Origin of the sequence: Mycolicibacter acidiphilus (assembly GCF_018455725.1) — a bacterium.
In the GTDB taxonomy this organism is placed as follows: Bacteria; Actinomycetota; Actinomycetes; order Mycobacteriales; family Mycobacteriaceae; genus Mycobacterium; species Mycobacterium acidiphilum.
In genome coordinates this window covers 112008-169678 of record NZ_JAHCLR010000005.1, presented here as the reverse complement: position 1 = coordinate 169678, position 57671 = coordinate 112008, and the positions used below count along the sequence as shown (strand labels likewise).

The 57671-nt window shown below is 70.4% G+C and carries 47 protein-coding genes (2 of these 47 cut by a window edge); 20 read left to right on the top strand and 27 right to left on the bottom strand.

Going from position 1 to position 57671, the window contains the following annotated elements:
- The 4 genes from KIH27_RS04910 to KIH27_RS04895 form a co-directional block, all read right to left on the bottom strand.
- Positions 1–168, bottom strand: partial view of a bifunctional uroporphyrinogen-III C-methyltransferase/uroporphyrinogen-III synthase gene (locus KIH27_RS04910; protein ID WP_214091804.1) — the start only. Its footprint begins 1557 nt before the window's first position; the window shows 168 of its 1725 coding nt (coding positions 1–168); its start codon is at positions 166–168; the stop codon falls past the left edge of the window.
- Positions 169–202: 34 nt separating this feature from the next.
- Positions 203–1138 (bottom strand): hydroxymethylbilane synthase, encoded by a 936-nt coding sequence (gene hemC, locus KIH27_RS04905; RefSeq protein WP_214091803.1) that lies wholly within the window; start codon positions 1136–1138, stop codon positions 203–205.
- Positions 1131–2522, bottom strand: a complete 1392-nt coding sequence (locus tag KIH27_RS04900; RefSeq protein WP_214091802.1) for a glutamyl-tRNA reductase — start codon at positions 2520–2522, stop codon at positions 1131–1133. The genes hemC and KIH27_RS04900 overlap by 8 nt, the downstream gene beginning before the upstream one ends.
- Positions 2523–2638: 116 nt before the next feature.
- Positions 2639–2902 (bottom strand): glutaredoxin family protein, encoded by a 264-nt coding sequence (locus tag KIH27_RS04895; RefSeq protein ID WP_214091801.1) that lies wholly within the window; start codon positions 2900–2902, stop codon positions 2639–2641.
- Positions 2903–2951: 49 nt separating this feature from the next.
- Between KIH27_RS04895 and KIH27_RS04890 the strand changes: the two genes are divergently transcribed.
- From KIH27_RS04890 to KIH27_RS04855, 8 genes are all read left to right on the top strand, one after another.
- Positions 2952–3404 (top strand): nuclear transport factor 2 family protein, encoded by a 453-nt coding sequence (locus KIH27_RS04890; RefSeq protein ID WP_214091800.1) that lies wholly within the window; start codon positions 2952–2954, stop codon positions 3402–3404.
- A 50-nt stretch (positions 3405–3454) separates the two neighbouring features.
- Entirely contained in the window at positions 3455–4339 is an 885-nt protein-coding gene (locus KIH27_RS04885) for an HAD family hydrolase (protein ID WP_214091799.1), read from the top strand.
- 41 nt (positions 4340–4380) lie between these two features.
- Complete coding sequence (locus KIH27_RS04880; protein ID WP_214091798.1) at positions 4381–4668, top strand: hypothetical protein; 288 nt, start codon at positions 4381–4383, stop codon at positions 4666–4668.
- Positions 4669–4671: 3 nt separating this feature from the next.
- The gene (locus KIH27_RS04875) at positions 4672–6132 is read left to right on the top strand and encodes a hypothetical protein (RefSeq protein ID WP_214091797.1); all 1461 of its coding nucleotides are present in this window, start codon (positions 4672–4674) and stop codon (positions 6130–6132) included.
- Positions 6129–6734 carry a hypothetical protein gene (locus tag KIH27_RS04870; RefSeq protein WP_214091796.1) on the top strand — a complete coding sequence of 202 codons (606 nt, stop codon included), beginning with the start codon at positions 6129–6131 and terminating at the stop codon, positions 6732–6734. The genes KIH27_RS04875 and KIH27_RS04870 overlap by 4 nt, the downstream gene beginning before the upstream one ends.
- 145 nt (positions 6735–6879) lie before the next feature.
- Positions 6880–7395 carry a hypothetical protein gene (locus tag KIH27_RS04865; protein ID WP_214091795.1) on the top strand — a complete coding sequence of 172 codons (516 nt, stop codon included), beginning with the start codon at positions 6880–6882 and terminating at the stop codon, positions 7393–7395.
- 82 nt (positions 7396–7477) lie between these two features.
- Positions 7478–8581 carry a hypothetical protein gene (locus KIH27_RS04860; RefSeq protein ID WP_214091794.1) on the top strand — a complete coding sequence of 368 codons (1104 nt, stop codon included), beginning with the start codon at positions 7478–7480 and terminating at the stop codon, positions 8579–8581.
- Between the two features lie 47 nt (positions 8582–8628).
- Complete coding sequence (locus tag KIH27_RS04855) at positions 8629–9156, top strand: FAS1-like dehydratase domain-containing protein (RefSeq protein ID WP_214091793.1); 528 nt, start codon at positions 8629–8631, stop codon at positions 9154–9156.
- 81 nt (positions 9157–9237) lie between these two features.
- Here the strand turns inward: KIH27_RS04855 and KIH27_RS04850 are convergent, their stop codons facing one another.
- The 9 genes from KIH27_RS04850 to KIH27_RS04810 form a co-directional block, all read right to left on the bottom strand.
- Positions 9238–10233 carry a lysophospholipid acyltransferase family protein gene (locus tag KIH27_RS04850; RefSeq protein ID WP_250149599.1) on the bottom strand — a complete coding sequence of 332 codons (996 nt, stop codon included), beginning with the start codon at positions 10231–10233 and terminating at the stop codon, positions 9238–9240.
- A 37-nt stretch (positions 10234–10270) separates the two neighbouring features.
- A complete protein-coding gene (locus tag KIH27_RS04845) occupies positions 10271–11386 on the bottom strand; it encodes an SDR family oxidoreductase (protein ID WP_214091791.1) in 1116 nt (371 codons plus the stop codon).
- Positions 11387–11460: 74 nt separating this feature from the next.
- Positions 11461–11562, bottom strand: a complete 102-nt coding sequence (locus tag KIH27_RS04840; protein WP_003402602.1) for a 30S ribosomal protein bS22 — start codon at positions 11560–11562, stop codon at positions 11461–11463.
- A gap of 186 nt (positions 11563–11748) precedes the next feature.
- Positions 11749–12009: a helix-turn-helix domain-containing protein gene (locus KIH27_RS04835; RefSeq protein ID WP_214091790.1), complete on the bottom strand. Its 261-nt coding sequence runs from the start codon at positions 12007–12009 to the stop codon at positions 11749–11751.
- Between the two features lie 139 nt (positions 12010–12148).
- Positions 12149–12997: a pyrroline-5-carboxylate reductase gene (proC, locus tag KIH27_RS04830; RefSeq protein WP_214091789.1), complete on the bottom strand. Its 849-nt coding sequence runs from the start codon at positions 12995–12997 to the stop codon at positions 12149–12151.
- 145 nt (positions 12998–13142) lie between these two features.
- Entirely contained in the window at positions 13143–13982 is an 840-nt protein-coding gene (locus KIH27_RS04825; protein WP_214091788.1) for a thioesterase family protein, read from the bottom strand.
- A gap of 7 nt (positions 13983–13989) precedes the next feature.
- Complete coding sequence (locus KIH27_RS04820) at positions 13990–14832, bottom strand: sugar phosphate isomerase/epimerase family protein (RefSeq protein WP_214091787.1); 843 nt, start codon at positions 14830–14832, stop codon at positions 13990–13992.
- A gap of 18 nt (positions 14833–14850) precedes the next feature.
- On the bottom strand, positions 14851–15927 hold the full coding sequence (locus tag KIH27_RS04815; RefSeq protein WP_214091786.1) for an Rv0497 family membrane protein: 1077 nt from the start codon (positions 15925–15927) through the stop codon (positions 14851–14853).
- Complete coding sequence (locus KIH27_RS04810; protein ID WP_214091785.1) at positions 15924–16946, bottom strand: Ppx/GppA family phosphatase; 1023 nt, start codon at positions 16944–16946, stop codon at positions 15924–15926. The genes KIH27_RS04815 and KIH27_RS04810 overlap by 4 nt, the downstream gene beginning before the upstream one ends.
- A gap of 61 nt (positions 16947–17007) precedes the next feature.
- Between KIH27_RS04810 and KIH27_RS04805 the strand changes: the two genes are divergently transcribed.
- The 7 genes from KIH27_RS04805 to KIH27_RS04775 all read left to right on the top strand — a co-directional run bounded on the left by KIH27_RS04805 (position 17008) and on the right by KIH27_RS04775 (position 27014).
- Entirely contained in the window at positions 17008–17829 is an 822-nt protein-coding gene (locus tag KIH27_RS04805; protein ID WP_214091784.1) for a DUF3109 family protein, read from the top strand.
- Positions 17830–18042: 213 nt separating this feature from the next.
- Entirely contained in the window at positions 18043–18816 is a 774-nt protein-coding gene (locus KIH27_RS04800) for an ABC transporter ATP-binding protein (protein ID WP_307856787.1), read from the top strand.
- A gap of 116 nt (positions 18817–18932) precedes the next feature.
- Complete coding sequence (locus KIH27_RS04795) at positions 18933–21329, top strand: FtsX-like permease family protein (RefSeq protein ID WP_250149566.1); 2397 nt, start codon at positions 18933–18935, stop codon at positions 21327–21329.
- Positions 21330–21403: 74 nt separating this feature from the next.
- Complete coding sequence (locus KIH27_RS04790; protein WP_214091782.1) at positions 21404–22771, top strand: FAD-binding oxidoreductase; 1368 nt, start codon at positions 21404–21406, stop codon at positions 22769–22771.
- Between the two features lie 101 nt (positions 22772–22872).
- A complete protein-coding gene (locus tag KIH27_RS04785) occupies positions 22873–24315 on the top strand; it encodes an amidase family protein (RefSeq protein ID WP_214091781.1) in 1443 nt (480 codons plus the stop codon).
- Positions 24316–24318: 3 nt separating this feature from the next.
- The gene (locus KIH27_RS04780; protein ID WP_214091780.1) at positions 24319–25311 is read left to right on the top strand and encodes an NAD-dependent epimerase/dehydratase family protein; all 993 of its coding nucleotides are present in this window, start codon (positions 24319–24321) and stop codon (positions 25309–25311) included.
- Between the two features lie 32 nt (positions 25312–25343).
- Positions 25344–27014, top strand: coding sequence for an HNH endonuclease signature motif containing protein (locus KIH27_RS04775; protein ID WP_214091779.1), 1671 nt, complete (start codon positions 25344–25346; stop codon positions 27012–27014).
- A 71-nt stretch (positions 27015–27085) separates the two neighbouring features.
- Here KIH27_RS04775 and KIH27_RS22935 read toward each other — a convergent pair whose 3' ends face one another.
- Entirely contained in the window at positions 27086–31273 is a 4188-nt protein-coding gene (locus KIH27_RS22935; protein ID WP_214091778.1) for a PE family protein, read from the bottom strand.
- Between the two features lie 377 nt (positions 31274–31650).
- On the opposite strand from KIH27_RS22935, the gene KIH27_RS04765 reads away from it, so the two are divergent.
- Positions 31651–33195 carry a flavin-containing monooxygenase gene (locus KIH27_RS04765; protein WP_214091776.1) on the top strand — a complete coding sequence of 515 codons (1545 nt, stop codon included), beginning with the start codon at positions 31651–31653 and terminating at the stop codon, positions 33193–33195.
- Here the strand turns inward: KIH27_RS04765 and KIH27_RS23170 are convergent.
- The 8 genes from KIH27_RS23170 to KIH27_RS04725 all read right to left on the bottom strand — a co-directional run bounded on the left by KIH27_RS23170 (position 33180) and on the right by KIH27_RS04725 (position 50142).
- Entirely contained in the window at positions 33180–33443 is a 264-nt protein-coding gene (locus KIH27_RS23170; RefSeq protein WP_214091775.1) for a type II toxin-antitoxin system RelE family toxin, read from the bottom strand. The two genes, KIH27_RS04765 and KIH27_RS23170, sit on opposite strands and share 16 nt — an antisense overlap.
- Positions 33440–33709, bottom strand: coding sequence for a type II toxin-antitoxin system Phd/YefM family antitoxin (locus KIH27_RS04755; RefSeq protein WP_214091774.1), 270 nt, complete (start codon positions 33707–33709; stop codon positions 33440–33442). Before KIH27_RS04755 ends, KIH27_RS23170 begins: the two co-directional genes overlap by 4 nt.
- Positions 33710–33760: 51 nt before the next feature.
- Positions 33761–34753, bottom strand: a complete 993-nt coding sequence (locus KIH27_RS04750) for an NAD-dependent epimerase/dehydratase family protein (RefSeq protein WP_214091773.1) — start codon at positions 34751–34753, stop codon at positions 33761–33763.
- Positions 34754–34758: 5 nt separating this feature from the next.
- Complete coding sequence (locus KIH27_RS04745) at positions 34759–40125, bottom strand: non-ribosomal peptide synthetase (RefSeq protein ID WP_214091772.1); 5367 nt, start codon at positions 40123–40125, stop codon at positions 34759–34761.
- A 2-nt stretch (positions 40126–40127) separates the two neighbouring features.
- Entirely contained in the window at positions 40128–47225 is a 7098-nt protein-coding gene (locus tag KIH27_RS04740; protein ID WP_214091771.1) for a type I polyketide synthase, read from the bottom strand.
- Positions 47226–47406: 181 nt separating this feature from the next.
- Positions 47407–48090 (bottom strand): winged helix-turn-helix domain-containing protein, encoded by a 684-nt coding sequence (locus KIH27_RS04735; RefSeq protein WP_214091770.1) that lies wholly within the window; start codon positions 48088–48090, stop codon positions 47407–47409.
- The gene (locus KIH27_RS04730) at positions 48090–49265 is read right to left on the bottom strand and encodes a sensor histidine kinase (RefSeq protein ID WP_307856786.1); all 1176 of its coding nucleotides are present in this window, start codon (positions 49263–49265) and stop codon (positions 48090–48092) included. The genes KIH27_RS04735 and KIH27_RS04730 overlap by 1 nt, the downstream gene beginning before the upstream one ends.
- Before the next feature lie 118 nt (positions 49266–49383).
- Positions 49384–50142 carry a phosphoglyceromutase gene (locus KIH27_RS04725; protein WP_214091769.1) on the bottom strand — a complete coding sequence of 253 codons (759 nt, stop codon included), beginning with the start codon at positions 50140–50142 and terminating at the stop codon, positions 49384–49386.
- A 246-nt stretch (positions 50143–50388) separates the two neighbouring features.
- On the opposite strand from KIH27_RS04725, the gene KIH27_RS04720 reads away from it, so the two are divergent.
- The 3 genes from KIH27_RS04720 to KIH27_RS04710 all read left to right on the top strand — a co-directional run bounded on the left by KIH27_RS04720 (position 50389) and on the right by KIH27_RS04710 (position 52630).
- Positions 50389–50781, top strand: coding sequence for a DUF732 domain-containing protein (locus KIH27_RS04720; protein ID WP_214091768.1), 393 nt, complete (start codon positions 50389–50391; stop codon positions 50779–50781).
- 163 nt (positions 50782–50944) lie between these two features.
- Positions 50945–51337 (top strand): hypothetical protein, encoded by a 393-nt coding sequence (locus KIH27_RS04715; RefSeq protein ID WP_214091767.1) that lies wholly within the window; start codon positions 50945–50947, stop codon positions 51335–51337.
- A gap of 594 nt (positions 51338–51931) precedes the next feature.
- Complete coding sequence (locus KIH27_RS04710; protein ID WP_307856785.1) at positions 51932–52630, top strand: cutinase family protein; 699 nt, start codon at positions 51932–51934, stop codon at positions 52628–52630.
- 4 nt (positions 52631–52634) lie between these two features.
- Here KIH27_RS04710 and KIH27_RS04705 read toward each other — a convergent pair whose 3' ends face one another.
- From KIH27_RS04705 to KIH27_RS04690, 4 genes are all read right to left on the bottom strand, one after another.
- Positions 52635–53129, bottom strand: a complete 495-nt coding sequence (locus KIH27_RS04705) for a type III secretion system chaperone family protein (RefSeq protein ID WP_214091766.1) — start codon at positions 53127–53129, stop codon at positions 52635–52637.
- Positions 53126–54454, bottom strand: coding sequence for a D-inositol-3-phosphate glycosyltransferase (gene mshA / locus KIH27_RS04700; protein ID WP_214091765.1), 1329 nt, complete (start codon positions 54452–54454; stop codon positions 53126–53128). Before mshA ends, KIH27_RS04705 begins: the two co-directional genes overlap by 4 nt.
- 24 nt (positions 54455–54478) lie before the next feature.
- Positions 54479–55762 (bottom strand): ROK family protein, encoded by a 1284-nt coding sequence (locus KIH27_RS04695; protein ID WP_214091764.1) that lies wholly within the window; start codon positions 55760–55762, stop codon positions 54479–54481.
- A gap of 231 nt (positions 55763–55993) precedes the next feature.
- A complete protein-coding gene (locus tag KIH27_RS04690; protein ID WP_214091763.1) occupies positions 55994–56368 on the bottom strand; it encodes a DUF5615 family PIN-like protein in 375 nt (124 codons plus the stop codon).
- Positions 56369–56430: 62 nt separating this feature from the next.
- Between KIH27_RS04690 and KIH27_RS04685 the strand changes: the two genes are divergently transcribed.
- Positions 56431–57177: an SDR family oxidoreductase gene (locus KIH27_RS04685; RefSeq protein WP_372451299.1), complete on the top strand. Its 747-nt coding sequence runs from the start codon at positions 56431–56433 to the stop codon at positions 57175–57177.
- A 72-nt stretch (positions 57178–57249) separates the two neighbouring features.
- Here KIH27_RS04685 and KIH27_RS04680 read toward each other — a convergent pair whose 3' ends face one another.
- On the bottom strand, positions 57250–57671 hold the 3' portion of the coding sequence (locus KIH27_RS04680) for a L,D-transpeptidase (protein WP_307856784.1). It continues 901 nt past the right edge of the window; 422 of the gene's 1323 nt are visible here — the last part of the coding sequence; its start codon lies beyond the right edge, outside the window — the gene reads right to left on this strand; it ends in the stop codon at positions 57250–57252.

The window sequence follows — 57671 nt, the reverse complement described above, 5'->3', positions numbered from 1 at the left end:
CGCCAGCACCGCTTCCGGCACGTCGGGGTCGGTGAAGACGCACGCGGCGTTCGTCAGCGCCGTCCGCGCCCGCATCGTCAGCAGGCCCGGGTCACCGGGACCCGAACCGACGAACACAATGCGGCCCGGCTTGGGCTTCTGCCCCCGCACGCTCACTTGGCGAGCCATTCGCTACTCCCAGTCACTTCCCCGCGCGGGTGTTTCACCGCGCGTCCGACATCAGTTCCCGCGCACCCAACTCGAACAGTTCCGCCGCGACCGAGACACCCAGTTCTCGGGCTCGGTCCGGACTGCCGATGCCGGACGCGCGGATCACGTCGGATCCGTCCAGCGCCGCCACGCAACCGCGCAGCGACAGCTCCTCGAAGACATGCCCGTCCTCATCGATGGACTCGACCACCTCGGCGATCGCGCCCACCGGTGCGGAACAACCCGCCTCCAGTTCGGCGAGCAGGGCGCGCTCCGCGGTGGCCGCCCGACGGGTGTCGGCGTCGTCCAACTCCGCCAACACCGCGACCAGTGCGGTATCACCTGCGCGGCATTCGATCGCAAGCGCCCCCTGAGCCGGCGCCGGCAACATCTGCACCGGCTCCAGCGCTTCGGTGACGGCTTCGAGGCGCCCGATCCGGGCCAAACCCGCCCGAGCTACCACGATTGCGTCGAGTTCGCCGCTGCTTACCCTGTTCAACCTGCTGTCTAGGTTGCCTCGTAGGGGGCGAATTTCCAAACCGAGACCCAGTGCTCTAAGCTGTGCGGCCCGCCGGGGCGACGACGTGCCGACGACCGAGCCGGCCGGCAGCTCGCCGAGCACCAACCCGTCGCGCGCCACCAGCGCGTCGCGCGGGTCCTCCCGGGGCGGGATCGCGGCGATGACGAACCGCGGATCCTCGCCGGTCGGCAGATCCTTGTGCGAGTGGACGGCGGCGTCCACGCGGCCGTCGAGGATCGCCTCACGCAGCGCCGCGGTGAACACCCCCACCCCGATCTCGGCGACCGGCGCCGCCGAGCGGTCACCCTCGGTGCTGATGATCACCAGTTCCGCGGGGTGGCCCATCGCGATCAGCGCGTCCCGGATGGTGCCGGCCTGAGTGGTGGCCAGCAGACTGCCGCGGGTGCCGATCCGGATTACCTCAGCCAACGTCGCTACCCGATGAGCCCGGCTCGGTGTTCGGCGTGCCCTGCCCCGGCATGACCGGCAGTTCGCCCGCGCTGGCCACCGCGTCCACGGCGGTCGGGTCGAGCTCGAAGAGCTCCCGCAGCGCCTCGGCGTAGCTGTCGCCGCCGGGTGAGCCGGCCAACTGTTTCACCCGCACGGTGGGGGCGTGCAGCAGCTTGTCGACGACCCTGCGCACGGTGCGCGCCACCTCCTCACGGTGGGCGGTGTCCAGGTCCGGCAGCCGGTGATCCAGCCGCAGCAGTTCGGCGGTGACGACGTCGGCGGCGCGCTGGCGCAGCGCGGTGACGGTGGGGGTGACCTCGGCCATCCGCTGGCCGGCCAGGTAGGTGGCGACCTCGCGGGCGACGATGCCGTGTGCGGCGTCGGTGTCGGACGCGGCCACCTGCACCGACGGCTCGCGCTGAATCCGGTCCATGTCGATGACCACCACGCCCGGCAGCCCGGCGACGGCGGCGTCGACGTCACGCGGCATGCCCAGGTCGCAGATCACCAGCGGCTGGGTGGCCTCGTCGCGGTCGGCACCGACCAGCGCGTGGTGCACGTCGGCCAGTGTCACGACCGGGCTGACCGCACCGGTGCAGCAGACCGCGACGTCGGCGTCGGCCAGCGCGCCGGCCACCCCGTCCAGCGTCAGCGCCTCGGCGGTGATGTCGTACTCCCGGATCTTGCGGGCCAGTCGCTGCGCCCGCGGCAGCGTGCGGTTGACGACGCGGATGTGGCGCACCCCGGCGCGCGCCAGGTGCGCGGCCGACAGTGCGCCCATCGACCCGGCGCCGATCACCACGGCGGTGCGACCCACCAGCGCGTCGGCACCGATCTGGCCGGCGGCGATGTCGAGCGCGACCGAGACCACCGAGGCGCCGGCGGCGTCGATCCCGGTCTCGGAGTGCACCCGCTTACCTACCGACAGCGCCCGCTGGGCGAGTTCGTGCAGTACCCGGCCGACCGTGCTGTTGGCTTCGGCGGAGGCGTAGGCACGGCGCACCTGCCCCAGCACCTGCTGCTCTCCGACGACCGCCGAGTCCAGGCCGCTGGCGACCGAGAACAGGTGCTCGACGGCGGCCTCGCTGTAGCGGACGTAGGCGTATTTGGTCAGGTCGGCCATCGCCATGCCGGAATGCTCGGAGAGCACCTGCCCGATCGCGGACAGGCCGCCGTGGAACGCCTCGACGACGGCGTAGATCTCGACCCGGTTGCAGGTCGACAGAATCATCGCCTCGCTGACCAGCGGCGAGGCGAGCAGCCGATCGACGATCTTGGCCTGGTCCGACTCACCGGTGCTCAGCTGCTCCAGTACCGAGACCGGCGCGCTGCGGTGCGAGACCCCGAAAAGCAGGACGCTCACGGCAATATCACCTGGTCCGATCCTTGCTGTCACCAGTGCACAAACTTCACCCCACGGTAGAGGTTAAGGCGCTGGCCCACCAAATTCGCGCCGATTCGGCGCACCGGCCGCGGCGTTCACCCGCGGGCGGCCAGATCCGCCCGCAGCCGCGGCTCGTCGAGGTCCCAGTAGCTGTGCTCGCGTCCGTCGAGCAGCACCACCGGCAGCCGGTCACCGAACTCCGCGCGCAGCGCCGCATCCCCGGCCGCGGCGGCGGCATCGACGTCGGTGCTGCGCAGGTCGAAGTCGAGTTCGGCGGCGAGCGCGGTGAGTTGGGCGCGCATCGTTTCGCAGACCGCGCAGCCGGCGCGGGTCAGCAGTTCCACCTGGGCGCGGCTCATCCCCCCAGTCTGGCAGGTGCGCACCGGCCGGCTGGGACACACTCGAGGCATGGGCTCCGATGCGGTCGCGATCACCAACCTGCTGTATTCCTACGCCGAGCTGCTGGACGCCGGCGACTTCGACGCGGCCGCAGCGCTGTTCGCGCACGCCCGGATCAAGGTCGACGCCGCCGGCACCCTGATCGACAGCGCCGGGCTGCTCGGCATCTGGCGCCGGCACGTGCGGATCCATCCCGACGGCACCCCGCGCACCAAGCACGTCATCACCAACCCGATCCTGACGATCGACGAGACGGCCGGGACCGCGACCTGCCGGTCGTACTACACGGTGTTCCAGCAGACCGGGACCGTTCCGCTGCAGGCGATCGCGGCCGGGCGCTACCACGACGAGTTCGAACGGGTCGGCGACGCGTGGCGGTTCGCTTTCCGGGATTACTCGATGCTCGACTTCCGAGGTGACCTGCACGATCACCTGACGGCCCCCGACGGCGACGCCCGATAGGGTTGACTTCGGTCGCCCGCGGCGGGCGGCACGGCGGAAGGAGGCGCGGGATGACACCCCCCGGCTCAGACCACACGGGTTACGACGCTCTGGAGGCGCTGACCGCCGACGCCAGCGCCGATCGCGCCCTGGCCGGTGTGCCCGCCACCGCACCGCCACCGGTCGACCTGACCGCCGCGGCGTTCTTCGACGTCGACAACACCCTGGTGCAGGGCTCGTCGATGGTGCACTTCGGCCGGGGGCTGGCTGCGCGCGACTATTTCACCTACCGGGACGTGCTGGGTTTCCTGTACGCGCAGGCCAAGTTTCAGCTCACCGGGCGGGAGAACAGCGAGGACGTCGCCGCCGGGCGGCGCAAGGCGCTGGCGTTCATCGAGGGCCGGCCGACCTCGGAGCTGGTCGACCTGGGCGAGGAGATCTACGACGAGATCATCGCCGACAAGATCTGGCCCGGCACCCGCGAGCTCACCCAGATGCACCTGGACGCCGGTCAGCAGGTGTGGCTGGTCACCGCGACCCCGTACGAGCTGGCCGAGACCATCGCCCGCCGGCTGGGGCTGACCGGTGCGCTGGGCACGGTCGCCGAATCGGTCGACGGGGTGTTCACCGGCCGGCTGGTCGGGGAGATCCTGCACGGTCCCGGCAAGGCGCACGCGGTGCGGTCGCTGGCGATCCGGGAGGGGCTGAACCTGCGCCGCTGCACGGCCTACTCCGACAGCTTCAACGATGTGCCGATGCTGTCGCTGGTCGGCACCGCGGTGGCGATCAACCCCGACGCCGCACTGCGGGAGCTGGCGCGCAAACGCGGCTGGGAGATCCGCGATTTCCGCACCGCCCGTAAGGCCGCCCGGATCGGGGTGCCGTCAGCGCTGGCGCTTGGTGCGGTGGGCGGCGCCCTGGCCGCTGCCCTGGCGCACCGGAACGAGCGCGCGTAGCTTGCTGGGGACCGCGATCCATTGCCTTTAGACTGCTCGGCGTGGAACCGCAACGGGTCAACCCGGTCGGTCTGCGCCAGGCCGCAGGCCACATCGCGGCACTGGGTGACCAACTCACCGGCGCCCAACCAGCACCACCGACTGCTGCTGGCCAGTCGTGGCAATCCAGTATCACTGTCGCGGCCACCGCACGCGCAGGTGCTGTCGCTGACGAAACGACGCTCACCGGCCGGATGCGTGCCACCGCCACCAAAGTTGCGGTGGCCGCCGCGACCTATACCCGCACCGACACCGCCACCGCGTCGACGCTCAGCGGCCAGGTTGTGTAGCCGGTGATCGACGGGTTGCCGAGCCTGGCTGAGATCGAAGCGACCACCGTCGATCACCTCACCGACCTCGCCGACTACCTCACCGCCCAGGCCGCCCGGATCAGACACTGCTTCACCGAGGCCCACGAGATCATCAGCACTGCGCCCTGGCAGGGGCAGGCTTACAACGCCGCCTACCGGCGCTCCGATGCCGATCGGGTCATCGCCGTGCGCGAAGCCGAACAACGCATCACCGCAGCCGGCATCGCCCGCCGCGGTGCTGAGAACATGCTGCTGGCCAGGACCGCCACCCTGGGCGGGGTCGCCGAAGCACGCGCAGCCGGGTTCGAAGTCCGCCAAGACCTCGTGTGCAATGCGCACACCCCCGGCCGCTCCTGGGAGGAGGCGGTACGACTGCAACCACAGGCCAACGAGCTCACCGCCAAAATCCGTGTCCAAGCCGCCAGCATGGTCTACATCGACCAAGACACCACCAGCAAGCTCGCTACCGCCACCGCCAGCTTCGGCACCCTGAAGTTCACCGAAACACCCATCCGCGCCAACAATGGCCACGGCATCCAACTCGTCGACCACACCTGGAAACAAGCCCCATCGGAAGGCCCCACTGAACCAGCCGGCGCAGACGGCGGCGCCGGCCGGCCCTACGACCCCAACCCTAGATATCCGGGTAGGAACAACCTCGGCCACTACACCAAGGGCAACACCGGCAGCGCAGACGGTGCAGCAGCTGCCGAAGAGAGGTTGAAGCAATACGAGAAAGACAACCACACGTCGGTGATCCGCCAGCAGATCAGGGTGGCGATGACTGATCCGAAAACAGGGGAGATCCGGTATCGTTACTACGACGCTCTAGAGCCCCTCCCCGGACACCCCGGCCAGTACCGAGGCATCGAGGTCAAATCCGGCGGGGCCAACTGGACCCCCAGCCAACGAATCTTCGACACAACCGTCTCTCCGAACACGCCAGCCCGAGGAACACTCAACGGTCAACCCGTAGAAGTCATCACGGCTCGAAAGATTGATGCCCCGGCTTTCGTTCCGCCGTCGGTGGCGGGTGCTGATGGGGGTGCCGCCGCGGGAACCGCTACGGGTGGGAGTCCGGCACCGGTTATCAGCCCACAGCCAGCGGGGCCGACGGTCCTGGATCACCCCGCGACTGCGCCGCCTATGCCGCCGCTGGATCACCCTGCCCCGGTCGTGTTGCCGCCCACATCTTCAGAGTTGCCACTGCTGCCGCCGGGCGCTGCGGCGATGCCGCCGGAAAGCTTCGACCTGCTCCCACCGGAGCTGACACAGTTGCCGATCGCCACTGAGCCGCCAGCCGGCACCACGGTCACCTTGCACCCACCGCCGATCAGCGGTCCGACTCCCGAGCAGCTCAAACAAGCCGGCGAAGTCGGTGGCACCACACTGGGCTTCGGTGCCGTCCTGGCATTGCTGGCAACGCTACTTTCACCAACATGACCTCACCAGAACACCCGGGAACGGCAGCTGCGCAGCTGCTCACGACACCTTCGCTCGCAGCCTTGGTGGCCGCTCACGTCGATGACCTGGTCGAACTCGGCTCCGATGATGCCCCCGAATGGGTGACGACCTGCGGAGTACCCCCAGGATGGCGACCGGCCCGCCTGGATAACAGCCCACAACGTCCCGCACGGATCACCGTCTACGGCCACAACCCTGGCCACGGCTGGGCTGGTTGCGAAACCATCAGCGTCTACCGGTTCACCGGCACCCTGCCCGCCGAGGTCATCCACGCCAATGCCGACTGCACCCTGCGCGGCCTGAACGCCCAGAACATCACCACCACGACACTGACGACACCGCCGACACCCGGAGTCACCGCGGTGCGCGCCAGCGGCTACTTCACCGCCGGCCACCGGCGAATCTGGGGCCAGTACAGCACCTACACCACGGCCCCGATACCCGCGGCCGGGCAGGGACTGCTTATCGAACACACCCTGTTCATCGACGCCGACCACCAAGCCGATCTCGCCGACGATATCGCCCGGCTGAGCAACACCATTCACCACACATTCCAGGCCGTCACCGCCACGGCGAGGTGACGACCACCCGGCGGGTCACTGCTGATCCCGCTCGGCGCACCCGTGGGTCCGTCCGGCACCGCGACCAACAGGAGCCGATCACCTGACTGCCGGATCACCGTAGACAGGGTGCGATGTGTCGGACCGAACAGATACATTTGCCGATATGGCCGTCTTTACCCATGTCCTCCAATACAGCAGCGGCCAAGTCTGCTCGTTAGACTGGACCGACCTCGATGAGTTCTCCCGGGTGCTGCGCAGGTTCGACGGTGTCGAGCACTTTGTGCTGCTTTTGTGGGCGCTTCCTCCTGGCATGGATTACAAGGAAGGTGTCGCTGCTGGTGCTGATCGGGAGTACCTGCAAGCACTCGGGCGTGCCGATGCGATGACGGTGGAGATCTGCAAGGCCGGCGGAGCCCAGTGGGGGGTTGATTGGGTGCGCTACGTCATCGGCCACCCGCACGACGGCGATGAGGTTCAGGACGTGCCGATCGTGCTGCCGAGAAGTACCGAAATGCGAAGCCGCCAACAACTTTTCGACGCTGACGAGGCCGCCCAACTGTTCTACAGCTACTACAAGACCGGTGACATCCCACCCGGCTACACGCTCCGCCCCGAGCAGGGCTTCACCAAAGACGGCGGCAACATCGACCTACGTCCCCAGGTATCAGGTCAGCTGTAGCAGCCGGAGGAGCATGGATACGCGATCAGCGGCGAGGCGGGCGTGGTGGGATGCCTTCCGCCCGGCTTGCCGTGGCCGTGGGATGCGGTTCGTCAGTGAGTGCGGGTTCGTGCTCGACGATGTCTACATCACCTCCATCGGCCCGGGGATAGGGGTTGACTCGGAGAACCCGGATCGGCTGCGTATCGGCTGGCGGGTCGACATCAAACCGTTGGCCGTCGACGAGATCCTTTGGACTGCATTTCTGCCCGATGTGGTCTTCGGGCCGAGGATGCGGATCAACCGCCGCATCAACGGCGCCTTCACCGTCTCGTCGCTGCGCGTGCACCGTGGCTCGCGGGATGTTCTGGTGACCGGTGCCCCGGACTGGGAGCCGATCCTCGATGAGTTCGAGCGGGTCCGCGCCGATTTCGTTGCCGCCCACCCGACGCCTGCTGATTACGTGTTAGCGCTGGAGGACTCCCCCGAGCACATCGCCCCCAGCAGCGCTCTCACCCGCATGGTGACGGCGCTGATCGCCGCCGGGCGCACTACCGACGCCGTTGCTGTCGCGGAGGACGCGATAGCCCGTGGTGAGGGCGGGGGGATGTGGTCGGAGGTTGATGTGCTCAAGTACCTGGCGGCCTACGCCAAGGGGCCTGAGGCGTATGCGGCATTCACGGCCAGCCTGCTCCCGACCCACGACTACCAGGTTCTCTACGAGTCCCGGTCGTGCTCGCCCACCGGGTTGAGCCGGGAACACCATCGAGGCAGCATGCGGTTGGAGCTGTCTCGAATGGACGGTTGTGACCCGTGGGCGGTGATCCTGAGTGCCCGCGTTCCTGACGGCGAACCGCAGGCCGCGGCTACCGAGCGATATCTGCAGGCCGCTGGCACAGCCGAGGCGATGGTGATCGAGATCCGTCAACCCGCGCAGGCTGCGGGCGGTGTCGTTTCCGTGCGTTCGGTTCTCGGTCACCGTCACACCGGCACTGCCGAGCGTGACGTCGAAATCGTCCTGCCCAGCAGCACCCAGACGGTGACGCGTCACGAGGTGTTCAGCGCGGATGAAGCCGCGGACCTGTTCGAGGCCTTCTACCGCACCGACACGATCGGCGACGGCTACACACTGCGGCCGGCGGAGGGCTACATCGCCGACGGCAGTCCCTCGTCCACTCCGAACGCACACCCGCACCCCCTGCGCTGATAGGCTTCCGCCGCCGAGCACCACGGCTGAGCGGAGGGCAGACCGGCATGGAAGCGCATACCGAATCGCAGGGGATCATCGGAGCCCATTACCGGTTTCCGGACTATTTCGAGGTCGGCCGGGAGAAGATTCGGGAGTTCGCCCGCTCGGTCAAGGACACTCACCCCGCGCACTTCGACGAGCGCGCCGCGGCCGACGCCGGCTACGACGAACTGGTGGCGTCGCTGACGTTCCTGGCGGTCGCCGGCCGGCAGGTGCAGCTGGAGATCTTCGACAAGTTCGACCTCCCGATCAACATCGCCCGAGTGCTGCACCGCGACCAGAAGTTCACCTTCCACCGGCCGATCAAGGCCGGCGACAAGCTGTACTTCGACACGTACCTCGACTCGGTGATCGAGTCGCACGGCACGGTGGTCAGCGAGGTCCGCAGCGAGGTCACCGACGCCGACGGTAAGCCGGTGGTGACCAGCGTCGTCACCATGCTCGGCGAGTCCGCCAACCAGGACGCCGAGACCGAGGCCAAGACGATCGCCGCGCTCGAGGCGATGCGCGCCAAGGCGCTGGGCAAGAAGTAGCCCGCCCCTCCGGCGAGCGTGCGCAACGCACCGGCGAACCCGCAGGTGGGGCCGGTCAACTCTGCACGGTAGTCGGGAACGTCAGCCGAAGAACATGTTGCGGCGGCCGGCCAGCAGTCGGTACAGGGTCTGCTGGATGGTCTCGCGCACCTGGTCGGTCAGCTCGAAGGTGACCATCGGGTCCTCGGCGGCGCCGGGCTCGTAGTCTGCGGTCTCGATCGGCTCTCCGAAGGCGATGTGCCACTTCGACGGCAGCGGCACCAGCCCGGCCGGGCCGGCCAGCGGGAACAGCGGCGTGACCGGGAAGTACGGCACGCCCAGCAGCCGCGCCAGCAGTTTGACGTCGGCCAGCATCGGGTAGATCTCCTCCGAGCCGACGATCGAGCACGGGATGATCGGCGCCTTGGTGTGCAAGGCCGCGGAGACGAAGCCGCCGCGGCCGAACCGCTGCAGCTTGTAGCGGTCCTTGAACCGCTTGCCCAGCCCCTTGTAACCCTCCGGGAACACCGCGGTCAGCTCCCCGGCGCCCAGCAGCCGGTGCGCGTCGGCCATGCAGGCCACGGTGTGGCCGGCCTTGCGGGCGGCCGGACCGACCACCGGCAGATCGAAGACCAGGTCGGCGCCGAGCATCCGCAGGTCGCGGTGCGAGGGATGCTCGTCGTGCACCGCCACCGACAGCATCAGCGCGTCGATCGGCAGCACCCCGGCGTGGTTGGCGACCACCAGCGCCGGCCCGTCCAGCGGAAGGTTCTCAATGCCGCTGACCTCGACCCGGAACCAGTCCCGGAACAGCACCCGCAGGATCGGCAGCGCGATGGCCTCGTTGAAGTGCGGGTCGAAGCCGAACTCGTCGACCTGGTAGTCCCCGGTGATCCGCTCGCGCAGGAACGTGACGGCCGCGGCGACCCGGCGGGCGAACTCGTTCGGCGACGGCTCGGCGGCCGGCCCGCCGGCGGCGGCGCGCAGCTCATCGATCTCGCGGACGACGGCGGCGATCTGCTCGGCGGAGGCACGCGGCGCCCGGCCCGCGACCGGGCGGCTGTGCCCGCGTGCGGCGCGAGTTGAATTCTTGTGCAGCGGAATCACTTTGGCTTTGGAATCGTCGCCCACGCCGTTATCCTCCCCACACCTTGTTCACGCCGATCTCACCCAGAGCCTGCGCGGCGGCAATGGCGCGCTGCTCCATCGAACGCACCCACTTGGGTTCGATGATCGGATCGAGACCACGACCTCGCACGTAGTCGGCGAACGCCTCAGCGGTGGTCCACTTGGCGCTGTACCCGAGGTCGACTCGCATTCTAGTCGTATCCATCACCCGGCCGAAGCTCAGATAGTCCAGCTGTTCCCGGTTGATCTCGGTGTAGTGGTTGGCCCGTCGCAGCGAGTCCATCAGCCACAGCCCGACCCCGGGCAGCGGCACCGGAACCCGGCCCGCCCGGCGGATCGCCTGCGACATCATGATGATCCCGTCGGCGCCGATGTTGAAGGTGCCGGCCTTACCGGCCATCGTGGCGCGCTCCAGGGCGCCCAGCGCGTCCTGCTCGTGCAGCAGCTGCAGCCGGGCGTCGCGGCCCAGCACCACCGGAACCAGCGGCCCGCCGAGGTAGCGCGAGAGCGCGGTATCCATTGCGGGGCCGATCATGTTGGCCATCCGCAGGATCGTCACCGCGATGTCGGGCCGGCGTCGGCCGAGCCCGCGGGCGTAGCCCTCGATGTCGATGCTGTCGCGGGGAAACCCCGAACTCGGCGGCCGGTGACTGGTGCTGTCCTCGGTGAACAGCACCGGGTCCCGCGAGCACGACCCGTACACCTCCGACGTGGACTTGAGCACCACCCGGCGCACCGACGGCGCCTTCTGGCAGGCGGCGAACAGCTGCATGGCGCCCATCACGTTGAGCTCCTTGAGCGCAGCTCCCCCGCCGGATCGCGGCACGTACGACGCCGCGGCGGCGTGCACCACGGTGTCGACTTCACTGTTCCGAATCACCTTGGCGATGAACGGATTACGGATGTCGGCGCGAACGAACTCGGCGCGCCCCATCCGGCGCAGCATGTCCTTGCTGGGCATCACCGCGTCCACCGCGATGACCCGATTGATCAACGGGTTCTGGGTGAGCCGGGCGGTCAGATAGCCGCCCAGAAACCGGCAGGCACCGGTGACCAGCACGACCTTCGGGTAGTGCCGACTGTCGCTTCGAGTGCTGTCACTGGGGGGGCCGGCCGAATCCACCCCGCCAGCCTAACGGCCACCCCGGAAAAGCAATACCGGGATCTGACCGTCGTGGCGGCGGGGTGTGCGGCGAACTACTTACCGAGTTTTCTGCGCTGCACGCGGGTCCGGCGAAGCAGCTTGCGGTGCTTCTTCTTCGACATGCGCTTGCGCCGCTTCTTGATGACTGAACCCATGAACTCCGCTATCTGCTTCCGCCCGCGCCGCAGGGCGCTGCTCAACTGATCTGATCGACCCGGCCACTTTACCCGGACACCCGAGCAGACCGGAAAACCGGGACCGCACGGTCCCGGGCAGCAGCCAATCCCGGACGTCACCGTGCGGCGACGCCCGGGAGGCTGCTTACCTGTCGACGCCGGGCGTCAGCCCGCGTCGAAGAAGGAGGTCTCCAGCAGGTCGTGCACGGCCTTGGCGTGCACCCGGAAGGACCGCCCCACCCGCACCGCGGGCAACTCGCCGTTGTGCACCAGGCGGTACACCGTCATCTTGCTGACCCGCATCAGCGCGGCCACCTCGGCCACCGTCAGGAATTGCGTCCGACCCTGCTGGTCGCCGGCAGTGGCATCCCGCAGTGGTCTACCGCCAGCCGAATCCCGCGCCGAAGGCCCGTTCATAGACGTCATCGTTACCCATTTCAATCAGGCACGTGCAGTCCCGACGGCTTCCCCTCCGCGGCACCCACACGCACAGACATAGAGGAGAATAGCGGGACGAATGGGGTTATTGCGACTGGTGAGAGCCAATATGTGAAAAATAAGTGAATTACTCTGATGTAATTCTTAGCTGCTCAGAGCGGGTTTTCGCTGCCTGCACGGCCCGGTCCACCGCCGTCCGCAGACCGCCGCTCTCCAGTTCGCGCAGCGCAGCGGCAGTGGTGCCACCGGGCGAGGTCACCATGGCCCGCAGCCGCGCCGCAGTGGTGTCCAGCGCCGGCGCGGAATCACCGCGCTCATCGAGCAGCATCTGCGCCGACCCCGCCATCGTCTGCACGGCCAGATCGGTGGCCACCGGACGGCTCAGCCCGGCCGCCACCCCGGCGTCCACCAGCGCCTCGACCAGCAGGAAGAAATACGCCGGCCCGGAACCGGAGACGGCGGTCACCGCGTCCAGTTGGTCCTCGGGCACGATCGCCGCGCTGCCGACGCACTCGAACAGCTCGGCGACCTGCGTGACCTGCTCGGGCGTGGCGAACCGGCCCCGGCACAGCGCACTGGCCCCGGCCCCCACCTTCACCGGCGTGTTCGGCATCACCCGCACCACGGCAGCACCGGCGGGCAGCTTGGACTCCAGGTAGCCGGTGGTGACGCCGGCGACGATCGTCACCAGCACCGGGTCCGGCTTGTCGCCGGTCGCGCCGGTGACCAGCTTGGCGAACTCGGCGACGACGGTGTCGACGTCCGGCGGCTTGACCGCGACGACGACGACATCCGCGTTCTCCATCGCGTCGGCGACCGTGGTCACCAACACCGAATAGGTGGCGGAGAGCTGCTTGGCCCGCTCCGGGTACTGCTCGGCGACCACCAGGTCCTTGACCGGACGGCCGGCTGCCAGCAAACCGCCCAGCAGGGCCTCTCCCATGTTTCCGCCGCCGATGATCGCGATTCTCGCCATGCCGACCAGCATGTCAGACCCCCGGGCGGTCGCGAGAACGGCGCCAGCCGGGCGACGCGGGCCGCCCGTCGAAGACACCGGGTGATCGCGAGAACGGCGCCAGCCGGGCGCGGCGGGCCGCCCGCAAGAAGCCGGCGGGGAAGCGTTACCGGCCGGGGACCATCGCCAACTGACGGGTCTGCACGACGATCCGGCCCTCGCAGTCGACGACGATGTGGTCCTCGTCGAACCAGTCCTGCCCGATCTGCATAGTGGTGCAGATGACCCGCAGCCAGCCGTCGGCCGGCATCGCCCGCAGGTAGGCGGTGAGCTGCACGGTCGGCGCCCAGCCCATCCGGTTGACCGCGAACGTCACCGGCGCCGAGACGTCGCCGCAGAGCAGCGCGAACAGCACGTCGGGCGCGGCGTCCTTCGGGCGGACCCACATCTCGATCACCGGCGGTCCCCCGTCGGAGCGCGGCCCCAGGGTGGTCAGCGCCGGCCGAATGTCGCAGCCGTGCGCCAGGTGCACGACGTGCTCCATCGGGTGTCCCGGGCCGATCGGCTCCAGGCCCGGCGGCGGCTCCGGGGTCATCAGCGGCACCACCGGGTTCACCGACAGCAGCGGCGGCGCATGGTGTTCCGGCTCACCGAGCGTCACCACCGCATGCACCGCGGTGCGGTCTCCCTGGCTCAGTTCGACGTCGACCACACTGATCCGCCGCCCCCGCTTGCGGAGGAACGTCGTGAGCCGCATCGGACCGGGGTCGGGTGCGCCCAGGTAGCTGGCCGACACCGCCACCGGCTGCTGGACTCCCGCCGCGTCACCGTGCGCGGTGCGGGCGGCGTTCGCGCAGAGCGCCAGCATCGCGCCGCCGTGCACCTTCGGGCCGATCGTCCAGTGCTCGTTGAGCTCACCGGCGAAACTCACGGTGTCGCCGTCGGGACCGCCGCCGTCGAGCACGGTGAGCCGCATCGCGTCGGCGAACAGGGTGGAATCGGTCATCGACAGATCATCGCAGCAGGTGCGTGCGGGCGAACTGCAGCGACTCGGTCAGCAGCGCCTCGCGCTCGTGCGGCGACCGCGCGTGCGAGGTGGTCACCTCCAGCACGACGTGCCCGGTGAAGTCGCCGGCCGCCAGCAGCTGGCAGACCTCGGCGGTCGGCTGGTCGCCGCGGCCGGGCACCAGGTGTTCGTCGGCGGGCAGGCCGCTGCCGTCGCACAGGTGCAGATGCGTCAGGCCCGAACCCATCCGGCGGGCCATCTCCAGCGCGTCGGTGCCCGCGGTCGAGGTGTGCGACAGGTCCAGCGTGTAGTGCGCATGGTTGCCGTCCAGCGGGTCGTAGGACGGTGCGAACGCCGAGATCCCCGGCCCGGGGCCGCCGCCGCGCCGGCGCATCCGCTCCCGGGACTGCTCGGCGCCGAAGAACCGGTCGGTGCGGAACGGGAACATGTTCTCCACCGCCACCGCCACGTCGCTGGCGGCTTCCAGCGCGGCCACCTGGTCGGAGAATCCCTCCGCGTACCGGCGCTGCCAGCGGAACGGCGGGTGCACGACGACGGTCTGGGCGCCGAGCCGCTCGGCGGCCCGGACGCTGCGTTCCAGCTTGGGGATCGGGTTGGATCCCCACACCCGCTGCGAGATCAGCAGGCACGGCGCATGCACGGACAGCACCGGCACCCGGTAGCGCCGGGACAGTTTCCGGACCGCGCCGATGTCCTGGCTGACCGACTCCCCCCACACCATCAGCTCGACGCCGTCGTAGCCGAGTTTCGCGGCGTATTCGAACGCGGCCTCGGTCCGCAGGGGATACACCGATGCGGTCGAGAGTCCGACCTTGATCGCTGGGCGCACGGGACTAATGGTGATCGGCTAGCCGGCGTGCAGTACCAGCGGCCCGAGGGTGACCAGCAGCCCTACGGCGACGGCGATCAGCGTGCTGACGATGTCGACGGTCTTGCGCACCGCCTGCACCGCGGCGACCAGACCCAGCGTGACCAGCACGGTGAGCACCAGTGCCACGATGCTGTTCCACCGCCACAGCTGGTCGAAGCCGACGAACAGCCCGCCGCCGAGCACCACCGCCAGCACCGACTGCAGCACGATCATCGCGTAGCCGGTCAGTCCCGGCTGCTCGTCGTCCTCGTCGTCGGAGTCGGAGTCGACGTCGTCGTCGCGTCCGCTGAGGTCGGGCACGTCCTCGTCGGCCAGGTCGTCGACCAGATCGTCGTGCAGGTCATCATGCAAGTCGTCGTGCAGGTCCCCGCGCAGGTCGCCGTCGTGCAGGTCCGCGGTGAGCGCCGGCCGGGTGAGACCCGACCGCTCAGCGCCGTCGCCGCCGCCGATCAGGAAGGAGCGCACGAACGCCGAGTCCTCGCTGGGCAGGTCGGCTTCGCGGACGTCGGTGTCCATCACGTCGACGTCGATGTCGGTGAAGTTGTCGGCCGGGTCCGGGCGCATCCGCTCGGCCCCGGCGGGCGGTTCGGTGCGACGCTGCGGCCGCGGGTAGTGACTGTGCTCCGGGCCGGTGCCGCGCGCCGGTTGCGGCGGTGACTTCGGCCAGCGTGGTTCGGGCTCGCGCCGCGGCGGACTCCCGAGCGCGCGCTGGCGCCCGGTGGACGGCCGGTCCTCGTCGATCACCCGCTGGCGCCCGGTGGACGGCCGGTCGTCGCCGGCGAAGCCCGGTGCCGGGCCGACCGGCAGACGGCCACTCGGCGTCGGGTCCGCCGGCGCCGCGGTGTCGGACTCGGGTTCCTCGTCGTCCCGGATCACCGGGATCTCGCCGGTCAACTCGGCGACGGTGACCGCGTCGGCGTTGCCCTTCCGGCGACGACGGCGCCCGGTGACCGGCGGGGCGCCGATCGTCCCGTTCTTAGCCAGCAACTCCGCCACCGAGATCGGCCGTGTCTCGACGTCCCGGGCCTCTGGGGTGGGGATCGGTCCCGTCATCGTGCTTTGCCTCTCGACCGGTCAGCCGCGTCCGCACCCCCGGCGTCGCGCACCGCTGCGCCCACCGAAGCGGATTCGATCAGGGTGGCAGCGTCCGCTTCGCTGTCGAGCCGCCGCAGGATCAGGCCCTCGCGCAGCGCCCACGGGCAAATCTCCACTGTTTCAATCGACAGCGCTCGCATGCTTGCCTCCGCCACCAGAGCCCCCGCCACGATCTGCGGCGCCCGCTCGGTGCTCACCCCTTCCAATTCGGCCCGATCAGCCGTGGTCATCCTAGAGATGAATGATATGAGCTGCCTAAGGCCTGCGGCGGTCAATGTGCGCTTGACACGCGGTCCGGCCGCCGACGGCGCGGCGCCGGTCAGCCGGGCCAGCGAACGAAACGTCTTCGACGTCGCGACCGTGCGATCAGCGGGGCCGGCGTCGAGCACGGTGGCCGCCGCCCCGGACAGTTCAGTGTCCAGCCAATCCCGCAGCATCGCCACCCGACGCCGGCCGGGCGGGTCCTCGGCCAGCCAGTCCCGGGTCAGCCGCCCGGCGCCCAGCTGCAGCGACAGCGCCACGTCCGGCTCCTCGTCGAGACCGCTGGACAACTCCAGCGAGCCGCCGCCGATGTCGAGGTTGATGATCCGTCCGGCGCTCCAACCGAACCAGCGGCGCACCGACAGGAAGGTCAGTCGCGACTCGTCCTCACCGGCGAGCACCTTCAGGTCCACCCCGGCCTCGGAGCGCACTCGGGCCAGCACGTCCTCGGAGTTGGAAGCGTCGCGCACCGCGGAGGTGGCGAACGCCATCAGCTCCGCGCACCCCGAACTGGCGGCGATCTTGGCGAACTCCTCGACGGTGGACACCAGTTTGTCCGCCCCCCGGCGGGTGATCTTCCCTGAGTCGTCGGTGGCCTCGGCCAGCCGCAACGTCGCCTTGGTGGAGCTCATCGGCGTCGGGTGGCCGCCCCGGTGGGCATCGACCACCAGCAGATGCACCGTGTTGCTGCCGACATCGAGAACGCCTAATCGCACGAGAGATAACTTAACGGTGGACGTGCGGGCAGGGTGAATATTTGGTCTACCGTGGAGTTTCGTGACCCCCGCACCTCCCGGCCGACCCAAGCACCCCGGCGAAGTCGAGCCGGACTTCCCGCGCGAATGGGTGGAGTTCTACGACCCGGACAACCCCGAGCACCTGATCGCCGCCGACCTGACCTGGCTGCTGTCGCGCTGGACGTGCGTCTTCGGCACCGCCGCCTGCCAGGGCATCGTGGCCGGCCGGCCCGATGACGGCTGCTGCTCGCACGGCGCGTTCCTCTCCGACGACGACGATCGCGCCAAGCTCGACGCTGCGGTGGAACTGCTCACCGACGCCGACTGGCAGTTCCGCGACAAGGGCCTGGGCAAGAAGGGCTACCTGGAACTCGACGAGAACGACGGCGAGGAACAGTTGCGCACCCGCACCCACAAGGGCGCCTGCATCTTCTTGAACCGGCCGGGCTTCGCCGGCGGGGCGGGGTGCGCCCTGCACATCAAGGCGGTCCGTCTCGGGGTGGAGCCGCTGACGATGAAGCCCGACGTCTGCTGGCAGCTGCCGATCCGGCGCAGCCAGGAATGGGTGACCCGGCCCGACGACACCGAGATCCTCAAGACCACGATCACCGAGTTCGACCGGCGCGGCTGGGGTCCCGGCGGCGAAGACCTGCACTGGTACTGCACCGGCGATCCGGCCGCCCACGTCGGCACCCGCCAGGTGTGGCAGAGCTACGCGCCCGAACTCACCGAATTGCTGGGCGCCAACGTCTACGCGGAGCTCGCGAAGCTGTGCCGGCAGCGCAACGAACTGGGGCTGGTGGCGGTGCACCCGGCGACCCGGGCAGCCCAGCAAACCGGCGGGCCGCAGTCTAACCCGTAGAAATCAGGCCACCATTGCGGCCATTCTCACACCCACTGTGCTTGTCAATGATTTTTGACAAACCCCAACAGTCGGTATGATCGGGACTGGCCGCCGCGTAGCCCAGCACCAGTCGGTGAGCAGTCGAACGGGGAAACCCGCTCCAACGCGGGCATTGATCTTGTTTTTACATAGCCCCGCTGGAGATTCATGATCAGGACCAAGATGCAGACCGTGGATGTAGCGCTCGACCACAATGGACACAGCCCGTCCGTCCTTTTGCGACCGCCGGTCGTTCTCGAGGCACGTGGGTTGAACAAGCAGTTCGGTAGTGGCGACACTGTCACACCGATTTTGCGCAATATCGACATTCAGATCACTCGCGGTGAGTTTGTGGCGATGGTCGGCCCATCCGGGTCGGGAAAGTCCACCCTGCTCAGCATTCTCGGTCTGCTCGATATGCCGACTAGTGGTGACGTACTGATCAACGGCCAGAGCGTCAGCCGGCTGTCCCGCAAGCAACTGGCGACCGTGCGCTGCCAGACCCTCGGCTACGTCTTCCAGGCGTTCAACCTCCTGGCCGGTCTGTCGGTCATCGAGAACGTCATGCTGCCGGGCATGCTGTCCGGCAAATCCGGCCGCGCTCAGCACGCTCACGCGATGAGCCTGCTCGACCAGGTCGGTCTCGCGGCGAAGGCCAAGCGGGTGCCCTCGGAACTGTCGGGCGGTGAGCAGCAGCGGGTCGCGGTCGCGCGCGCGCTGTTCATGAACCCGGACGTCATCCTCGCCGACGAGCCGACCGGAAACCTCGACACGGTCAACGGCCAGCGGGTCATCGACGCGCTCTACAACCTGAATGCGGCCGGGCAGACGATCGTCCTGGTGACCCACGACCGGAAAATCGCCGACGAGGCCCCCCGATTGATCTCGCTGCTCGACGGTGAAGTCGAAACCGACAGTGGCATGGCTCACGCGCAAAACAATCTGTCATGGCTCGCGGAACATTAGCCGCAACTTTCGGCCTGCTGCGGATTATCAATTTCCGGGCCGTCCGTAGACACGCATTTCGGGCGGCACTGGCCGCTTTCTCACTCGGCGGCGGCGTCGCCGTCGTCGTGGCCGTCATGATCGAGGTCACCAGCGTCTCCAAGGCCGTCGACGACGTCGGCTACCAGATCGCCGGGCCCGCCCCGCTGCGGGTGATCGGCGCAGCCACCCGCGGCGGCATCTCACCGGCGGTCATCGACGACGCCCGGTCCGTGCCGGGGGTGGGTGCCGTGGTGCCGGTCATCCGCGGTGTCACGCTGATCCGCAACGACGGCAAGGAGTCGTTCGGGTTGAGCCTGGGCGTCGACTGCTCGGCGCAGTGGATCGTCAACCCGAAGGTCTGCTCGGGGGGGCAGACGGAACCGCCGCCGGCGATCTCCAGCTCACTGGGCAAGACGCTGAACGATTCGGCGAGCCTGGTCACCGACGCCGGGCAGATGTCGCTGGCGAAGTTCCAGCGGATCGACGACCTGGACAGCGTCAACAACGGCCTGGTCGCGGTGCTGCCGCTGAGCATGGCCAAGGCGCAGTTCGCCCGCGGCGACCGGGTCGACATGATGTACGTGACGCTGGCCAAGGACGCCAACGCCGCCGAGGTGCAGGCCCGGCTGAAGACCGCGCTCGGCCCGACGTACAGCGTCCAGCCGCGCAGTGAGCCGGCCCGCGGCTACAACGTCAACGACGTGCTGCTGCCGCTGCTGGGGATCTTCGCGCTGATCTCGATCGGCGTCGGCGTCATCCTGATCACCCAGATCACCCGGCTCTCGGTTGAGGAACGCCGTCGCGAGATCGCGATCGCGTCGGCGCTGGGCGCATCACCCGCGTCGATCATGACCGGCTTCCTCAGCGAAGCCGCACTGCTCGGCGCCGTCGGCTCGGCGATGGGTGTGGTCAGCGGCATCCTGATCTCCAGGCCCATCGTTGCCAGCGCCAGCGAGCTCACCGAGCGTTTCCTCGGCGTCACCGTTCCGGTGGTGCTGAAGCCCGCCATTCTGGTGGTCGGCGTGCTGGCCGGCATCGTGCTGGCGGTGCTCGCCGCGATCACCCCCAGCGTGTCCGCGTCGAACACCCCGATCGCTGCCGAACTGTCCGGCCGGGCCGCCAAGGAGCAGGCCACCGGACGCCGGATCTGGTCGAGGGCACTGGGGCTGCTGGCATTCGGCGCGGCCGGGGTCATCGCGGCGCGGTTGGCGACGATCTCCGGCGCGCTGCTGCCCTGGCAGGCCGGCGTCGCCGACGCCGGCGCGGTCGTCGCGATCGTCGGGCTGCTGCTGGCCACCGCCTACCTCAGCGCCGAGGCGATCACCGCGTTCCGGCCCAAATCGGAGTCCGGCCACGGCGCGACGCTGACGATCGCACTCAACGCGCTGCGGGCCGACCGTTCCCGGACCGCGGCGATTTCCGGTGCCATCGCGGTACCGGTGGTGGTCGCCATCCTGCTCTCCGGCTTCCTGATCGCCATCAACATCGGCGCCACCAAGGTGGCCGAGGCGCAGGCCGACGGCCGGATCGCGATCACCACCACCCAGTTCTCGGATTACGGCCCGATCGACGCCCGGTTCTCACCGGCCACCGCCAGCAAGCTGGCCGGCGTGGCCGGTGTGGCGAAGACCGAGCGGATCGCCGAGATCGAGATCACGCTCAAGGACGGCTCGCTGGCTCACGTCCAGGCGCTCGACCGGCCGACCTTCCCGTTCGGTCTGCTCGCCGGGAAAGAGCCGAAAGCCAGCATGGACGCCCACGAACTGGTGGTCGGCAGCGTGCTCGCCCGGGACAAGGACCTGCACATCGGCGACGTGCTGGTGTTCGGCAGCGGCCTCGACGCGCAGGCGATGAGCATCGGCACCATCGTGGCCACCCCCGAATACGGTGGGCGCCGGATCTACCTGTCGTACCAGACGGCCGAGCAGATCTACGGCCCGCAGCCGGCGGGGCTGATCTTCGCCACCCCGGCGGACGGGTTCAGCACCGGCCAGGTGATCGAGAACATCGAGCACGCGCAGTTCGACCAACCGATCCGCGCGGTGGACACCGCCGGGTTCTCGACGGAGATCGCCGCGTCGATCGCCCGCTACCTGACCCCGCTGAACACCCTCAAGTTCGGCCTGCTCGCGATCGCATTCATCTCGGTGGCGTCGACGCTGCTGCTGGTCGGCATCCGGCGCAAGCGCGAGGTGGCGCTGATCCAGGCGCTCGGCGCCACCCGGTTCCGGGTGTTCAGCATCACCACCATCGAGGCGGTGATCGCCGGCGCGGCCGGCGGGCTGTTCGGCGCCCTGCTGTCGATCGCGATCTCCGAGGCGGTCCGTCGCGCAGCGGTCGTCAACGTCGGCCTGGTCACCCCGCTGGTGTTCCCGTGGTCGGACGCGGTCACCTACGCGGTGCTGGCCACCGTCGCGGCGGTGTTCGCGGCGATCATCCCGGCGTGGAAGAGCACCCGGTCTACCCCGGCGACCGAACTCCGCGACGAGTGACCCGTCCGCTACTTTCCTAGGGCCTGACTTCTCACCCGCCCGCGTGGCTGCACCACGCCGATACGAAGGAAGCGATGACACCGAACGCCCCCGCGATCCCTGGTTATGCCGGCGATGCCATCTACCCCGGGGACCGGCTCTACGACAAGGTCCGCCTGGTCTTCAACGGCCTGATCGACAAGCGGCCGGCTGTGATCCTGCAGTGCCGGACCCGCGACGACGTCGTCGCCGCAGTCCGCTACGCCGTGGACTCGGGCCTGCAGATCGCGGTGCGCGGCGGCGGGCACAGCGTCGCCGGCCACTCGGCGTCCGAGGGCGGTGTGGTGATCGACCTGTCGCTGATGCGCAAGGTCGAGGTGGACGTCGAGCAGCGGGTCGCCTACGTGGACGCCGGAGCCACCTGGGGCGACGTCGACCGGGTCACGTCCGCGCACGGTCTGGCCTGCCCCGGCGGGGTGGTGTCGACGACCGGGGTCGGCGGCTTCTCGCTCGGCGGCGGCATCGGCTGGCTGTCTCGCGCGTACGGGATGACCTGCGACAACCTGATCGGCGCGGACCTGGTGACGGCCGCCGGCGACGTGCTGCCGGTCAGCGAGACCGAGAACGCTGACGTGCTGTGGGGGCTGCGCGGCGGCGGCGGCAACTTCGGTGTGGTGGCGCGGTTCGCGCTGCGCCTGCACCCGGTGGATCGGATCGTCGTCGGCGTGAAGTCCTACGACGACGCGCAGTCGGAGGCCGTCCTCAAGCACTTCCGCACCCAGATGGACGACGCGCCGGACCACCTGGCGTCGATCCTGGACTTCTCCACCGACAGCAAGTCGGGCCGGAACCTGGTCAACATCCTGGGCTGCTCGACGCTGACCGATGCCGCCGGCGAAGCCGATGTCACCGCTCTGCTGGGCGCCCAGGCTGTCAGCGCCGCACCGGTCGCGTCCGTGCAGCACAAGCTGGAGTACCCGACCTGGCAGCAGGCGCTGGATCAAACCGCGCCGTTCGGCGGGCTGAACTACTGGAAGTCGGTCTTCGTCACCGAGCTGACCGACGAGGCGGTCCGCCGGATCGCGCTGCTGGGCCGGTCGCGCCCGTCGGCGGAGACCCGGCTGCACCTGATCCGGCTCGGCGGGTTCGCCGGCCGGGTCGACCCGGATGCCACCGCGATTGCCACCCGGCAGCACCCGTACATCATTCATCTGATGGTGACCTGGACCGACCCCGCCGCCACCGATCGCTGCAAGGCCTGGGCCAGCCAGGCTTTCGAGATCCTGCGGCCGCTGGGCCCCAAGAGCGCCTACCTGAATTTCGTCGGCGACGAGGGGCAGGACCGGATCCGGGCCAGCTTCGGCGACGCCACCTATCAGCGTCTCGCGGAGTTGAAGGCCCGGCTCGACCCGGACAACCGATTCACGCTGAACCACAACATCACTCCGGCAACCGCCGGATAGACCGCGCGCGACGCGGTTGCTCGGGTGTCGCTGCCGCTAGAGGCCTTTTTCCTCGGCTTGCGATAGGTATTGTGGTGTCTTGGGGGAAAGGACGCACACGCATGCCCACAGCTGACGACGAGCTGGTGTTCGCCGGGGTCGCACGTTTGGCACAGTTGGTCCGCGATCGGGAGGTATCCCCAACCGAACTGGTGACCCTGTATCTGAATCGCATCGCGCGACTCGACCCGGTGCTCAACGTATTTCGCACCGTGCTGGGCGAGCAGGCGATGGCCGAGGCCGCGCAGGTCGAGCAGCGGCTGGCCGCCGGTGAGGAACTGCCGCTGGCGGGCGTGCCGATCGCGGTGAAGGATGACACCGACGTGGCCGGGGTTTCATCGATGTGCGGCACCGGGATCGACGCCGGCCCGGCCAGTGCCGACAGTGCCGCGGTGCGCCGGCTCCGGGCGGCCGGGGCGGTCATCATCGGCAAAACCCACCTCTCGGAGTTCGGCGCCTACCCGGTGTGCGAGTCGGCGACCTGGGGTGTCACCCGCAACCCGTGGGACCTGTACCGCACCCCCGGCGGCTCCAGCGGCGGCTCGGCGGCAGCGGTGGCCGCCGGCATGGTGCCCGGCGCAACCGGCAGCGACAGCGGCGGCTCGGTGCGCATCCCCGCGGCGTGCTGCGGCCTGGTCGGCCTGAAGGGTCAGCGGGGCCGGATCAGCACCAAGGAGTCACCCGAGCGGGCCTACCGGTTCCACGGGCTCAACCACATCGGGCCGCTGACCCGCAGCGTCATCGACGCCGCACTGCTGCACGACGCGATGACCGGCCCCGAACCGGACGACGAGATCCCGGCGCCACCGGCGACCCGGCCACTGATGGAGATGCTGGCGCAGGCGCCGCGACGGCTGCGGATCGCGATGTCGTTCAAGCCGGTCTTCCCGGTGCCGGTCAGCGACGAGGTGCGCCGGCCGGTGCTGGAGACCGCGGACCTGCTGCGCTCGCTCGGCCATGAGGTCGTCGAACGCGACCCGATCTACCCGGTGATCGGCATCGCCGCGGTGATGGCACTGTTCATGAACGGTTTCGCCCACGAGATCGAGCGGCTCCCCCAGCCCGAGTTGCTGGAGCGGCGGATGCGTGCGGAGGCCCGCACCAGCCGGCTCGTCCCGGACTGGGTCGCCCGCCGGGCGGTGGCGGCTCAGCCGCGGATCATGGGCCGCTCACAGCGCCCGGTCGCCGACTTCGACGTCATGATGACCCCGGTGCTGGGGATCCCGCCGGTGCAGCTGGGGTACTTCGAGGGTCTGGGCCCGGCCCGCGCGATGCTGCGGATGATGAAGTTCATCCCGTTCACGTTCCCGCAGAACTACAGCGGCCAGCCGGCGATATCGGTGCCGGTCGGACTCAGCGCCGACGGCGTACCCGAGGCGGTGCACCTGGTGGCCCGGGAGAACGACGAGGCGACGCTGATTTCACTTGCGGCCCAACTGGAATCGGTGCGCCCCTGGGCGCAGCACGTTCCGCCGGTCGCCAGCCTGCCGTCGCACGCCCACTAAGCCGTGGCGCACGCAGCGATCACCGGCGCCAGCGGGCTGCTGGGCGCCAACCTGACGGCCGAACTGATCGCGGCCGGGCACACCGTCACCGCCATCCGACGCGCGAGCACCGACACCAGTGGGCTCTCCGATCTGCCGGTCACCTGGGTCGACGCCGGCCTCGGTTCAACAGCCGAGCTCCGGGCGGCGTTCGCCGGGGCCGACGTGGTCTTCCATTGCGCCGCGGCGGTCTCCACCCGGCGTCGGGTCACCCCGGCCATCCGGGCCACCAACGTCGACGGGACCCAGAACGTGATCGACGCCGTGATCGACTGCGGCACACCACGCCTGGTGCACACCTCGACCGCCAACACGATCGGGCCGAATCCGGACAGCACGCCGTGCGACGAGGACTCCCCCTGGGCGATGGATCGCTTCAAGTTCGCCAACGCCTACGCCGTCACCAAGCATCAGGCGGAGATCCTGGTCGACCGCGCCGCCGACGCCGTCGACGCGGTGATCGTCCACCCGACGTATCTGATCGGTCCGCGCGACAGCAAGCCCAGCTCGGGCCGGATGATCCTCGAGGTCGTCCGGCGCCGGACCCCGTTCTGGCTGCCCGGCTACAACAACTTCGCCGACGTGCGCGAGGTCGCCCGCGGGATGATCGCGGCCTGGTCGCAGGGCAAGCGCGGCGAGCACTATCTGCTCGGCGGCGCGGAGCTGACCTACCGCGACTTCATGGAGCGGGTCGCCCGACTGGCCGGGGTTCGGCCCCCGTCACTGCGCCTGCCGCACCCCCTTGCCCGGATCGCCGGCCGGTTCGGCGACCTGGCCGAGGCCGTCACCGGTCGGGAGACCACGGTGAACTCGTTCGCCATCCGGTACGCCTTCACCGACCTGTACCGCTACCGCAGCGACAAGGCCGTGCGGGAACTCGGCTATCGGGTCGGCCCGATCGAGCCGGCGATCGATGCCGCGCTGACCTGGTTCCGCGAGCGGGGCATGCTCGACTGAACTTGTCGGTGGTTCGCACTAGTGTTCGATGTATGGGTAGGGATGCGTTCGCTGATCGGGAGACGGTGTTGGCGTGTCTGGCTGCGATCACCGATGCGTCGGCCCGCCTTGCGCAGTGTTCGTTTGATGCGTTGAGTGTTGCGGAGTTGGTGGAGGTGCTGGCCCAGCGGGAAACCCTGGCCTGGCAGGCGCCGGTGATCGACCACCGCATCCTGGCCCGACTGGCTGTTGAGGGACATGAGGGTGCTCTGGGGGCGTGTTCACTGGTCAAGGGTCTGGCGGAGCGGTTGCGGATCAGCGGTAGCGAGGCGCGCCGGCGGGTGGATGAGGCCGCTCAGTTGGGCCCGCGTAGCACCCTGGGCGGGCAACCCCTGACACCGCTGCTGCCGACGCTGGCCGCTGAACAGGCCGCCGGGCACATCGGGCCCGAACATGTGGTGATCGCCCGTAAGGCCCACGCGAAGATCCCAGCCGGTGTCAGCACGGCAGAGCGGGAACGGGCCGAGGTCGATCTGGCTGCGCTGGCCGCCCAGTTCGATCCGCCCACCTTCGCCCGCCTCGCCGAGCACCTGATCATCACGCTCAATCCCGACGGTGACTACTCCGATCGGGAACGCCAAGCCCAGCGGGGTGTGCGCCTGGGCCGCCAACGTGCCGACGGGATGAGCACCCTGTCCGGTTTCATCACCCCCGAACTGCGCGCCACCCTCGAACCGGTGCTGGCCAAACTCGCCGCCCCCGGCATGGCCAATTCCGCTGATGATCACCCGTGTGTCTCGGGTACTCCCAGTCAGCAGCAGATCACCGATGATGACCGCACTGTGCCCCAACGCAATCACGACGCCCTACTCGCTGGGATGCGGGCACTGCTCGCCAGTGGGGAGTTAGGTCAGCTCAACGGGTTGCCGGTGACTGTGATCGTCTCCACCACCCTGGCTGAACTGCAGGCCGCCGCCCACCCCGACACTGCACCGCCACCGCCGGCTGATGCGCGGATCGCCGGTAAAGCGCACACCGGTGGGGGCAGTCTGTTGCCGATGGGTGATCTGGTGCGGATGGCCGCCCATGCCTATCACTACCTGACGATTTTTGACGGACAGGGTCGGGCGCTGTGGCTGGGCCGATCCAAGCGGATCGCCACCGCTGATCAGCGGATCGTGCTACATGCACGGGATCGGGGCTGTACCCGGCCGGGGTGTCCGGTGTCGGGGTATCTGTCCCAGGCCCACCACAGCGACAAGGACTGGGCTGCCGGTGGCCGTACCGACATCGACGGCCTCGCCCTGGCCTGCCCGCCGGACAACAACACCGCAACCGTGCAGGGCTGGATCACCCGCCTCGGTGACACCGGGCGCGTCGAATGGATCCCCCCACCGCATCTTGAGCGCGGGCAGCCACGGGTCAACCCGTTTCACTTCATCGAAGCCGTCATCGCCCACCACCGCCAGAAGGCCACCGAGGTTTCGGATCCCGGACCCCCACCGGCCGACCCGCAACCATCACCGTGGCCCGATGACACCTGGCCCGATAACACCAGGCCCGATAACACCTGGCCTGATGACACCTGGCCCGATGACCCACTACCCGGCGACCCCGGCTACGACGACGCGCTTGACGACCTCCAACGCAGCTACGACGCACTGGACTACGACGAACTCGTCCGTCAGCACTTCAACGAGGACGACTGGCTGCCAGTGCACTGACGATCATGGATGTGGGAGAAAGCCCTGCACGCGTCGGGACGTGCAGGGCTTTCCCGGCTTTGAGACCCGATCTACGGGGTTGCGCCGGCGCCGCCGGTGCCGCCTCCCCCGCCGGTCGTGCCGGACGGCGCAGCACCGGGCGTGCTGTTCGCAGCACCGCCGTTGCCGCCGGAGGTGCCGGTGGCACCGCCCGAGCCGCCGGCACCGCCGGCCGCACCGGCGCTGGTGCCGTCACCGCCGGCGCCGCCGTCGGCGCCGGCACCGCCGGCACCGGTGTCACTGTTTCCGCCGTTGCCGCCGGAGCCTCCGACACGGCCCGTGTCCCCGTTGCTGCCCGCAGGCCCGGTGCCGTCGCCACCTCGGCCGCCGGTGCCACCGTTGCCGCCCGTACCGCTGTCACTGGCACCGCCGTTGCCGCCGTTGCCGCCGAGGCCGGTCGGACGCGGGCCTGCACCGTTGCTGGTTCCGCCATTGCCGCCGTGTCCACCGGTCCCGCCGTTGCCGAGCGTGCCGCTGCCGCCGTCGCCGCCCTTGCCCGCGTCACCGGCTGAGCCGACCGCATCCGGGGTGCCGTTGCCGCCGGAGTCTCCGCCGGCCCCACCGTTGCCGCCGGTCTCGCCGTTGCCGCCGTTACCGCCGGCGCCGCCGTTGCCGCCCTGGTTGTCGGCGTTGGTGCCCAGGTAGTCCGCACCGGTGCCGCCGTCGCCGCCGTTGCCGCCGTTGGACCCGGCGAGGAAGCCGCCCGCGCCGTCGCTCGCGCCGTTGCCACCGTTGCCGCCGCTGCCGGCACGGTGCCCGCCGTCCTGCGTTCCGACGCCGCCGTCGCCGCCCTTGCCGCCGTCGCCGCCGGACGTGTGGGCCACGGTGGCGTCGCCGCCGTTGCCGCCGTTGCCGCCAACGGCACCGGCGAGAGTGTCACTGCCCTTGCCGCCGTTACCGCCGTTGCCTCCGGTGGCACCGTTGGTGCCGGCGCCCTCAGTGCCGGCCTGACCGCCGTTCGCGGTACCGGCTGCACCGCCGGCACCGCCAGCACCGCCGTTGCCTCCGTTGCCGCCGACCGTCGACGGAGTCGTGTCGGTGGCATCGGTTCCGTTGACGCCGTTGCCGCCGACGCCGGCCTGACCAGCGTTGCCGCCGTCGCCGGCGTTGACGCCGTTGCCACCCGCGCCGCCGGTGCCACCGCCACCACCGCTGGTGCCGTTGACCAGGGTCGTCCCGTCCGGACGGGTGGTGCCGCCGTCGACACCTGCACCACCGCCGCCGCCGGTGCCACCGTTGCCGCCGGTGCCGGTCTGGCTGGCCCCGCCAGCACCGCCGGCGCCGCCGTCACCACCCACCGCGTTGACGTTGGTGCTCTGGCTGGAGCCGCCGTCGCCGCCGGTACCTCCGACACCGCCGGTGCCGGACTCGCTGCTGCCGCCCGCACCGCCTTCGCCGCCCTGGCCGCCGGTGAAGTGGTTGCCGCTGTTGCCGCCGGCGATACCACCGTTGCCGCCGTCACCGCCGGCGCCGCCGGTCACGCTCCCGAAGCCGTCACCTCCAGCGCCGCCGTTGCCGCCGACACCGGCGATGCCACCGTCACCGGCGTGTCCGGTCGGACCGGTGCCACCGGGCCCGTTGACGAACACGGTGTTGCCGTTGCCGCCGTTGCCACCGTTGCCGCCGTGTCCGGGGTTCAGGCCACCGGAACCACCGGCACCGCCGTCACCACCGTTGCCGGCGGACCCGGCCACATCGACACGGCCACCGTTGTAGTCGTTGGGTGTCTTGGTGAAGGTGTCGCCACCGTTGCCACCGTTGCCGCCGTTGGTGCTGGCGCCATCGCTGCCGTTGGCGCCGCCCAGGCCGGCGTCACCGCCGTCGCCACCCTTACCGCCGCTGCCGCCGTTCAAACCGTGCTGGGAGAAGGCGTGGTTGGCACTGTCGGTGTGCTGGGCGGCGCCGGCCGTACCGCCGTTACCACCGTTTCCGGCCGTGCCAGCGCTGCCGCCGTTGCCGTCGGCGGCCTGCGCGTTACCCCCGGCGCCACCGTTGCCGCCGGCACCGCCGTTGCCGCCGCCGGTACCGCTGGTGTCACCGTCGGCCGGCGGCACACCGATCTTCCCGTTCCCGCCGTTACCGGCGTTCCCGGCGTTGCCGCCGTGGCCACCGTTACCGGCGAGCGCGCCGCCGTCACCGCCGGCACCGCCGCTACCACCGGCACCACCGTCCTGGCCGAGTGCCCCGTTGGTGCCGGTGCCGCCGTTACCACCGTTGCCGCCGTTGCCGTAGTCGCCACCGTCGCCGCCCTTGCCGCCGCTGCCACCGCTGGCACCGGTGGGCGCACCGGCGTCCTTCGACGGGTCGTAGCCGGCGCCGCCGTTGCCACCGTGGCCCTGCGGGCCGGTCGGTGACGTGCCGGCTGTGCCGTCGTTGCCGCCGTGGGCGGTGCCCGCCGCACCGCCGAGGCCGGGGTTGCCACCGTCGCCGCCGTTACCACCGTCGGGGGTGGTCGCGTCACCGGCCGCGCCGTCACCGCCGTCGCCGGCCAGGCCGCCACTGCCGCCGTTGCCGGCGTTGAAGCCGGAACCGCCGACACCGCCGCCGCCGCCGGTACCGCCGTTGGTGCCGGAGGTGCCCGGTGCCGCGTTCGGGTCGGTGGCCGCGTCGTAACCGGCTCCACCGGCCCCGCCGTCACCGGCGTTGCCACCGTCGCCGTCGGTCAGGCCACTCGCGCCGCTGCCGGCAGCACCACCGTCACCGCCGTTGCCACCGATACCGCCGTTGCCGGCGTCGACACCGAGTGTTCCCGCTGCACCGGTCGCACCGTTGCCGCCGGTTCCGCCGTGCCCGCCGTTGCCGAAGGCACCACCGTTCCCGCCGTTACCGCCGGCGCCGCCGTTGGCACCGGCGGTAACGTTGGGGTCGGTGGCGGCGTCGTAGCCGTTGCCACCGTTACCGCCGTTGCCACCGCCGGCACCGGTAGCGCCGGTGTTGCCCGCGCCGCCACTGGTCGAACCGGTTCCGCCGTGGCCGCCGGCGCCGCCCTGCCCGAGGTTGCCGCCGTTGCCGCCGTTGCCCGCATTGGGGTGCGCGGCGAAGCCGTCCGCACCGCGGCCGCCGTCGCCGGCCGCACCGCCGGTGCCACCGTCACCACCGTTGCCGCCGACACCCTGCACACCCGCGGCACCGCTGCCGTCGTGGTCCGCGGCACCGGCCGCGCCGCCCTGCCCGCCGTTGCCGCCGACACCACCGGTGCCACCGGAACCACCGGCACCACCGTTGCCGTCACCACCGTTGGCGAAACTGCCTGCCGCACCGGTCGTTCCGACACCGCCGTTGCCACCGACACCGCCGACACCACCGGCACCACCGTTACCGCCGTTACCGAAGACCCCGCCGCCGGCACCACCGACACCACCGGCACCACCGTCAGCACCCGTGCCGCCGGTGACACCCGAACCGGCGCCGGCCAGCCCGGCACCACCGATACCGCCGACGCCACCGTTACCACCGTTACCGGTGTGGTTGCCCGCATCACCACCGTTGCCGCCGGCACCACCGACGGTCGCGGCATGCCCACTAGTGGCGTCCAGGCCGTGCCCGCCGGTGCCGCCGTCACCACCGTTGCCGATACCCGTCCAGCCCGTGGCATCACCACCGCTACCACCGGCGGCGGCCGCCACCACATCACCGTCGCCGTTCACGAACGCACCCAGACCAGCACCGCCGGCGCCGCCGTTGCCCATCAGGAAACCGCCGGCACCGCCGTCGCCACCGACGCCGCCATCGACCCCGGCCACACCCGCACCACCGGTACCGCCGTTGCCGAACATGCCGGCCGCGCCACCGTCGGACCCGTCGAGACCGTTGCCGCCGTCACCGAACCAAGAACCACCGTCCTGCGCACCGACCAGGTCACCGTTGTCGTTGATGTAGGCGTCGGCGCCGTTGCACAGCACGCCACACGAGTCGCCGGTGGCGAACGCCTGGTTCAGCGGGTTCAGCCACCAGTCGTTGGACGAGTTGCTGATCAGCGCTTCCATCGGGTCGTAGAACGCCTGGTAGATCTGCTGATCGAAGTCCAGCCACGCACCCGGGTCACCACCGAGCAGGCCACCCAGGTCGCCGAACTCCGCCATCCCGGACACATCCGCAACCGCACCTGGGTCGAACCACGACGACGGGTCCAAGAAGTCGAAGTCCGCCTGAGCGGGCGCCGCCGCCAACGGACTCAACCCGAACGCCAGAAACGCCCCCACCGCACTGACCGCACCCACACCACGCCGGTTAGACCTACCAGCTGCAACCACAACAAACCCCCTCAGACCCCGATGTCCGTCACTGTTACCGAAGCGGTGCCCGTTAACGCAGACGTAACGTACGCCTCAGTCGCGGCTAAGCTAACCACCTTCATACTTCCTGTCAATTCATTGCAAGCTTCCCGTACGTGCCGTATGTTTCAACAAGTTATCCATACCCATAGGCACGACGAATGCCGGCATGGACTTTTATTTCCGCAGGTAGACGTGCCGCTACCGGCCCGGGTTCTGGACTGTGCACAGGTCGCCGATCCGCCCATCGGCCACCGTGCGGAAGTGACGCCCGCGTCAAACGACTCATTTGATTCACAGCGCAGCCGACAGGAGGGGCGGGCGTGACCGGCACCGACACGGACCCGCGGGTCCATGCCACGGTCATCGTCGGCGCGGGCCTGTCCGGGATCGGCGCCGCCATCAGACTGCGGCAGGCCGGCGTCGACGACATCGTGATCGTGGAACGCGCCGACACCGTCGGCGGCACCTGGCGCGACACCGAGTACCCCGGCGCGGCGTGTGATATCCCGGCACTTCTGTACTGCTTCTCGTTCGCCGCGCCTTCGGACTGGTCGCACCTCTACGCGCGCGCTGCAGGCGTTCGGGCCTACATCGAGCAGTTGGTCGACGACCATCGGTTGCGCCCGCTGATCCGGTTCGGGCTGCAGGTGACCGGTCTGCACTTCGACGAGGAGACCGGAACCTGGCTGGTCGACACCGCCAGGGGCGTCCGGCTGCGCGCCCGCTCCGTCGTCCTGGCTCGCGGCCCACTGTCGGATCCGAGCTACCCCGACCTGGACGACAGGGGCGACTATCGCGGGCACACCGTGCACAGTGCGCGCTGGGACCGCGACTACGACTTCACCGGCAAGCGGGTCGCCGTGATCGGCACCGGAGCCAGCGCCGTCCAAATCGTGCCCGAGCTGGCCGAGATCGCGGCGTCGGTCACGGTCTTCCAGCGCACCCCGACGTGGGTACTGCCCCGCCTCGACGCCGCGCTACCCCGGGTAGCGCGGGCGCTGTTTACCAGATCCGGTGCCGCACGACGAATAGCCCGCAGTCTGCTGTACTGGTACCACGAGTTCAACGCCCTTGCGCTGGTGTGGAATTCGCCGCTGACCCGGCTGGTGTCCTGGTTCGCCAGGGCGCACCTGCGCCGGCAGGTGAAAGACCCGGCGTTGCGCCGGCGGCTCACCCCCGACTTCACCGTCGGATGCAAACGGATGCTGATCTCCAGCGACTACTACCGGGCGCTGGGCCGGCACAACTGCCGACTGATCGACACCCCGATCAGCCGGATGACCCACACCGGCATCCGCACCGCCGATCACGTCGATCACGGTTTCGACGCCGTCGTGTTCGCCACCGGTTACCAGGCTCAGCACATCGGCCCGCCGTTCCCCGTCACCGGCACCGGCGGCCGTCGGCTCGCCGACGACTGGGCACGCGGCGGCCACGCCCACAAGGGCATCAACACCCACGGCTACCCGAACCTGTTCTTCCTGACCGGGCCGAACTCCGGCCCCGCCCATCACTCGGTGCTGGTCTACGTCGAAGCCCAGATCGACTACGCGGTGGCGGCGATCGGCGCGATCCTCACCGCTGATCTGCACTGCCTCGACGTCCGCGCCGACGCCGAAGACCGGCACAACCGCGACATTCGGCGACGCCTCGCCGCGACAACCTGGATGACCGGCTGCCGCAGCTGGTTTCTCACCGCCGACGGCGCCAACCCCACCCTGTACCCGGGCTTCGCAACCCAGTACCGGCGTCAGATGCGCGAGTTCCGGCTCGCCGATTATCACGTCGTGTCGCACTACACGGCGGCGCAGGCCTTGGCCGGTCGAGTCCGACCGGGTGCCGGTGCCACCTACGGGTCGCGGTAGACCTCACGCCGATGAGCAACCCTGATCACCAGGACTGTCAGTACATCGTCATTGATTTCGTACAGAATTCGATAGTCACCCGCCCGGACTCGCCACCGGTTGCGATACCCGGTCATTTTCAGCGCCTTGGGCGGCCTCGGATTCTCCGCCAGCAGGGCGATCACCGCTTCGATCCGCAGTCGGTCGCGCTTCTCGATCGAATCGATGGCGCGTTCGACGCCGCGCGTCCGGCGGACCCGATAACTCACGCGATGATGCCCAGATCCTTCTTGGCCAACTCCCACGGCAGGGTCTCCTGGTCACCCGACTCGTCGTATTCGGCGAGCGCACGGTAGTCGTCGGCGTCATCGAGGTCATCGAGCAGCGCTTCGAACGCACCGAAACCCATCAACACGGCCACCGGCCGCCCGTGCCGGGTCAGCTTGATCGCCTTACCGTGCGCATCGAGATCATCGATGACCGCGGCCAACTGCTCGCGCAGATCGGAGACGGGGATGCTACCCGGGCCAGTCATGACACGATTGTACGACGTCGTACAAAATATTGGCCGCAGGGTTTCGGCGGCCTACTTCGGCAGATAGCCGTTGTCGCGGTACCACTCGTAGCCGGCCTGCAGGGCGGTGCGGAACGGGGTGAACGGCACCCCGAGTTCGGTGTGCGACTTGCCCGGGTCGGCGTAGATCTCCGCCGCCGACAGCCGCATCTGCTGCGCCCCGATCGGCAACCGCGGGCCCACCACCGCGCGGGCGACGCTGATCCCGGCCGCCGCGACCGGAATCGTCCAGCGCGGCAACACCATCGACGGTCCGCGGGTGCCGGTGATCTCGCAGACGGTGGTGAACGCCTCCTTGAAGGTCAGGTTCTCCCCGCCGAGGATGTAGCGCTCCCCCACCCGGCCGCGTTCGGCGGCGGCGATGTGGCCGGCCACCACGTCGTCGACGGCGACGAAGTTCACCCCGCCCGGCGCGGCGACCCGCAGGCGCCCACTGGCGGCCTCAGCGACCATCGACGCGGCGATCCGGTTGACGTCGCGCGGACCGATCACCACCGACGGGTTGACCATCACCGCCGGCAGCCCGGCCTCAACGGCCGCCCTTATCTCATCTTCGGCCTGGAACTTGCTGTGCCCGTAGGGGAATTGTCGTGGCCGCAGGTTGAACTGGTCGGCCTCGGTGAGCAACCGGCCGCGCTGCGGCACCCCGAGCGATCCGAGTGAGCTGGTGTAGACGAACCGCTCGACCCCGGCGCGCAGCGCGGCGGTCGCCACGTTGCGGGTGCCGTCCACGTTGGTCGCGTACAGCCGGGTGCGGGTGCGGTAGCGCCAGTAGTCGGAGATCGCCGCGGTGTGAAAGACCCAGTCGCAGTCGGCCATCGCCTCGGCGAGCCGCTCGACCGGATCCAGCACGTCACCCTCGACGGTCTCGCAGTCCACGCCGGCCAGGGCGGCCATCGGCGACGTCGACCGGCGCAGCACCCGCACCGCGATGCCCCGGTCGGCCAGGGCTGCGACCAGGTTTGAGCCGACGAAACCGGTTCCGCCGGTGACGAATGCGCGCACGGCGATCAGAACCGGTAGGTGGTGCAGCCAACCTCGACGCCCGACCCGACCGCGATGATCAGCGCGAGATCACCGGGCTTGACCAGGCCACGCTGCCGGACGGCGTCGATCTGGTACGGCAGGGTCGAGGTGAACGGATCGGTGTCCAGCCCCAAGTCGACGAAACCGCTTCGCGCCACACCGATCTGCGCGGCCAGCTCGTCGACGGCCGGGGACGGCAGCTGCGGTCCGAGCACCACCGCGATGTCGGCGGGCTCCAGCCCCTCGGCGATCAGCAGTTCCTTCACCGCCGACGGCAGGCAGCTCAGGTAGATCGCCGACAGACCCGGATCCCGGTCGATCCGCAACCAGGTGCGGCCGTCTCGCGACTGGGTGTAGGTGTGCAGCGCCGCCCGATGCTCCGGGTGGTGCTGGAACACGAAGCGGCCGAAGCCTTCCGCGCCCGCACTCGGGCTGAGCATGATCGCCGAACCGGTCTCGCTGATGCCGTGCAGCGGGTAGCCGCTCTCCGGGGTGTTGTTCTCCACCTCGGAGGCCAGGACCAGCGCGTGGTCGGTGCGGCCGGCGCCGATCGAGCCGACCGCCACCTGCACGGCGTTGAGGAAGCCGACCGCGCCGTTGAGGACGTCGAACGCGAACGTCTTCGGGGCGTCCGCGGACGCCGGCTCGGCGTTGATCCCCAGGTCACCGGCGACCAGGGTGGCCACCGCGGGCTCGGAGAGGAAGTCGTCGCGGTACACCCCGGCGTGCACCACCAGCCCGATCGTGGACTTCTCCACGTCGCTACCGGCCAGGCACGCCGCGGTCGCCCGGGTCGCCAACTCGATCGAACTCGGCGGTTCGCCGGCCGCCGGCGTCCCGATGCCGACGCTGCCGATCGCCACCCGCGGCATCGTCGGTGTCTCCCGGCGGACGCTGCGGCCACTGCGGCGGCTGCCGGCCGGCTCGGTGCGGGCCCGCCGCATCCGGTCCGGCAGGTCGTCGAAGGTGTACAGCGCGGTCCCGATCGTCTGGCCCGAGCCGCTGATCGCGAACACCACGTTGTCACCGGAGTTCATCCGGCCGGCGTTGATGTAGTCGTACACCGCCACGAAATGCGAAGTGGTCGCGGTGTTCCCGCGCTCGGCCAGGTTGCAGATGGTGTTGCGGCGGCTGGCGGCACCGGTCCCGAACACCCGGTTGATGGCCAGGATCGCGTCGTTGATCGACGCCTCCGACGTCTGGTGCATCAGCAGGTGATCGGCGGTGTCCGGACGCCAGCCGTGCCGCTGCATCACCGCGGCCACGTAGGGCACCGAGTGCTTCACCGCGATCGCGGTCTGGGTGACCGAATCGGTGACCATGATCGCGCCGCCGTGCTCGTGGTCGCTGGCCTTGCCGATGCACAGCCGGGCGTACTCGCTGAACGTGGTCAGGTCCAGGTCGTGGAAGCCGACCCGGTCGCCGGAGCCCAGCTCCACCACCACCGCTGCGCCGGCGTCGCCGACGGTCAGGCAGGCCAGCCGGGGGTCCATCGCCCCTTCGATCTCCTGCTGCGCGGTCTCGGTGATGTGGGTGATGTATTCACCGCTGAGCACCAGCGCGTTGCGCGCCAGCCCGGTGCGCAGGTAGGTCTCTGCGACCTCGATCCCGGTGAACATGCCCGCGCAGGCGTTGTTGATGTCGAAGCACACCGCGTTGGTCAGGCCGAGTTGGTCGCGCAGCTGTGACGCGGTGCTCGGCTCGAAGGTGAACATGTGCTCCGGCCCGTCGTAGCGGGAGATGTTGCACGCGATGACCAGGTCGATCTCTTCGGGCGCGTAGCTGGACCGCGACAGGCAGTCGGTGGCGGCGTTGCGGCCCAGGTCGATCGAGTATTCGCCGTCGCCGGCCATCCGCCGGTTCTTGATGCCGGTCAGCCGTTCCAGTGGGATGTCGACCGGGTTGACGCAGTCGGCCAGCACCTGTTCGGTGGAGACCGCCCGCGACGGCAGGTACACCCCGAGGCTCTCGATCACGGTGTTGCGGACCGGGCCGGACGGCACACGCCGGATCACCGGTGCCGCAACGGGTTTCACCGGCTCGACGGGCTGCGACGGCGCCGCGGCGGTGGGGGTGACGGTGACGTCGTCGGGGATCGGGCCGAACTCGGCGGCCAGGTCGGCAACGGTGCCGTAGACGAACATCGACTCCGGCCGCAGCTCCATGCCGATCTCGCCGGCGCGCACCGCGACCTCCAGCGCCTGGGTGGAGGCGCCGCCGAGGGCGAAGAAGTCGTCGGTGACGCCGACCCGGTCCACCCCGAGCACCTCGGACCAGATCTGCGCGAGCACCTGCTCGGTGTGGTTGCGCGGGGCGACGTACTCGGCCGGATCGACTGCCGCCGAGGCGGTTTCGGTCGCGAGCAGGGCGCGCCGGTCCACCTTGCCGCTCGCGGTCAGCGGCAGCGCATCGATGGTGCGGAACACCGCCGGCACCATCGCCGCCGGCAGCAACTCCAGCAGGAAGCGGCGCAGTTCGCCGGTCTCCGGTGCCGGGCCGGTCGGCACGATGCAGGCCACCAGCAGGACGGTGCCGTCGGCTTCCTTGCGAGCCACGACGGCGGTCTCGGCGACCGCGGGGTGCTGGGCCAGCGCGGCCTCCACCTCGCCCGGCTCGATCCGGAAACCGTTGATCTTCACCTGGTTGTCGGCGCGGCCCAGGTATTCGATGGTGCCGTCCGCCAGGTAGCGGCCCAGGTCGCCGGTGCGGTACAGCAGCCCGTCCGGGTTGGCGGGTCCGTCCCCGAACGGGTCGGCGATGAAGCTGGCGGCGGTGGTCTCCGGCCGGTTCAGGTAGCCGCGGCCCACGCCGACGCCACCGATGTACAGCTCACCGGGCACCCCGACCGGCACCGGCTGACGATTCGGGTCCAGCAGGTGGATGCGGACGTTGGCGATCGGGCGACCGATCGGCACCACCGGGTCGGAAACCCCGCGCGTGCAGTGGAATCCGGTGACGTCGATGGCGGCCTCGGTGGGGCCGTACAGGTTGTACAGCTCGGCGGGCAGCGCGGCGAAGAACTCGTCACGCAGATCCGCGGTGAGCGCCTCACCGCTGCAGAACACCCGGCGCAGCCCGCTGCACGACGACGCAGCCGGTTCCGCCAGGAAACGCCGCAGCATCGACGGCACGAAATGCATTGTGGTGACCCGTTGTTCGGCGATGATCTGCGCCAGGTAGCCGGCGTCCTTGTGCCCCTCCGGCTTGGCGACGACCACCCGGGCGCCGACGGTGAGCGGCCAGAAGATCTCCCAGACGAACGGGTCGAAGTTGATCGGGGTCTTGTGCAGCACCCGGTCATCGCCGTCGATTCCGAAGGCGTCCTGCATCCACAGCAGCCGGTTGCGGATGCCGACGTGGGTGTTGAGCGCCCCCTTCGGCGCACCGGTGGAACCGGACGTGTACATCACGTAGGCGGTGCTGGTCGTGGTGGTGCCGGCGTCCGGGGCGCCCTGAGCCGCCAGTGTCGCCAGGGACGCGGCCACCGACTCCTGATCCAGGCAGAGCCGCACGCCGGTGAAGTCGGCCGGCACGTGCGCCAGGTGTTTGCGGTGCGTGACGCAGATCGGGGCGTCGGGCACGTCGGCCAGCATCGCCTCCATCCGGTGCGTGGGCTGGTCGGGGTCCAGCGGCAGGAACACCCCGCCCGCCTTGAGCGCCGCGAGCAGCGCGACCACCAGGTCCTCGGAGCGGTCCAGCAGCACCGGCACGACCACGTCGGGACCGACACCGGCCTGCTGCAGCCGGCGGGCCAGCCCGTTGGCCCGGGCGTCGAGTTCGGCGTAGCTCAGGTCGCGACCTTCGAAGGTGACCGCGACCGCGTCCGGCACCCGCGCGGCGGTGGCGGCCACCATGTCGTGCAGGCAGGCCGGGGCCAGCGTCTCGGGGTAGTCGACGGCGGTCTGGTTCCAGGCCGTCAGCTGCGCGCGGTCGGCCTCGGTGAGCAGCGGAAGCTGCGACACCGGGGTGGCCGGTTCGGCGGCGATGCCGGTCACCAGCACCCGGAAGTGCTCGGCCATCGCCTCGATGGTCGCGGCGTCGAACAGGTCGGTGTTGTATTGCAGCGCGCACTGCAGTTCGTCGTCGTGCTCGCCGACCTGCATGGTGATGTCGAACGGCGAACCGCCCTGCCCGATGTGCAGGGTCTCCAGCGGCAACGTCTCGATCTCACCGCCCGTACTGTCTTGGAACAGCCGCACCTGCTCCCAGGCGAACGACACCTGGAACAGCGGGGTGCGGCTGGCGTCGCGCACCGGCCGCATCCGCTCCACCAGCAGCGGCAGCGGGTAGTCCTGGTGGGCGATCGCGCCCAGCACGGTCTCCTTGACCTGACCGAGCAGCGTCACGAAGCCCGGGTCGTCGCGCAGGTCCACCCTCAGCGGCAGCGGGTTGGCGACGTAGCCGACCATGCCCATCAGCCCGGCCCGGTCCCGGCAGGCGAACGGCGAACCGATCACCAGGTCGTCCTGGCCGGTGTAGCGCCCGAGCAGCGCGGCGAACGCGGCCAGCATCGTCATGTAGGGGGTGGCGCCGACGGCGCGAGCGGCCTGCTTGAGGCCGGCGGTCACGTCCGCGTCGATGCTGAACCGGTGCAGCGCGCCGGCGTAGGTCTGCACGGCCGGCCGGGGCCGGTCGGTGGGCAGCGCCAGTGTCGGCAGATCGCCGGCGAGCCGGCCGCTCCAGTACTCGAACAGCCGCTCCCCCTCCGGCCCGGAGAGCATCGCCGTCTGCGCCTGCGCGAAGTCCACGTAGCGGTCGGCGGTCGCCTCGGGCGCCGGGCCGCCGTGCTCGGCGGCGTACAGCGCGCGCAGTTCGTCGAGGATGACGTCGATAGACCAGAAGTCGACGACCATGTGGTGCACGGTCAGCACCAGCACGTGCTCGGCCGGGCCGCGCTCCAGCAACGTCAGCCGCAGCACCGGCCCGGTCGTCAGGTCGAACGGCCGGTCGGTCTCGCGCTGGATCCACTGCTCCAACTCGGCCGGGTCGGCGCCGACGGTGGCGCGGGTGATCGTGATCGGCCAGTGCGCGTGCACCAGTTCGATCGGCTGGCCGTCCCGCTCGGTGTAGGTGGTGCGCAGCATCGGGTGCCGGTCGACCAGGGCCTGCGCCGCCCGCTCCAGCGCGGGCACGTCGAGCGCGCCGCGGATCAGCCCGGCGTAGGCGACGGTGTAGGCGGCGCTGTCCGGCGCGATCCGGTGCACGAACCACAGCGCGCGCTGCCCGTAGGACAGGGCGTGCTCGGAGGTCGTCTGCTGTGCTTTCGCCCGCAGCAGTTGCGCCAGCATCGCCCGCTTCTGCTCCGGGGAGAGCGCGGAGACGTCAACGGGTTGATCGGGCCCGCCAGCCATGGCTATCCACCGTCCTTCGCATGCTCGCCGTCGGCGATCATCTTGCGCAGCAGTTCGTCGACCGCGGCGTCGGAGAGGTCGTCGACGCTCTCGGGCAGGCCGGCGGCCGCTGACTGCGGCGCCGCGGGTGCGGCTGACCGGGCCGGTACCGCATCGGCGAGCTGGCTGGCCAACCACTCCGCCAGGCTCGCCACGCTCGGCCCGTCGAGCAGCCGGGCGACCGGCACCACGATACCGAGTTCGCGTTCGACCTGGATCCGCAGTTCCAGGGTGATCAGCGAGTCCACCCCGAGGTTGTTCAGCGGCGTGTGCAGGTCCAGGCTCGCCGGGGCCAAGCCCAGCTTGCCGGCGACCAGACCACGCAGGTAGGCCTCCAGCAGCGGTGGCCGGTCCTCGGGTGCGGCGGCCTGCACCGCCGCGTAGAGGTCGCCGGGCATCTCGCCGCCCGAACCGGCGCCGGCGGTCGACAGGTCGGTGAGCAGCGGCCGATTGGCACCCGGACGCCAGCGCGCCCAGTCGATGTCGAGCACCATGAACTGGGCGGCCTCGGTCGTCGCCTCGGCCAGCAGCATCTCGAGCGCCGCGAGGTACTGGGCGGCGGTCATGCCCTCCACCCCGTAGTGGGAGAAGTGCCGGTGCAGTTCGGTGTTGGTGAACATACCCAGCCCGACCCAGGGCCCGAAGTTGACGCTCAGCGCCGGTCGACCGGCGGCACGCCGATGCCAGGCCAGCGCGTCGAGGAACGCGTTGGCGGCCCCGTAGTTGGCGGCACCCGGGGAGCCGAGCACCGACGCCGCCGAGGAGAACAGCACGAAGAAGTCCAGCTCGATCTCCGCAGTCAGCGTGTGCAGGTTCCAGGCACCCTGCACCTTCGGGTCCATCACGTCGCGCAGCTTGGCCTCGTCCAGCCGGGCGACGATCGCGTCGTCGACGGTGCCGGCGGCGTGCACCACACCGCGCAGCGGCGGCATCGACTCGGCGATCATGGCCAGTGTGGCGGCGACGTCGGTCGGCTTGGTGACGTCGCCGCGGGCGACCGTCACCTGCACACCGGCTTCGCGCAGCGCGTCGATGCTCGCCTGCGCGGTCTCCGACGGGGCTCCGCGCCCGGTCAGCACCAGGTGTCGGGCACCCTGCTGTGCCAGCCAGTCAGCGACCGCGCCGCCGACCGCGCCGAGCCCGCCGGTGACCAGGTAGGTGGCGTCGTCACGCACGGTGAACATCTCACCGATCTGGCCGTCCTCGGCGGCGTAGCGCGCCAGCCTTGCCACGTGGCGCCGGTGGCCGCGCAGCGCCACGTCGACCTCGCGGTCGCCAGCCCAGATCTCACCGAACAGCGCCCGCGATTCCTCCGGTCCGCCGTCCGCAGACAGGTCAACGCAGGTGGTGTGCAGTTCGGGATGCTCGTGGTCGATGCTGCGGGCCAGCCCCCAGGCCGGCGCCTGGGCGACCGCCAGCGGTTCGGCGTCGGACTCGTCGGCGCCGACGGGCTGCGCGCCGCGGGTGATCAGCCACAGCCGCGGCGATTCCGCCCACCCGGCCAGCGTCAGCGCCTGGATCAGGTGCACCACGCTCAGCGAGCCGAGGGTGGCGGCCGTCGCCAGCGAGGCGCAGTCGGTAGCCGCCACCGGGGCGACCAGCAGGTTCCACAGGTGCAGCACCCCGCGGCACGGCGGCCGGTCGCCGCCGAACGCCGCGCGCAGCAACTCGGCGAAGTGCTCCGGCCGGGTCGGGTCGACCCGGTAGCTGTCGGCGCTCACCCGCTCGATCTCGGCCAGTCCGACCACCGGCTCCACCAGCACGCAGGACTGGGACTGGGCTTCCAGGTTGTCGCGCAGGGTGTCGCCCACCGAGCCGTCGGACAGGATCAGCCAGCTACCGGCCTCAGTCGAAGCGCCGTCGAGTTCCGGCGCGATCGACGCGGGCTGCCAGGTCATCCGGTAGATCTTGTCGGTCAGGTCACCCGCGCCCGCACCGGCCGCGATCCGGCCGTCGGCCAGCGGCGTCCAGTCGGCGCTGCCGGGTGCGGCGGTGTAGCACTCGAAGGACAGGGTGCCCGCCGGGTCGCCGCGCAGCACGAACTGCACGACCCCGGCCGAATCGGCCGAACCCCGCACGGTGACCCGGCGGGTGCTGCGCTCGGCGGCGCCGAACGCCTGCTCGGCCGCGGCCAGCGCCAACTCGCCGAGGCTGTCTGCGGTCTGCCCGGCCTTCACGTCGGTCTCGATGAGGGTGTCGGTCGTCCCGGCAGGGCGGATCGGCCCACGCCACCGGCCCTGACCACCGCCGTGGCTGGGGGCCGCGATCGACCCGGCGTCCAGCCAGGCGTGCACCCGCTGCCACGGGTAGGTCGGGGCGGTGACGCAGCGGCTGTCGGCCGGGTAGATCTGAGCCCAGGCCACCGGGTAACCCAGCGTGTACAGCGCGCCGAGCGAGCCGAGCATGGTGGAGCGGCCCTCGTCGTTGCGGCGCATCGACGGCAGCAGGGTGGCCGGCCGGCCGATGTCCTCGGCGTCCTCGCGGGCGCCGGTCAGCAGGATCGGGTGCGGGCTGAGCTCGACGAACGTGTCGTTGCCGGCCTCCAGCAGGCGGCGCAGCGCCGACGAGAACCGCACCGGCGAGCACAGATTCGCCACCCAGTAGTCGGCGTCGAGCAGCCGGTCGCCGACGAGGTCGCCGGTGACACCGGAGTACAGCGGCACCGTCGGCGCCGTCGGCTGCAGCTTCACCAGCGTGCCGCGCAGGCCGGCGCCGAGCGCCTCCATCTGCGGGCTGTGCGAGGCGACGTCGACGTCGATGAACCGGCAGAACTTGTCCTGCGCCTCCAGCTGCTCCTTGAGCTCCTCGAGCACCTTCGGGTCCCCGGAGAGCACCGTGGACCGGTGGCTGTTGTTGGCAGCGATCGCGACCTTTGCCTCCCGGCCGGCGATCAGGTGATACGCCTCATCCATGGTGGCCTCGATGACCATCATGCCGCCGCGGCCGCGGACCTGACGCAACATCCGGGCCCGCGCGCAGATCACCCGGGCGGCGTCGTCGAGGCTGAGCGCGCCGGCGACGTGCGCAGCGGCGACCTCACCGAGGCTGTGCCCGACCACCGCGGCCGGCCGCACCCCCCAGGACCTCCACAGCGCGGCCAGCGCCACCTGGATGGCGAAGATCGTCGGCTGCAGGATCGCGATGTCACCGAGCTTCGACTTGCCCTCGGGTGCCGCGAGCTCCGTGAGGATGGAGTGCCCGAAGTGCGGCAGCAGCGCGTGGTCGGCGGCGGTGAGCGCCTCGGCGAACACCGGCTCCTCGGCCTGCAGCCGCTGCGCCATCCCGTGCCACTGCGAACCCTGCCCGGAGAAGATGAACGTCACCGCCGGCGGGTGGCCGGGCCGGCAGTGCGCCGACGCCAGCCCGGGCCGGGACTCGCCCAGCCGGTGCGCCGACAGCGACTCGAACATCGCCGCCGGGGAGTCCCCGACCAGGGCCAGCCGGTAGTCGTGGTGGCCGCGCCGCGCCCCCGCGGTGAAGCACAGGTCGGACAGCTGTGATGCGCCGACCGCCCCGAACAGCGCCATCTCGTATTCGCCGACCAGCGCGGTCAGCGCCTCCGGGGAACGCGCGGACAGGGCCAGCAGCTCGGCGCGCGGCTCGGCGCCGTCGTCGTAACCGGAGCGGACCTGCGGTGCCTCGGTGAGCACCACGTGGGCGTTGGTGCCGCCGAAACCGAACGAGCTGACGCCGGCGACCGCGCGACTGCTCACCGGCCACGGGGTGAGTTCGGTCACCACCCGCAGCGGCAGCTTGTCGAAGCTGATGTGCGGGTTCGCCTCGTGGTAGTTCAGGCTGGCCGGGATCTGCCGCTGCTGCAGCGACAGCGCCACCTTGATCAGGCCGGCGATACCGGCGGCGGCCTCCAGGTGACCGACGTTGGTCTTGACCGAGCCGATCAGGCAGCGGTTGCCGGCCGGGCGGCCGTCGGCCAGCGCAGCACCCAGGGCGTTGGCCTCGATGGCGTCGCCGATCGCGGTTCCGGTGCCGTGCGCCTCCACGTACTGCACGGCGCCGGCCGGGAACCCGGCGCGCCGGTAGGCCTCGGTGAGCACCGCTTCCTGCGCCCGGCCGCTGGGGGCGATCAGCCCGTTGGTGCGGCCGTCCTGGTTGGTGGCGCTGCCGCGGATCACCGCGTACACCGGGTCGTTGTCGGCGAGCGCCTTGCTCAGCGGCTTCAGCACGACCACCCCGGCGCCCTCGCTGCGCACGTAGCCGTCGGCGTCGGCGTCGAACGTCTTGCAGCGGCCGTCCGGTGCCATCACCCGGGCCTTGGAGAAGTTGATCGCCAGCGCCGGCGACAGGATGACGTTCACCCCGGCGGCCAGCGCCATCGAGCATTCGCCGTCCCGCAGGCTGCGGCAGGCCAGGTCGACGGCGACCAACGACGAGGAGCAGGCGGTGTCCACCGCCAGCGACGGGCCGTGGAAGTCGAAGACGTAGGACAGCCGGTTGGCGGCGACGCTCAGCGCGTTGCCGGTGCCGGTGTAGGCGTCGACCAGCGCGGGCTGACCCAGCCGCAGGAAGCCGTAGTCGTTGGTGGAGATGCCGACGAACACCCCGGTGCGGCTGCCGGCCAGCGCGTCGGGCACCTGCCCGGCGTCTTCCAGCGCCTCCCAGGCCGTCTCCAGCAGCAGCCGCTGCTGCGGGTCCATCTGCGCGGCCTCACGCGGCGAGATGCCCCAGAACCGGGCGTCGAACTGATCGACCTGGTCGAGGAAGCCGCCGCGCCGGGTGACCGCGGTGCCGGGCACGTTCGGGTCGGGGTCGTAGAACTCGTCGACGTTCCAGCGGTCCGCCGGGACGTCGCCGGTGGCGTCGACACCGCCGGCGAGCAACCGCCAGAAGGCTTCCGGGGAATCCGCGCCCGGGAACCGGCAGCCGATGCCGACGATCGCGATCGGCTCGTCGGGGTCGATCCGCTCCGGTGCGGTCGCCTCGGTGTCCGGGCCGCCCTGGGCCGTGCGGGCCAGGTGCGCTGACAGGATGTCGATCGACGGGAATTCATACGCCAGCGTCGGGGTGAGCTCGACGCCCAGCCACTTCTCCAGCGCGGTCGACAGCCGCACCGCCTGAATGGAGTCCAGGCCGTAGTAGGCGAACGGCCGCGACGGGTCGATCTCGGCGGTCGGCATCTCCAGCTGGGTGGCGAGCTGCTCGACCAGCCAGGCGCCGATCTCCGCGGCGCTGCGGGTGCCCGGCCCGGCGGCCGGTGCCGCCGCCGGTTCGGCTGCCGCGGCGGGTTCGGCCGGTGCAACGGCGCCGGGGATGTCCGCCGGCCAGGCGGCCACCACCGGGAGCTGCCCGTCGAGGTACAGCTGCTTGGTCTTGCTGCGCTGCATCTTCCCGCTGGACGTGGTGGGCAGCTGCAGTGGCTGCACCAGGACGACGGCGTGGGTGCGCACCGCGTGCTTCTCGGTGACCGCGGTGCGGATCACCTGCATGGCCTCGGCCAGTTGCGCCTCGTCCAGCCCGCTCGGGTTCACCTCCTGCACGACGACGAGCTGTTCGGACGCCCCCGGCTCCGGGGCGACCGAGAACACCGCGCCACGGCCCGGCAGCAGCGCCGGGTTGGTGTTCTGCACGGTCAGTTCGATGTCGTTCGGGTAGTGGTTGGCGCCCCGGATGATGATGAGGTCCTTGCTGCGCCCGGTGACGAACAGTTCGCCGGAGCGCAGGAAGCCCAGGTCGCCGGTGCGCAGGAACGGTCCCTCACCGGTGTCGGCCAGGGTCGCTTCGAACGTCTCCTTCGACAGTTCCGGCGCTCCCCAGTAACCGTGCGCGACGCTCGGACCGGACACCCAGATCTCGCCGACGTGATCCGGCGGGCAGGCCAGCCGGGTCTCCGGGTCGACGATCATCACCCGCTGGCCACCGCGCGGCTTGCCGCAGCCGACCAGGGTCGCGGCGATCGGGTCCTGCGGTGCGACGTCACGGATCTCGTTGTCGCGCAGCGCGGCCCGGTCGATGTACTGCACCAGCGGCACCGGCGAGTCGGATCCGCCGGAGACCAGCAGCGTGCCCTCTGCCAGGCCGTACACCGGCAGGATCGCCTCGCGGTGGAACCCGGCGGGTCCGAAGGCCTCGGCGAACCCGTCCAGCGTCGCCACCCGGACCGGCTCGGCGCCGCACAGCGCGGCCGACCAGTTCGACAGGTCCAGCGCCGCCCGCTCCTCCGGGGTGCTCAGCTCGATGCACAGGTCGTAGGCGAAGTTCGGCGCGGCGGTGATCATCGCCTTGTGCCGGGAGATCGCCTCCAGCCAGCGCATCGGCCGTTTGATGAACGCGGTCGGCGGCATCAGGATGGAGTTGCCCGCGACGTACAGGGTTTCGAGCAGTCCGCCGATCAGACCCATGTCGTGGTACGGCGGCAGCCAGAACACCCCGGTCGCCTGCATGTCGGTGCTGGCGTCCCAGGCCTGGCAGATGGTCTCCAGGTTGTGCACCAGGTTGCCGTGGCTGAGCATCACGCCCTTGGGCGCACTGGTCGAACCGGAGGTGTACTGCAGCATCGCGATGCTGTCGGCGCCGATCTGCGGCGCGGTCCAGTCCGCCTCGCCGCCGGTGAGGTCGTCGACGATCGTCCACTGCAGCGCCTGGCCACCGGGCAGGCCGTCGATGGCGGGCCGGATCCGCGGCAGGATCTCGGCGTTGGTCAGCGCGTAGATGGGCTGCAGGTCGGCGATGATCGAGGCGACCCGCGGCACCAGGTGCTCGCGCATCGGCGGGTGGACGGGGATCGCGGTGGCGCCGGCGTACAGGCAGCCGAAGAACCCGGCGATGAAGTCCAGTCCGGGCGGGCACAGCACCAGCACCCGCTGCCCGGCGGCACCCTGACGCTGCAGGTCCGCGGCGATCCGGCGGGCCCGGACGTCCAGCTGCCGGTAGGTCACGTGGCTGCTGTCGGTCTCTTCGCCGTCCCGGGAGAAGGAGAAGGCGAGCTTGTCCTCACGCTGGTCGGCCCGCTGGGTCAGCAGGTCCACCAGGGTGACGAGCGGCGCGGCCGATCCGCCCGGCTTGACCTCGTTCGGGGTCTCACCCGGCGGGTTGTGGGTGCTCATCGATCGTTTCTCCCGTATAGCCAATCAAGACTGTTTTTAGACCGAGCCCGTAGCTCACCACAGTCGAGCCTTGATTAAGGCTACATTAAGAGCACAGGCGGTTATCCCGTGATTTTCCGCGACCGGGGCCCGGCCGGGCAAGTTAGGTGACCCAATCCCGGGCCAAATCACGTCGGGCCGGTCAGCCCTCCAGCTTGTAGCCCAGGCCTCGCACCGTGACCAGGTGGATCGGATTGGCCGGATCCGCCTCGATCTTGGACCGCAGTCGCTTCACGTGGACGTCGAGCGTCTTGGTGTCGCCGACGTAGTCGGCACCCCACACTCGGTCGATCAGCTGACCGCGGGTGAGCACCCGGCCGGTGTTGCGCATCAGGTATTCGAGCAGGTCGAATTCCTTGAGGGGCAGGGTGATCTGCTCCCCGTTCACCAGCACCACATGGCGTTCGACGTCCATCCGCACCGGGCCGGCCTCCAAGACCCCCTCGCCGACGCCGCCCTCGTCGTCGCCGCCGCGGCGCAGCACCGCCCGGATCCGGGCGATCAGCTCCCGCGCCGAGTAGGGCTTGGTCACGTAGTCGTCGGCGCCGAGCTCCAGGCCGACGACCTTGTCGATCTCGCTGTCCCGCGCAGTGACCATAATCACCGGCACGCTGGAGCGGGCCCGCAGCTGCTTGCACACGTCGGTGCCGGACATTCCCGGCAGCATCAGGTCCAGCAGCACGATGTCGGCGCCGACCCGGTCGAACTCGGCGAGCGCCGACGGCCCGTCGTTGACGACAGTCGCCTCGAATCCCTCCTTGCGCAGCAGAAATGCCAGCGGATCGGCCAGCGACTCCTCGTCCTCCACGATGAGCACGTGTGCCATCAGCGCTTCTCCTTCTCATTGCTCTGCACTGCACTGTCCTGATAGGCGGGGATCGACAGGGTGAACGTGGACCCGGTGCCCGGCTGGCTCCACAACTTGATGGACCCGTTGTGGTTGGCCGCCACGTGTTTGACGATCGCCAGTCCGAGGCCGCTGCCACCGGTGGCCCGGGAGCGCGCCTTGTCGCTGCGGAAGAACCGCTCGAACACCCGCTCCTGGTCGGCACGGGCGATCCCGATGCCGCGGTCGGTGACCGAGATCTCCACCAGGCCGTCGTGCCGGCGGCGGCTGATCGAGACCGGTGCGCCGTGCGGCGAGTAGTTGATGGCGTTGGACACCAGGTTGGCCAGCGCGGTGACCAGCAAACCCTGATCGCCGAGCACCTGGAAGCCGCTGGCGGCGTCGGTGGTGACGGAGATGTCGGCGTTCTCGGCGGCCACCTTGTGCCGGGCGATCACCTCGGCGACGACGCTGTCGACGTCGACGGGGCCGAGCACCGGCAGCGGGTCGGCGCCCTGCAGCCGGGACAGTTCGATGAGCTCGCCGACCATCTCGGCCAGCCGGTTCGCCTCCACGAGCACCTTCTCCGAGAACCGGCGCACCATCTCGGGGTCGTCGGCCGACTCCAGCAGCGCCTCGGCCAGCAGGCTCATCGCGCCGACCGGGGTCTTGAGCTCGTGGCTGACATTGGCGACGAAGTCCCGCCGGCTGGCCTCCATCCGGGCCTGCTCGGACTGGTCGTCGACGATGACCACCGCGAACCGGCGGTCCTCCTCGGAGAGCAGCCGCGCATACCCGCGCACCGACATCTCCGAACGCGCCTGGCGCCGGGCCGCCGGCAGGTCGAACTCGACGTCGTCCGCACCCGCCAGGGCCCGCTGCGCGGCCGCCCAGGCCTTGTCGTCGAGGAGTCGGTCGCGCACCAGGCCCAGTTCGCCGGCCCGCTCGTTGCGGTAGACCACGTCGCGGTAGGTGTCGACGACCGCGATGCCCAGCGACGCCTGCTCGACGATCCGCTGCAGCATCTGCGAAACGGTGATGCCCGACCGCTCGGCGATCTCGCGTTGCCGCCGGGCGAGCAACCACGGGGCCAGCCACCAGCCCGCCGCCGCGCCGCCCATCAGCGCCACCACCGCAGAGCTCACGACGAGCACCAGCGCTGACGTCACTGCCACGGGAAAATCGTACGCACCCGCAGGCGTCGGTTATGCCAACACGAGGCCGCCACGGTGTACCCCGGGTGAACTCAAGGCGAAAGTTCGGTGGAATACCCGCCCGAGCGGCCCCGCAGGGCTACTTGGCGCCCTGATTGGCGACCGCCGCGGCACCGGCGGCGGCAGCCTCCGGGTCGAGGTACACCCCGCCGGCGACCGTCGGCTTGAGGTCGGCATCCAGGTCGTAGCGCAGCGGCACCCCGGTGGGGATGTTCAGGCCGACCACCTCGTCGTCGGACATCCCGTCCAGGTACTTCACCAGCGCCCGCAGCGAGTTGCCGTGCGCGGCGATCAGCACGGTCTTGCCGGAGCGCAGGTCGGGGATGATCACGTCGGCGTAGTAGGGCAGGAAGCGCGTCACGACGTCGGCCAGGCATTCGGTGAGCGGGCCGCCGCCGATGTCGGCGTAGCGCGGGTCGGTGTCCTGGCTGTAGCGGCTGCCGGCCTCGATCGCCGGCGGCGGGGTGTCGTAGCTGCGCCGCCACGTCATGAACTGCTCTTCGCCGTAGCGGGACTTCGTCTCGGCCTTGTTCAGCCCCTGCAGCGCGCCGTAGTGCCGCTCGTTCAGCCGCCAGGTGCGCCGGACCGGGATCCAATGCCGGTCGGCGGCGTCCAGCGCCAGGTTGGCGGTGGTGATCGCGCGGCGCAGCAGTGAGGTGTAGACGACGTCGGGCAGCAAGCCGTGCTCGACCAGCAGTTCGCCGGCCCGGACCGCTTCGGTGCGGCCCTTCTCGGTCAGGTTGACGTCCATCCAGCCGGTGAACTGGTTGCTGGCGTTCCACTCGCTCTCGCCGTGGCGGAGCAGGACCAGGGTCCGGGTAATCGACGTGTCTGACATGGCGGTCAGTGTCTCACGACGGCCTGCGCCCGGCCCGGACCAGACCACCCACCGGGCAAAATAAGGAAACTCCCACATAACTAAAGAATTTCGCCATGAATAAGGCAATTCATAGAATTACTTCTGTGACGGTGTCGTGTTCTCGTTGTGATAATTGAATAGCACTGTTGTTCCTGCGATCAATGGGACTGAATGCTCGCCCGCACACCGCGGGCGCGTCGCATTCGTGACACGTGGGAGGAACTGATGCGACATCACCGTATCGCCGGCGCAGGGCTGGCAGTGGCTGCGGGACTCGTAGGGATGACCGTCGGCCTGGCGGCGCCGGCGAGCGCCGATCCGGGGCCGGGCATCGGCCAGAACGTCTGCCCGCTGCTGGCCAACTCGGGGTCCGGACTGGTCTCGGCGGCCTCGACCGTGAGCAACGCCGCCTCCGGCATCACCGGAAAGAGCGGCCCCTCGCCGGAAATGGCGCAGATGTTCGCGCAGATGGCGCTGTCGTCGTACTGCCCGACAGCGCTGTCGGCGTTCAGCAACGGCCGGCTGCCCGACGTGCCCGGGGTGTTCAGCGACGCACCCGGCTCCACCGGCCTGTTCGAGGGCGGGCTGCCCAGCCTCACCGCGCTGCCCGGCCAGTAGCCCGGCCCGGCCCGCGGCCGCAGCCGCAGCCGCAGCCGCAGCCGCAGCCGCAGCGTAATTGAGGGAAATTAAGACACCACACCGGAAACGAATTCGCCCGGAGAATCCGTCATCACCCGAAAGCCGCCGATTCGCGCGGAACCTCCAGAGAGGGAGTGCCCGAATGTCCATGAATATTCTCACCGTCCACAACACCCCGCGATCCGTTATCCGGTCCGCGCTGCGCGCCGCCGGCGCCACCACCGCGGCCGGCCTGATCGGCCTGGGGGTCGGCCTGGCGGCGGCGCCGTCGGCGTTCGCCGACGAGGTTCCGGTTCCCGCACCGGTCCCGGCTCCGCCCGCGGTCCCGGCTCCCGGTGCCGCCGCCGCGCTGCCCGGCGGCGGCAATCAGGTCGGCAACGCGTTCCTGCAGGTGCTCGGCTCGATGCTCGGCCGGGTGGCCCCCGGCGCCGAGCAGATGATCCCGTCGACGATGCCCGACCCGGGCGCGGCGGTGCCCGCCCCGGCGGCGCCCGCGGCTCCGGCCCCGGCCCCGGCGGGTCAGACGGTGACGTGACCCGGCTACCGGCCCCTTCCGCAGTGGTCGTCGACGGCGCGCCGCACCACATCCCACACCTCGGGGACCTTCTGCCACGCGTCGATGAGTAGCGGTCGCGAATCAGTCAAATCGCATGCGATCTATCAGTCGATTAGCCGACAAGCGTCTCCACCGCATCGCTGAGATCAGGTGTTTTCGCAGGTGCTGAGATTCGGGTCTGAGGAACATCCCCATCGACAATCACGGGCCTGAACCATGTGCAGTCGTGCCCGCCTCTGCGCGACAACGACCGGCCACCGGGTCGATTGAGTGGCACCGACCGCCAATTGTCGCGCAGAGGCGGGCAGTCGTCATACCTCTCCGTTTTCGGCGTGCACGTCACGCGATCCCGCGGTTGCCAGCCCGGCGAAAACATCGATCTCGGGTACCGTCGGACATTGGTGGCCTTCGCGGGTTGAGGCGCGGCGGACTGTCGGGCGATAACTTCGATCGACGCCACGCAGTTGACACCGTGTCGCATTCGGCCCGCAGTCGATCGGAGGCATCGCGGTGATCGACCCATTGCGTCGCGCTAGCACCGGTCTCCTCAGCGCGGCCCTGCTACTAGCCGCGGTGAGCGCCCCGACAGCCCCAGTTGCCTCGGCCGCGCAGCCGTGCCCGGACGTCGAGGTGATCTTCGCCCGCGGCAGCGACGAGCCGCCCGGCGTCGGCAAGATCGGCCAGGCGTTCGTCGACGCGCTGCGCCCCGAGCTCGGTGGGCGGTCGCTGCAGGTGTACCCGGTCGACTATGCCGCGGTCGGCGGGTTCAGCAGCGGCGCGGAGTTCGCCCGCAGCGTCGTCGGCGGCATCCGCGACGAGGCCGGCCACATCCAGCAGGTGGTGGCCGACTGCCCGGACACTCGGCTGGTGCTCGGCGGCTACTCGCAGGGCGCGGCCGTGACCGGGTACGTCACGTCGCCGGCCGTCCCGACCGGGGTGCCCGACGAACTGCTGCCCGACCTGCCCGAGCCGATGCCTGCCGCGGTGGCCGAACACGTCGCGGCGGTGGTGCTGTTCGGCACGCCGTCGCCGGTGTTCATCCGCCGCTACAGCGCGCCACCGGTGATCGTCGGCCCGCTGTACGCCGGCAAAGCCATCGAGCTCTGCGCGGTCGACGACTCCGTCTGCAACGGTGCCCCCGACGGCATCCCGTTCGGGCACTTCAACTACCCGACGAACGGAATGGCCGGCGCCGCAGCAGATTTCACCGTCGGCAGGCTCGACGCCGACACCACGCCGCAGGTCACGCTGCACGGGTCGCACGGGCGGTGACCGGTTAGTCGTCGATCAGGTGCTCGAACGCCCGCAGGTTCTTCAGCGACTGCCCGGTGGAGACCCGCCACTCCCATTCCTTCTGGATGGAGCTCTTGAACCCCAGCTCCAGCAGCGTGTTGAAGTCGAAGTCGACGGCCTCGAGCACCTGCCCGAGCACCCGGTCGAGTTCCTCGGCGGTCACCGACGCCAGCGCCATCCGCCCGATCAGGTAGATGTCGCCGACGTTGTCCAGCGTGTAGGCCACCCCGTACAGCCGCCGGTTGCGCTTGAGCATGAACCGGTAGACGCCCTCGTGGTTCTCATCGGGCTTGCGGCAGACGAACGCCTCGACCCGCACCGAGTGCTCGCCGATGCTCAAGATCGTGTTGGTCTTGAGCTTGCGCTCGCCGGGCAGTTCCACGATCAGCCCCGGCAGCCCGCCGTGCGCGCCGTGGAACGGCGAGTAGGTCAGCTCGGCCGCCTTCAGCGTGTCCTCGATGAGTTGCTGCACGCTCATGCCCGCGCCCCCAGCCCCCCGAGTCGTGGCGCCCAGCGCCGGGTCCGGCGGCCGGCCAGCACGTGCACCCGGTGCCGGCGGGCGGCCGCGAAGTCCTCGATCGCTCCGGCGTAGCTGGCCAACTGCGCATCGACGGTGCGGTCCCAGGAGAACCCGGCGGCGTGCTCGACGGCGGCGCGACGCATCGCCCAGCCGGCCGGGCCGGCGCCCAGTCGCAGCAGCCGGTCGATCGCCGCCGCCCACTGCGCGATGTCGTGGCCGGGCACCAGGGCGCCGCTGACGCCGTCGGCCACCGCGACCGGCAACCCGCCGACGGCCGCGGCCACCACCGGGGTCCCGCACGCCTGCGCCTCCAGGGCGACCAGCCCGAACGACTCCGAGTAACTGGGCACGGCGACCAGATCCGCGGCCCGGAACAGGGTGGCCAGGTCCGCGCGGGACTGCGGCGGCAGGAACGTCACCCGCTCCGCAATGCCCAGTTCGCCGGCGAGCCGGGTCAGCCCGTCGGGGTCGGTCAGGCTGCCCGACGGCCCACCGGCCACCACCACCCGAACCCCGGGCAGTTCGGCGACCGCGCGCAGCAGGATGTCCGGTGCCTTCAGCGGCTGGATGCGGCCGACGAACGCCACGACCGGTTCGTCGTGGGAGAGCCCCAGCGCGGCCCGGGCCGCGGCCCGGTCGCCGGGACGGAAGACCTGCAGGTCGACGCCGGGATGCGCGACGTCGATCCGGCGCGGATCGGCTTCGTGCAGCGCAACCAGTTGCCGCGCTTCGTCTTTCGTGTTGACGATCAGCCGGTCCGCCTCGTCGACGACCTGCTGTTCGCCGACGGCGCGCAGCGGCGGCTCGGGTGTGTCGCCGGCGGCCAGCGCGGCGTTCTTCACCCCGGCCAGGGTGTGCGCGGTGTGCACCAGCGGCACCGCCCACCGGTCGGCGGCCAGCCAGCCGATCTGCCCGGACAGCCAGTAGTGCGAGTGCACGACGTCGTAGTAGCCGGGCTCGTGGGCGGCCTCGGCGCGCAGCACCCCGGCGGCGAACGCGCACAGCTGGGTGGGCAGGTCGTTCTTGTCCAGGCCCTCGAACGGCCCCGCCACCACGTTGCGCACCAGCACCCCGGGAGCGACGTGCTGCGCAGGCGGGTCGGCCGATGACGTGGCCCGGGTGAAGATCTCCACCTCCACGCCGCGGCGGGCCAGGTGCAGCGCGCTCTGCAGCACGTAGACGTTCATCCCGCCGGCGTCCCCGGTGCCGGGCTGGGCCAGCGGCGAGGTGTGCACCGACAGCACCGCTACCCGTCGCACGTCGGTTCCGAAGCCCTGCCCCACCCAGCCATCTTTACAGCAGCGGCATCAGGGCTGCCCGGCAGCGCCTCGAGAGCGCCGCATCGCGGCCAGCGGATCGGCGTAGACCCCGGCCAGCGAGACGGTGCCGGCGCCGGCTTCCTGCACCCGATTGCCGAACGCGCTGAGCCGGATCGCCCGAGGTGCCAGCATCGAGCGCTGCGCGAACGCCCGCTCCACCTCGGCCATGCCCTCCGGGTAGTCGGTGAAGCCCTGCCCACCGACCACCAGGTCGTCGGGGTTGAGCAGGTCGCGCAGCAGTGCCACCGCCTCGCCGAGCGCCCGGGCGCGCTCGGTCAGCAGCGCCGCCGCGCGCTCGTTGCCGGTGCGGGCCTCCCGCACCAGTCCGGGCACCGCCGCCGACCCCGCGCCGTTGCCGTCGGGCAGGATCCGCAGCCGCCGGGCCGCGGCCAGCACCGCTTCGTCGCTGACGGTGGTCTCCAGCTGCCCGGAGCCGCCGAGCAGCTCCGAGGAGACCGGCAGGCCGGCGATGGTGCCGGGGCCGCTGGCCGGGCTGTGCACCCGCCCGCCGATCACCAGCGCGTAGCCGACCGTCTCGCGGGCGTAGACGTACAGGCTGGTCCGGGTCTCCAGCGCCGCCGGTGGCACCGGCCGGCGCCCGCCGAGCAGCAGTTCCGCACCGGCCATCGCGTCGACGTGGGAGGCCACCGAGACCGGCAGCCCGAGTTCCTCGGCGAGCACCGGCCCGACCGGCGCCGCCGTCCAGCCCAGCCGCGGGTGGTCGACGTGACCGGTCTTGCCGTCCACCGCGCCGCCGATCGCCACGCCCACCCACAGCGGTGTGCGCTTGTTCCACCGGGTCAGGTAGCGCCGCGCGCTGCCGGCCAGCGTGGCCAGCGCCGGGGCCGCACCGCTGCGCGGGGTCGGGGCCTCGACGACGTCCAGCGTGCGCCCGAGCAGGTCGGTGGCGACGATGCTGGTGGTCCGCGCCCCGATGTGCAGGCCCAGCGCCAGGTACGGCTCGTGGTTGACGGCCACCGGCCGGCGTGGGCGCCCGATCGCGCCGGACGCCACCAGGTCCGCGCGCTCCACCAGCAGCCCGGCGTCGAGCAGCGCGGTGACCTGGCGGTTGACGGTGGCCACGCTCAGCGTGGTGGCGCCGGCGACGGCTTCCCGGGCGATCGGCCCGTGCTGGCGCACCGCGGCGAAGACGGCGGCGCCGGCCGCGTCGGACACCGCCAGTGCGGGGGCGACGACGCGCGGGTGCGACCGGGTGCGGAGCGGGGCTTTCGGGGGCTGCACGGGTGCGGGGGTGAGTGTCGTCGACGACATGCGATGTCCTTGCTTGAGGGAGTCCGAGTTGTTCCGGGGGGCTTGATCACGCCTGCACCCGGCGGGACTCCTCTGTGCAAGGAGCGCTATCCGCAGCGGGTCAGGCGCAACGACATGCGCGGTGACAACACGCGCCGGTGGCGACCGGACAGACCGCTGTCAGAAAGCGGTGGCTGCGGGACATAACCGGAGAATCTAGCACGAGCGCCCGGCGCCACCGTGGTCCCTGGCTCAGTCGGCGGCGGACTCCAACCACAGCACGCCGCCCGCTGCGGTGACCGCGGAACCCGCGCACGCTCGGTCGAGCGCGGTGATCAATCGACCGATGAAACGACGGTTCCGCGGGAAGGCGATGTCAGAGGTGTAGATCAGCCCCGGCACAACCTCGCCTGCCGCGTGCCGTTGACGCCGCAACCGTTCGAAATCGACGACGTTGTTGGTGACCAGTACCCGGTTCTCGTCGACGGCACGCTGGAGAAGGTCGTTGTCGGGGCTTTCTCGCGGAACCGCATGGGCGGCGACGGCAACGCAGTCGTAGCCGCGGGCCGTCAACTCGGTGGCGATGCGGGGGTGGAACATCTCATCGAGCAGCAGCCGCGCGGTCACCGACGTTGTAGGCGCTCATCGTCATGCCGCGGCCGTATCACCCGGTCACTACAGTCGAGACGATGACGACACCTCAGCGCACCGCGGTGGTCACCGGCGCCAGCTCCGGCATCGGCGCGGCGACCGCCCGCACCCTGGCCGCCCAGGGCTTCCACGTGGTCGCGATGGCCCGCCGCGCCGACCGGCTCGCCGCCCTGGCCGACGAGATCGGCGGCACCGCGGTCGTCGGCGACGTCACCGACCCGGCCGGAATCACCGCGCTGGTGGCGGCCTGCCCCGGCCCGGTGCACGTGCTGGTCAACAACGCCGGCGGCGCCAAGGGCCTGGAGCCGGTCGCCGACGCCGACCTGGAGCACTGGCGCTGGATGTGGGAGACCAACGTGCTGGGCACGCTGCAGGTCACCCGGGCACTGCTGGACAAGCTGGTGGACTCCGGCGACGGGTTGATCGTCACCGTCACCTCGATCGCGGCGTTCGAGATCTACGACGGCGGCGCCGGCTACACCGGGGCCAAGCACGCCCAGAGCGCGCTGCACCGCACGCTGCGCGGCGAACTGCTCGGCAAGCCGGTGCGGCTCACCGAGATCGCCCCCGGCATGGTCGACACCGAGTTTTCGCTGGTGCGCTTCGACGGCGACGCCGCCCGCGCCGATGCGGTGTACGACGGGCTGACCCCGCTGACCGCGGCCGACATCGCCGAGGTGATCGGGTTCGTGGCGTCGCGCCCGCCGCACGTCGACCTGGATCAGATCGTCATCCGGCCGCGGGACCAGGCGAGCGCCACCCGCGCCCACCGCCGCACCCCCTGATTCAGCGCGACCGTGCATAGTTGACCAGGTCCACCTGCGGAAATACCGGTGAGTTGTGCACCGTCGCGGGGGTCAGCCGCCGGGGGACTCGCTGGGCGCGGTGGTGGTGGTCGTCGGAGTGCCCGACAGCGTCGGCGCATCGGCCGGGGTGGCCGGTGCTGTGCTGGGGATCTTGGCGGGCGGCGCCTCCGCGGACAGCGCGGACATCGACACCCAGGTGCCCCAGTCCACCGCCCAGTCCCAGATGTCGCCGTCGGCGTAGGACAGCTGGATCGAACTGCCGGTCACCTCGACCGGGTCGCCGTAGACCGCGGTGTAGAAGTACTGCTCCGCGTCGTCGGTGGACAGGTTGATGCACCCGTTGGTGACGTTGGTGTTGCCCTGCGCGCTGGCGCTGTTCGGGTTGGCGTGGATGAACTCGCCGTTGTTGGAGATCCGCACCGCCCACCGCTCGTGGATGTTGCTGTAGCCGGCGGCCGGGTTGGACATGTAGA

What these genes read in the sequence shown, in the direction of transcription:
- KIH27_RS04835 (WP_214091790.1), bottom strand. Translation starts at nt 12,009, where the DNA reads ATGACGTCTATGAACGGGCCTTCGGCGCGGGATTCGGCTGGCGGTAGA.
- KIH27_RS04735 (WP_214091770.1), bottom strand. Translation starts at nt 48,090, where the DNA reads ATGGCACACGTGCTCATCGTGGAGGACGAGGAGTCGCTGGCCGATCCG.
- KIH27_RS04785 (WP_214091781.1), top strand. Translation starts at nt 22,873, where the DNA reads ATGCCCACAGCTGACGACGAGCTGGTGTTCGCCGGGGTCGCACGTTTG.
- KIH27_RS04715 (WP_214091767.1), top strand. Translation starts at nt 50,945, where the DNA reads ATGTCCATGAATATTCTCACCGTCCACAACACCCCGCGATCCGTTATC.
- KIH27_RS04870 (WP_214091796.1), top strand. Translation starts at nt 6,129, where the DNA reads ATGACCTCACCAGAACACCCGGGAACGGCAGCTGCGCAGCTGCTCACG.
- KIH27_RS04840 (WP_003402602.1), bottom strand. Translation starts at nt 11,562, where the DNA reads ATGGGTTCAGTCATCAAGAAGCGGCGCAAGCGCATGTCGAAGAAGAAG.
- KIH27_RS04775 (WP_214091779.1), top strand. Translation starts at nt 25,344, where the DNA reads ATGGGTAGGGATGCGTTCGCTGATCGGGAGACGGTGTTGGCGTGTCTG.
- KIH27_RS04790 (WP_214091782.1), top strand. Translation starts at nt 21,404, where the DNA reads ATGACACCGAACGCCCCCGCGATCCCTGGTTATGCCGGCGATGCCATC.
- KIH27_RS04815 (WP_214091786.1), bottom strand. Translation starts at nt 15,927, where the DNA reads ATGACGGGACCGATCCCCACCCCAGAGGCCCGGGACGTCGAGACACGG.
- KIH27_RS04865 (WP_214091795.1), top strand. Translation starts at nt 6,880, where the DNA reads ATGGCCGTCTTTACCCATGTCCTCCAATACAGCAGCGGCCAAGTCTGC.
- KIH27_RS04740 (WP_214091771.1), bottom strand. Translation starts at nt 47,225, where the DNA reads ATGAGCACCCACAACCCGCCGGGTGAGACCCCGAACGAGGTCAAGCCG.
- KIH27_RS04745 (WP_214091772.1), bottom strand. Translation starts at nt 40,125, where the DNA reads ATGGCTGGCGGGCCCGATCAACCCGTTGACGTCTCCGCGCTCTCCCCG.
- KIH27_RS04860 (WP_214091794.1), top strand. Translation starts at nt 7,478, where the DNA reads ATGCGGTTCGTCAGTGAGTGCGGGTTCGTGCTCGACGATGTCTACATC.
- KIH27_RS04895 (WP_214091801.1), bottom strand. Translation starts at nt 2,902, where the DNA reads ATGAGCCGCGCCCAGGTGGAACTGCTGACCCGCGCCGGCTGCGCGGTC.
- KIH27_RS04755 (WP_214091774.1), bottom strand. Translation starts at nt 33,709, where the DNA reads ATGACTGGCCCGGGTAGCATCCCCGTCTCCGATCTGCGCGAGCAGTTG.
- KIH27_RS04720 (WP_214091768.1), top strand. Translation starts at nt 50,389, where the DNA reads ATGCGACATCACCGTATCGCCGGCGCAGGGCTGGCAGTGGCTGCGGGA.
- KIH27_RS04825 (WP_214091788.1), bottom strand. Translation starts at nt 13,982, where the DNA reads ATGACCGATTCCACCCTGTTCGCCGACGCGATGCGGCTCACCGTGCTC.
- KIH27_RS04885 (WP_214091799.1), top strand. Translation starts at nt 3,455, where the DNA reads ATGACACCCCCCGGCTCAGACCACACGGGTTACGACGCTCTGGAGGCG.
- KIH27_RS04685 (WP_372451299.1), top strand. Translation starts at nt 56,431, where the DNA reads ATGACGACACCTCAGCGCACCGCGGTGGTCACCGGCGCCAGCTCCGGC.
- KIH27_RS04890 (WP_214091800.1), top strand. Translation starts at nt 2,952, where the DNA reads ATGGGCTCCGATGCGGTCGCGATCACCAACCTGCTGTATTCCTACGCC.
- KIH27_RS04795 (WP_250149566.1), top strand. Translation starts at nt 18,933, where the DNA reads ATGATCGAGGTCACCAGCGTCTCCAAGGCCGTCGACGACGTCGGCTAC.
- proC (WP_214091789.1), bottom strand. Translation starts at nt 12,997, where the DNA reads ATGGCGAGAATCGCGATCATCGGCGGCGGAAACATGGGAGAGGCCCTG.
- KIH27_RS04855 (WP_214091793.1), top strand. Translation starts at nt 8,629, where the DNA reads ATGGAAGCGCATACCGAATCGCAGGGGATCATCGGAGCCCATTACCGG.
- KIH27_RS04705 (WP_214091766.1), bottom strand. Translation starts at nt 53,129, where the DNA reads ATGAGCGTGCAGCAACTCATCGAGGACACGCTGAAGGCGGCCGAGCTG.
- KIH27_RS04725 (WP_214091769.1), bottom strand. Translation starts at nt 50,142, where the DNA reads ATGTCAGACACGTCGATTACCCGGACCCTGGTCCTGCTCCGCCACGGC.
- KIH27_RS04695 (WP_214091764.1), bottom strand. Translation starts at nt 55,762, where the DNA reads ATGTCGTCGACGACACTCACCCCCGCACCCGTGCAGCCCCCGAAAGCC.